30 protein-coding genes, 5 tRNA genes and 2 pseudogenes are annotated in these 46,998 nt (G+C 63.0%); 7 read left to right on the top strand and 30 right to left on the bottom strand.

The window, feature by feature from the left end:
• From APH34_RS24720 to phnN, 7 genes and pseudogenes are all read right to left on the bottom strand, one after another.
• Positions 1-1,539, bottom strand: a 1,539-nt coding sequence (locus APH34_RS24720) for a condensation domain-containing protein (protein ID WP_256215926.1), incomplete at its 3' end; no start/stop codon positions are given.
• Positions 1,532-1,840, bottom strand: a pseudogene (locus APH34_RS30445) (phosphopantetheine-binding protein); the annotation flags it as partial. The gene APH34_RS24720 and the pseudogene APH34_RS30445, both read right to left, overlap by 8 nt.
• Positions 1,841-1,927: 87 nt before the next feature.
• Positions 1,928-9,349 (bottom strand): annotated as a pseudogene (locus APH34_RS24715) (amino acid adenylation domain-containing protein); the annotation flags it as partial.
• Positions 9,350-9,432: 83 nt separating this feature from the next.
• Positions 9,433-12,837, bottom strand: coding sequence for a non-ribosomal peptide synthetase (locus APH34_RS24710; protein WP_054903362.1), 3,405 nt, complete (start codon positions 12,835-12,837; stop codon positions 9,433-9,435).
• A gap of 175 nt (positions 12,838-13,012) precedes the next feature.
• Complete coding sequence (locus APH34_RS24705) at positions 13,013-13,990, bottom strand: TauD/TfdA family dioxygenase (RefSeq protein WP_054903361.1); 978 nt, start codon at positions 13,988-13,990, stop codon at positions 13,013-13,015.
• Between the two features lie 283 nt (positions 13,991-14,273).
• Positions 14,274-14,348 (bottom strand) — tRNA-Arg (locus APH34_RS24700).
• A gap of 104 nt (positions 14,349-14,452) precedes the next feature.
• The gene (gene phnN, locus APH34_RS24695; protein ID WP_054903360.1) at positions 14,453-15,049 is read right to left on the bottom strand and encodes a phosphonate metabolism protein/1,5-bisphosphokinase (PRPP-forming) PhnN; all 597 of its coding nucleotides are present in this window, start codon (positions 15,047-15,049) and stop codon (positions 14,453-14,455) included.
• Between the two features lie 344 nt (positions 15,050-15,393).
• Between phnN and APH34_RS24690 the strand changes: the two genes are divergently transcribed.
• Positions 15,394-15,720, top strand: a complete 327-nt coding sequence (locus APH34_RS24690; protein WP_003254499.1) for an Arc family DNA-binding protein — start codon at positions 15,394-15,396, stop codon at positions 15,718-15,720.
• 99 nt (positions 15,721-15,819) lie between these two features.
• Here the strand turns inward: APH34_RS24690 and mgtE are convergent, their stop codons facing one another.
• The 21 genes from mgtE to acs all read right to left on the bottom strand — a co-directional run bounded on the left by mgtE (position 15,820) and on the right by acs (position 37,419).
• Entirely contained in the window at positions 15,820-17,262 is a 1,443-nt protein-coding gene (gene mgtE, locus APH34_RS24685) for a magnesium transporter (protein ID WP_054903359.1), read from the bottom strand.
• 378 nt (positions 17,263-17,640) lie between these two features.
• Positions 17,641-17,717: transfer RNA gene (locus APH34_RS24680), tRNA-Arg, on the bottom strand.
• A 71-nt stretch (positions 17,718-17,788) separates the two neighbouring features.
• A tRNA-Arg gene (locus tag APH34_RS24675) sits at positions 17,789-17,865 on the bottom strand.
• Positions 17,866-17,936: 71 nt separating this feature from the next.
• A tRNA-Arg gene (locus APH34_RS24670) sits at positions 17,937-18,013 on the bottom strand.
• Positions 18,014-18,119: 106 nt separating this feature from the next.
• A tRNA-Ser gene (locus tag APH34_RS24665) sits at positions 18,120-18,210 on the bottom strand.
• Between the two features lie 72 nt (positions 18,211-18,282).
• Positions 18,283-18,471: a carbon storage regulator CsrA gene (gene csrA, locus APH34_RS24660; protein WP_003254503.1), complete on the bottom strand. Its 189-nt coding sequence runs from the start codon at positions 18,469-18,471 to the stop codon at positions 18,283-18,285.
• Positions 18,472-18,639: 168 nt separating this feature from the next.
• A complete protein-coding gene (locus APH34_RS24655; RefSeq protein WP_054903358.1) occupies positions 18,640-19,875 on the bottom strand; it encodes an aspartate kinase in 1,236 nt (411 codons plus the stop codon).
• Between the two features lie 87 nt (positions 19,876-19,962).
• A complete protein-coding gene (gene alaS / locus APH34_RS24650) occupies positions 19,963-22,587 on the bottom strand; it encodes an alanine--tRNA ligase (RefSeq protein WP_054903357.1) in 2,625 nt (874 codons plus the stop codon).
• Between the two features lie 342 nt (positions 22,588-22,929).
• Positions 22,930-23,937, bottom strand: a complete 1,008-nt coding sequence (astE, locus tag APH34_RS24645; RefSeq protein ID WP_054903356.1) for a succinylglutamate desuccinylase — start codon at positions 23,935-23,937, stop codon at positions 22,930-22,932.
• A 10-nt stretch (positions 23,938-23,947) separates the two neighbouring features.
• Entirely contained in the window at positions 23,948-24,238 is a 291-nt protein-coding gene (locus APH34_RS24640; protein ID WP_054903355.1) for a hypothetical protein, read from the bottom strand.
• Positions 24,239-24,251: 13 nt separating this feature from the next.
• Entirely contained in the window at positions 24,252-25,601 is a 1,350-nt protein-coding gene (gene astB / locus APH34_RS24635) for an N-succinylarginine dihydrolase (RefSeq protein WP_054903354.1), read from the bottom strand.
• A 23-nt stretch (positions 25,602-25,624) separates the two neighbouring features.
• Positions 25,625-27,088 carry a succinylglutamate-semialdehyde dehydrogenase gene (astD, locus tag APH34_RS24630; protein WP_054903353.1) on the bottom strand — a complete coding sequence of 488 codons (1,464 nt, stop codon included), beginning with the start codon at positions 27,086-27,088 and terminating at the stop codon, positions 25,625-25,627.
• Positions 27,089-28,117, bottom strand: coding sequence for an arginine N-succinyltransferase (gene astA, locus APH34_RS24625; protein ID WP_054903352.1), 1,029 nt, complete (start codon positions 28,115-28,117; stop codon positions 27,089-27,091). It lies immediately after the preceding gene.
• A 55-nt stretch (positions 28,118-28,172) separates the two neighbouring features.
• Positions 28,173-29,192 carry an arginine/ornithine succinyltransferase subunit alpha gene (gene aruF / locus APH34_RS24620; RefSeq protein ID WP_054903351.1) on the bottom strand — a complete coding sequence of 340 codons (1,020 nt, stop codon included), beginning with the start codon at positions 29,190-29,192 and terminating at the stop codon, positions 28,173-28,175.
• A 132-nt stretch (positions 29,193-29,324) separates the two neighbouring features.
• The gene (locus APH34_RS24615) at positions 29,325-30,545 is read right to left on the bottom strand and encodes an aspartate aminotransferase family protein (RefSeq protein WP_054903350.1); all 1,221 of its coding nucleotides are present in this window, start codon (positions 30,543-30,545) and stop codon (positions 29,325-29,327) included.
• Between the two features lie 285 nt (positions 30,546-30,830).
• Positions 30,831-31,811 (bottom strand): transcriptional regulator ArgR, encoded by a 981-nt coding sequence (gene argR / locus APH34_RS24610; RefSeq protein WP_054903349.1) that lies wholly within the window; start codon positions 31,809-31,811, stop codon positions 30,831-30,833.
• Between the two features lie 100 nt (positions 31,812-31,911).
• Positions 31,912-32,676, bottom strand: coding sequence for an ABC transporter ATP-binding protein (locus APH34_RS24605; protein ID WP_054903348.1), 765 nt, complete (start codon positions 32,674-32,676; stop codon positions 31,912-31,914).
• A 22-nt stretch (positions 32,677-32,698) separates the two neighbouring features.
• A complete protein-coding gene (locus tag APH34_RS24600; protein WP_054903347.1) occupies positions 32,699-33,397 on the bottom strand; it encodes an ABC transporter permease in 699 nt (232 codons plus the stop codon).
• Positions 33,394-34,083, bottom strand: coding sequence for an ABC transporter permease (locus APH34_RS24595; protein WP_054903346.1), 690 nt, complete (start codon positions 34,081-34,083; stop codon positions 33,394-33,396). The genes APH34_RS24600 and APH34_RS24595 overlap by 4 nt, the downstream gene beginning before the upstream one ends.
• Positions 34,084-34,171: 88 nt before the next feature.
• Entirely contained in the window at positions 34,172-34,957 is a 786-nt protein-coding gene (locus APH34_RS24590; protein WP_054903345.1) for an ABC transporter substrate-binding protein, read from the bottom strand.
• Positions 34,958-35,457: 500 nt separating this feature from the next.
• Complete coding sequence (acs, locus tag APH34_RS24585; RefSeq protein ID WP_054903344.1) at positions 35,458-37,419, bottom strand: acetate--CoA ligase; 1,962 nt, start codon at positions 37,417-37,419, stop codon at positions 35,458-35,460.
• Positions 37,420-37,838: 419 nt separating this feature from the next.
• Between acs and APH34_RS24580 the strand changes: the two genes are divergently transcribed.
• Positions 37,839-38,093 carry a DUF2790 domain-containing protein gene (locus APH34_RS24580; RefSeq protein ID WP_054903343.1) on the top strand — a complete coding sequence of 85 codons (255 nt, stop codon included), beginning with the start codon at positions 37,839-37,841 and terminating at the stop codon, positions 38,091-38,093.
• Between the two features lie 62 nt (positions 38,094-38,155).
• Here APH34_RS24580 and APH34_RS24575 read toward each other — a convergent pair whose 3' ends face one another.
• Positions 38,156-39,715 carry a sigma-54-dependent transcriptional regulator gene (locus APH34_RS24575; protein ID WP_054903342.1) on the bottom strand — a complete coding sequence of 520 codons (1,560 nt, stop codon included), beginning with the start codon at positions 39,713-39,715 and terminating at the stop codon, positions 38,156-38,158.
• Between the two features lie 254 nt (positions 39,716-39,969).
• Between APH34_RS24575 and phhA the strand changes: the two genes are divergently transcribed.
• From phhA to APH34_RS24555, 4 genes are all read left to right on the top strand, one after another.
• Positions 39,970-40,758: a phenylalanine 4-monooxygenase gene (gene phhA, locus APH34_RS24570; protein ID WP_054903341.1), complete on the top strand. Its 789-nt coding sequence runs from the start codon at positions 39,970-39,972 to the stop codon at positions 40,756-40,758.
• A gap of 39 nt (positions 40,759-40,797) precedes the next feature.
• The gene (locus tag APH34_RS24565) at positions 40,798-41,154 is read left to right on the top strand and encodes a 4a-hydroxytetrahydrobiopterin dehydratase (RefSeq protein WP_008096719.1); all 357 of its coding nucleotides are present in this window, start codon (positions 40,798-40,800) and stop codon (positions 41,152-41,154) included.
• A 264-nt stretch (positions 41,155-41,418) separates the two neighbouring features.
• Complete coding sequence (locus APH34_RS30085) at positions 41,419-41,544, top strand: hypothetical protein (protein ID WP_256215917.1); 126 nt, start codon at positions 41,419-41,421, stop codon at positions 41,542-41,544.
• Between the two features lie 96 nt (positions 41,545-41,640).
• A complete protein-coding gene (locus APH34_RS24555) occupies positions 41,641-42,840 on the top strand; it encodes an MFS transporter (RefSeq protein ID WP_054903339.1) in 1,200 nt (399 codons plus the stop codon).
• 60 nt (positions 42,841-42,900) lie between these two features.
• Here APH34_RS24555 and APH34_RS24550 read toward each other — a convergent pair whose 3' ends face one another.
• Complete coding sequence (locus APH34_RS24550; RefSeq protein WP_054903338.1) at positions 42,901-45,933, bottom strand: FAD-binding and (Fe-S)-binding domain-containing protein; 3,033 nt, start codon at positions 45,931-45,933, stop codon at positions 42,901-42,903.
• Between the two features lie 150 nt (positions 45,934-46,083).
• Here APH34_RS24550 and APH34_RS24545 point away from each other — a divergent pair, with 150 nt between their 5' ends.
• On the top strand, positions 46,084-46,968 hold the full coding sequence (locus APH34_RS24545; RefSeq protein ID WP_054903337.1) for a LysR substrate-binding domain-containing protein: 885 nt from the start codon (positions 46,084-46,086) through the stop codon (positions 46,966-46,968).
• Positions 46,969-46,998 lie beyond the last annotated feature (30 nt).

The raw sequence follows: 46,998 nt of genomic DNA, 5'->3' as shown, positions 1-46,998 counted from the left end.
CTGGTGCACATAGGGCGTGCCAGGGTACTTGCGCCCGGTCTGGTTCCAGCCGCTGATAGCGCGTTGATGCTCGCTGGCGGTGAGCATCGGCACATCGCCCAGACGGGCATGGGGCGCCTGGATGGCCGCGGCCAGGAGGTTCTGCCAGTGCGCTGCCATGCGCTCGATGCGCGCGGCATCGAACAGGTCGGTGGAGTAGATCAGCGACGCGCTCAGGCCACCTGGATGCTCGGTGCAGTCCAGGCTCAGGTCGAACTGGGTGGTGGCCATCACCCACTGCATGGGCTCTACGGTAAGACCCGGCAGCACAGCGGCCAGGCCGGTTTCGCCCGCACTCACCTGGTAGTTGAACATGACCTGGAACAGCGGGCTATGGCTGAGGTTGCGCTCGGGCTGCAGGGCATCGACCAGCTGTTCGAACGGCAGGTCCTGATGGGCCTGGGCGGCCAATGCCACGTCACGGGCCTGCTGCAGCAGGTCGATGAAGGATGCATCGTTGTCCACATACCCACGCAGCACCTGGGTGTTGACGAAAAAGCCCAGCAGACGTTCGGTTTCGGCACGGTTGCGGTTGGCCGTGGGCACGCCTACACGGATATCGCTCTGCCCGCAGTAACGCTGCAACAGCCATTGGAAAGACGCCAGCAGCAGCATGAACGGCGAGCAGCCTTCGCGCTGCGCCAGTTGCTTGAGGCTGGCGAACAGCGCGCTGTCGAGCGCCAGGGTGAAGCGGGCGCCATTGGCACTGCGCAGCGCCGGACGCGACCGGTCCGCCGGCAACTCCAGCAAAGGCTGCTCGCCACCCAGTTGGCCGGTCCAGTAGGCCAACTGGCGGTCGCGTTCGCCCGCTTCCATCCACTGCCGTTGCCAGGCCGCATAATCGGCGTACTGGATGGCCAACGGCGCCAACCCCGCGTCGCGCCCTTGGCAGTACGCCTGGTAGTGGGCAATCAGCTCCTCGACCATCAATTGCATCGACCAGCCATCGGAAACGATGTGGTGCTGGGTCAGCACCAGCACATGCTCGGCTTGCCCCACTTCCCACAGCTTTACCCGCAGTAGCGGGCCGTGCTCCAGGTCGAACGGCCGTTGCACTTCCTCGCCGATGACTGCCCGCAGTTGGGCCTCGTCCGCCCCTGGCAGCGCCTCGCGCACGAACGCGATCTGCCCCTGGGCATGAATGTGCTGGCGCGGCTGGCCTTGCTGTACCACGAATGTGGTGCGCAGCGGCTCGTGCCGGGCCACCAGCGCTTCGAAGCTGCTGCGCAGCGCCTGAAGGTCCAGCTGGCCCTTCAGACGCAGCGCCGTGGGCATGTTGTAGGCGGCACTCTGCGGCTCCAACTGCCAGAGGAACCATTGGCGCTGCTGGGCATAGGACAGTGGTAGACCATCCCGCTCGGTGAGCGGCACGATGGGCAGCCTGGCAAGGTTGACCCCTTTTTGCGCCAGTAGACGGAACAGCGCCTTGCGGCGCTCGTGATCCAGCCCCTGGATGCGCGCCACCAGTGCCTGTACCTGCGACGACTCCTGCTTAAGCATTGCTGGCCTCCAGTTCATCCAGCGCCGCGAAAATTGCATCGAAATCGTCTTCCATCCCGCCCTGCTCCCCATGTTTGTCGATCAACGCTGCCAGCTCCTCGATAGAGGTGGCCGTGTAGAAGTCCTGCATTGGCAATTCGATGCCCAGTTCGTTTTTCAGGCGCGAGATCACCCGCACCAGCAGCAGCGAATGGCCGCCCAACTCGAAGAAATTGTCTTTCAGCCCGACGCGCTCGACCTGCAGCAGCTCGCTCCAAATGGCGGCCAGCTGTTGCTCCAGTTCGCTGCGGGGCGCCTCGTAGTCCGCCAGCAACTGGCGGGTGTCGAGTTGGGCCAAGGCTTTGCGGTCGAGCTTGCCGTTGGCGTTGAGCGGCATGCTCGGCAGCAGCACCCAGTGCAGTGGCACCATGTAGTCCGGCAACTGCCGGCGCAGCGCGGCCTTGAGCGCTTCACGCAGGGTGCGCTGGTCGTCCTCGCTGTCGCCCCGTAGGCCCCACGATGCAGCGTCGGCGACCAGGTAGGCCACCAGGTGGCGGCCAACGGCCAGGTCCTGGGCAAGCACGGCGATATCGCGAACCCCTTCCTGTTCGCGGATGCGCGCCTCGATCTCACCCAGCTCAATGCGGAATCCGCGGATCTTCACCTGGTGGTCGGCGCGGCCGACGTACTCCAGCACCCCATCCGGGCGCCGCCGCACCAAGTCGCCGGAGCGGTACAGACGCTGGCCTGGCACACGGGCGTAGGGGTCGGGGACAAAGCTCAACGCGGTGCGCACCGGGTCGCCGACGTAGCCCCGGCCGACGCCGGTGCCGCTGATGCACAGCTCACCCACCGCCCGTGTGCAGACCAGGTCCAGCTGGCCGTCCAGCACATGCAGCTGGTTATTGTCGGTAGGCAAGCCGATCGGCAGGTACGTGTTGCCAGTGTCCGCCTCGCCGACGCGGGTCAGTGACACATCGTCGGAGCACTCGGCCGGCCCGTAGGCGTTGATCAAGGGAATCTGCGGGTAACGCTGCAGCCAGCGCCGCGCCAACTCGGGCGGCATCGCCTCACCGGTGGTCAGCATCCAGCGCAGGCCCGGCAGGGCGATCGGCTCGGCATCGAGCATGCCCTGAATCAGCGAAGGCACGCTCTCCAGCACCGTGATCCCCGCTGAATTGACGTGCCGCAACAACGCCTCGGGGTCATGGGCAATGAGGTCCGGGACGATCTCCACCCGCGCGCCACACAAGCCGGCGGTGAGGAATTGCCACACGGAGATATCGAAGCTCTGGGAGGCGGTCTGGGCAATCACGTCGTCCATGCCCAACGCCAGGTAGGGCAATTTGCTCAGTTGGTTGTTGAGCATGCCCGCCTGCTCCACCATCACCCCTTTGGGCGCACCGGTTGAGCCTGAGGTGTAGATCACATAGGCCAGGTGGTGCGGGCCGATTGGCAGGCACGGCGCGACAACGGCGTGGCCCTGTTGCAGGTGCTCCCACACCAGCAGGCGCGGGCGCGCCGCCTCGTCCACCTCAGCCAGCAGCGGCGTCAACGCCGGCAGGCACGCCTCGCTGCAAACCAGCACCGGTGCCCGGCTGAGGGTAAGGATGTGACGCAGCCGCTGGGCCGGCAGGTGCGGATCCAGCGGCAAATAGCCGGCGCCCGCCTTGAGGGTACCCAGGATCATGCCCAGCAGCGGCAAGCTCCGCTCGGCGAGCAGGGCCACGCACTGGTCGGGCTGCACGCCCGCCGCCAGCAGCGCGTTGGCCATGCCGTTACCCAGCGAGTCGAGTTGCTGATAGGACCAATGCTGCCCCTGGCAACTGGCGGCGATACGCTGAGGATGCTGCGCCGCCTGGGCTTCGAACAGGCGTGGGTAGCCATCGTGCAGCGGGTAGCTGCGTTGCGAGTGGTTGCAAGCCTCGAGCAGGTGTTCGCGCTCTGGCGTGCCCAGCAGCGGCAAGGCATCGAAACGGGCTTCGAATTGCGACCCCAGCGCCAGCAGCAGGCGCTTGAAGTCGGCCAGCAGCTGACTCACGGTGGCTTCGTCGAACCAGCGCCGATCGTACGACAGGTGCAGGCCCAGCTCATCACCCGGGTAGATGACCACGGTCATCGGGTAGTTGGTGTGGGTGCGCCCAGAGTCGGAACTGATGTTCAGGTTTTGCACCTGGTTCATCACACCGTCCTCGATCGGCGCGTTCTCGAACACGAAGAGGCTGTCGAACAGCGACTGGCCTTTGCCGATTTCGCTGCAGGCCTGAATCTCCACCAAGGGCAGGTGCTCGTGCTCGCGCAGGCGCAGGTTGAGCGCGAACAGCGCTTGCAGCCAGCTGCGTACCGTTGTGTCGCTGTCGATGCCTGGCAGGCGGACACGCAGCGCAATGCTGTTGATGAACAGGCCTACGGTGCGCTGCATGTCCGGCATGTCCACCGGCCGCCCCGCCACTGTCACCCCATAGACCACGTCACGTGCACCGCTGTAGCGGTGCAGCACCAGCGCCCAGGCGGCCTGGACGAAGGTGTTGACGGTCAACTGGTGACGCTGGGCCAGCTCCCGCAGGTGACGGCCCTGCTGCCGGTCAAGGCGGGTATGCAGGTCACCGATCGACGAGTGCCCGGCGTCCTTCACCGGCTGTCGGTCGAACGGCAGCCCGGTGGGCTGCTCGAAGCCGGCCAGTTGCTCGCGCCACAACCGTTGGGAAACCGGCAGGTCCTGGCGGTTCAGCCAGCTGATGAAATCGGCATAGCGCGAAGCCGGTGCCAAGCGGGCCTGGCGCTGCTCGCCCAGGGCGGCGTAGAGCTCGAAGAATTCGTCCACCAGCAATGAACGGCACCAGGCGTCGATCAGAATATGGTGGTTGCTCAGGACGAACCCGAAGCGCCGATCGCCCAGCTGGATCAGGCGCAGGCGCATGGGCACCGCCCCTTGCAGGTCAAAGCCCTGGCGCCGCTCTTGGGCCAGCATGTCACGCAACTTGCCCTCGTGCTCGCGGGTTGGCACATCACGCCAGTCGTGCAGTTGCACGTCAGGCTGCGCGGTATGGCGCACGATCTGCAGCAGGCGCTCACCGACTGTCCAGGAGAAGGTGGTGCGCAACGCATCGTGACGCTGAGCGACCCCTTGCCAGGCTTGGGCGAAGCGTGCAGGGTCGATCTCGCTTTCGACGCTGTAGCAGTACTGCATCATGTAGATACCCGAGCCCGGCTCCAGCAGGGTGTGCATCAGCAGCCCTTCCTGCATGGGCGACAGCGGGTAGATATCCTCAACCTCACGCAGGTCCAGGGGCAACGCGTCGAGCTGCGCCTGGGTCAGGCCGGCCAGCGGGAAGTCAGCGGGGGTCGCACCGCCTGCCTGGCTGTCGAGACAGTGCTCGACCAGCGCAGCCAGTTCCTGCGCGTAGTCCGCAGCCAGGGCGGCGATGGCCGGCTCATCGAACATTTCCTGGCTGAAGGTCCAGCCCAACTCCAGCTCGCCACCCAGTACCTGGCCGTTGACGCTCAACCAATTGCCCAGCGGTGCATCGTCGCACTGGGTAGCGCCCACGCTTTCACTGGCCGGCGCGAACAGGCGATCGTCCGCAAAACCCTGGTCGAACTGGCCGAGGTAGTTGAAGGTTACCCGTGCCTGAGGCAACGCTTGCAAGGCAGCACGTTGTTCGGTATTGCCCAGGTAACGCAGCACGCCATGGCCAATACCCCGCTCGGGTACGCCGCGCAGTTGTTCCTTGACCGCCTTGATCGAGGCCGCCAGGTCATCGGCCGGCGTCAGCGCCACCGGGAACAGGGTGGTAAACCAGCCCAGGGTGCGGCTCAGGTCCACACCGTCGAACAGGTCTTCGCGGCCATGGCCTTCAAGCTGCACCAGCGCGCTGCGCTGCCCAGTCCAGCGGCACAGCACTCGCGCCAGGGCAGTGAGCAGTAGGTCGTTGACCTGGGTGCGGTACGCGGCTGGCGCCTGCTGCAGCAGGCGGCGGGTGGTTTCGCCATCCAGCCGGCAGTGCACGGTGCGCGCGTGGCGGGCCTGTAGCCCAGCATCGCTGTGAGCACCTGGCAGGTCAGCCTTATGCCCACCGAGTGTCGCTTGCCAGTAGGCCAGTTCGCCAGCGCGCGCCGGCTCGCTGGCCCAGGCAACCAGGCGCTCGGCCCACGCCTTGAACGCCGTGCTTTTTTCCGCCAGCACCGGCGTCCGGCCTGCCTGCAGCGCGGCGCACGCCTGCTCCAAGTCTTCCAGCAGTATGCGCCAGGACACCCCATCGACCACCAGGTGGTGGATCACCAGCAACAGGCGCTGCCCGCCTTCGGCGAGGTCGAACAACACTGCGCGCAGCAGGGGACCCTGGGCCAGGTCAAGGCTGCGCTGTGCTTGATCAGCGATCGCCTGCACCTGCGCGGCATCCGCTACCTGACGGTGCCACAGCAGGCCGCTCGGCACCCCCTCGCGGTGCTCGGCGTGCCAGTGACCGTCCTGCTGGTTGAAGGCCAGGCGCAGCGCGTCATGCTGGGAGAGCAACAGCCCCAGCGCCTGTTCGACGACATTGGCCGACAGTGCCTGGCGTGGTTGCAGCATCACCGCCTGGTTGTAGTGCCCAGGCTGCGCCAAGGCCATGTCAAAGAAGCGCAGTTGCACGGGCAGCAGCGGCATCGCGCCGCTGACCTGGGACGCGACGCGGGGTTTGGCCTTGGCGGTGTCGATCTTGGCGACCTGCGCCAGCTGGGCGATGGTCTGTTTCTCGAACAACTGACGCGGGCTCAGTTTGATGCCCTGGCGTTTGGCCCGGGCGATGATCTGCAGGCTGAGGATGGAGTCTCCGCCCAGCTCGAAGAAGTTGTCTTCAACGCCGATGTCATCGCGTTTGAGCACGGCTTGCCAGATGGCTAGCAGTTGTTCTTCCACAGGTGTGCCCGCCGCCACATGGCGCTTGAGCTGCACCTGCGGCGACGGCAAGGCGCGGCGGTCCAGCTTGCCGTTGGCAGTCAGCGGCAGACGCTCAAGCAGCAGCAGGTGCGCCGGCACCAGGTAGTCCGGCAGCAGTGTTTGCAGTTGCTCACGCAGGGCTTGGGCGCTGAGCCCAGCATCGCCCGGCACACACCAGCCCACCAGTTGCAACGGCGCCGGGTCATCGCCCTGGGGCACTGCCAGCACCACGGCGTCCTGCACGCCTGCCAGGCTGCGCAGCACGCGGGCCACCTCCCCTGGCTCGACACGGTAGCCACGGATCTTGACCTGATCGTCGCCCCGTCCCAGGAAGTGCAACAGCCCCTCGCTGTCGCGGCGCACGCGGTCGCCACTGCGGTACAGCCGGGCGCCAGGCTCACCGAAGGGGTCGGGCACGAAGCGCTCGGCGGTCAGTGCAGCCTGGCCCAGATAGCCCTGCGCCAGGCTGGCGCCGCCGATGTACAGCTCGCCGGCGACGCGCTCGGGGATGGGGTTCAGCACATCGTCCAGCACCCGCACACTGGCACCCGGCAGCGCCTGGCCCAGCGGGATGCCTTGGCCTGGCTCGCCGTGCAGCTCGTGGGTGAGCACGCCGACGGTGGTTTCGCTCGGGCCGTAATGGTTGATGAAACGACAGCCCGGCTTGAGCTCACGCACTTTCTGGTACAGCGCGGTGGAGCAGGCCTCGCCGCCGACGATCAAGGCATGGGCGGGCAGCACATCAGCGGCGTTCGCCGCCTGCAGCAGGCCGTTAAGGTGGCTCGGGACGATTTTCAGCACGCCGATGCGCTGTTCGGCCATGTAAGCGGCGAACGCGTCGGGATCGAAACCCAGCGCCTCAGGCAGTACGTGCAAGGCACGCCCGGAGCACAGGGCGCCAAACAACACGGTGTGGCCCAGGTCGGCAGCAATGGTGGAGACCAGCGCCATGCTCGCATCCGCCGCCAGGTCCAGCCGCTGCAACAGGCCGTCGACATAGCTGGCCAGGGCGCCGTGGCTGACCACGACCCCTTTGGGTTGCCCGGTGGAGCCGGAGGTGTGGATGACATACGCCGGCGCGTCGGGCAAGACGGCACCTTGCGGCGTATCGACCGGGCGCGAGGCCCACTGTTCTGGAAGGTACGGTTGCACCGTGCAACCTGTGCCGGCCAGTACCTGCTGGCGCGTTTCCCCGGCATCGCACAGCAGCACGGCAGCGGCGCTGCGCTGCAGCATGCCTTGCAGGCGCTCGACCGGGGCCTTGATGTCCAGCGGCATATAAACACCGCCAGCCTTGAGCACACCCAGCAGGCAGACCAGCCAGTCCAGCGAGCGCTCCATCAGCACGGCCACCGGCGTGCCGGCAGTCACACCACGGTCGCGCAAGTGGTGGGCCAGGCGGTTGGCGCGGCGATCCAGTTCGGCATGGCTCAAGCGGTTGTCAGCGTACACTGCAGCCAGGGCCTCGGGGTGCCGGCGTACCTGCTCGTCCCAGCGCTGCAACACCAGGGCCGGTTGCACTTGGCGCTGCGCGACGACCGGGGCAGGCATATCGACCAGTGCGTGCAACGGCACGTCTGGCCGCTCCAGCAACGCCTCGAACAGCGCGCGTAGCGAGGTCATGAAACCTTCGATGGTGGCCCGGCGGTACAGGTCGCTGGCATAGGTCATTTCACCGTGCACCACGTTGCCATCGTCGGTGATGTCCAGTGCCAGATCGAAGTGGGTGCCTTCCTTGCGCAATGAGTACTCGCTGACCGCCAGGCCCGGCAGTTGCAGCGCCGTCTGCTTCTGCACACCGACGTTCTGATTGAACTTGGCCTGGAACAACGGGTTGTGGCCCAGGCTGCGCTCAGGGGCGAGCACTTCCACCAGTTGTTCGAAAGGCAACTCCTGGTTGGCTTGAGCGGCGAAGGTGGCTTCGCGCACCTGAGCCAGCAGTTCGCGCAACGACAGGCGCTCGTCAATATTGCAGCGCAGCACCTGAGTGTTGACGAAGAAGCCGATCAGCCCCTCGACCTCCTCGCGCCCACGGTTGGCGTTGGGCACACCGATGCGGATGTCGCGTTGGCCAGAATGGCGCGACAGAAACAGCGCGTAGCCCGCCAACATCAGCATGAACAAGGTCACGCCCTGGGCGCGCGCCGTGTCGCGCAGGCGCTGGGAGAGGGCCACGCCAAAATCGAACGTGAGCGTCTCGCCTTGCAGGCTCTGCACCGGTGGCCGCGGAAAGTCGGCCGCCACGTCCAACAGCGTGTGCTCCTCACCCAACTGCTCGCGCCAGTGCTGCAATTGGCGCTCGCCCTCCCCGGCTTCCAGCCAGCGACGCTGCCAGATGGCGTAGTCGGCGTACTGCAATGGCAGCGCCGGCAAGTGCTGGGCGCCGGCTTGGTAGCACTGCACGAACTCGCGGACCATCACGTCCATCGACCAGCCATCGGAAACGATGTGGTGCATGCACACCACCAGCACGCGTTCATCCTGGCCAAGGCGGAACAGGCTGGCGCGCAGCAGCGGACCCTGCAGCAGGTCGAACGGGCGCCCCACTTCCTCTTCCACCTGGCGCGCCAGCTCGACCTCGGGCTCGGCGCTGGCACGCAGGTCGACGTGGTTCAGGGCCAGAGGTTCGGCCGGCAGCACCCGTTGCAACGGCTGTTCGCCATCGACCTGAAACACGGTGCGCAACGCTTCGTGGCGCTCGACCAGCCCATCGAAGGCACGCTGCAGACGCCCTTCGTCCAAGTCACCGCGCAGGCGTAGACCGGCAGCCATGTTGTAGGCGGCGCTCTGCGGGTCAAGCTGCCAAAGAAATAGCAGGCGCTGTTGGGCGTAGGACAGTGGAATGGCCTCAAGGCCGTGGCGGCTCACCGGGATCGGCAGCAGGCCGAAATCCTTGCCGTCCTGGCGCATCTTGGCGAGGAACTGGCGACGTTGTTCGAGCGGCAACCCGATGAACTTCTCGGCGATACGCAGCGTAGTGTTTCGGGTCATGCTCAAACCTCCTCCAGTGAATTCATGAACGCTTCCATGTCGGCCCAATCTTCGTCGGCGCTGCCGCCAAGGGCCTCCAACTCCTGCGCCAGCGCCTGCAGGTGTGGGCGCTCGAAAAGGCTGCGCATGGGGAGCGCGATACCGAGCTCGGACTTGATCCGGGCGATGACCTGGGCGGCCAGCAGCGAGTGCCCGCCCAGATCGAAGAAGCTGTCGTCAAGCCCGACGCGGGGTACGTGCAGCACCTCCATCCAGATGCCGGCCAGGCGCTGCTCCAGCGCGCTGGCAGGTGCGCGGTAATGGGCTTGCAACTGGCTTGGGTCGGGCTCGGGCAACGCTTTGCGGTCGAGCTTGCCGCTGGGGGTCAGGGGCAGGTGCTCGAGCATCACCAGGTGCGAAGGCACCATGTAGTCGGGCAGGCTGGCGCGCAGCGCATCGCGCACGGCCTGGCGCTGCACCTCAGGGTGGGTGCCGTCGGCGTCGGTGACGACATAGCCGACCAGTTGTCGGCCACCGGCCATGTCCAGTGCCAGCACCGCCGCCTCGCGCACACCAGGGCATTGCTGCAGGCGCATTTCGATTTCGCCCAGCTCGATGCGAAAACCGCGCACCTTGACCTGATGATCGACGCGGCCGATGTACTCGATGGCGCCAGTAGCGTCGAAACGGGCTCGGTCACCGGTGCGGTAAAGCCGCTCGCCGGGTACCTGCGGGTCGGGCAGGAAGCGTTCGGCGCTCAACGCCGGCTGGCCGTGATAGCCCCGCGCCAGGCCCGGCCCGCCGATGTAGAGTTCGCCGATGGCGCCTGCAGGTACTGCCTGCAGTTCGCCGTCGAGAATGTACAACCGGCGCCCGGCCAGGCCTTGGCCGATGGGAATACCGCGCCAGGCGACATCCTTGGAGGCCAGCGCAGTGCAGTCGTGGATGCTGGAAACCACCGTGGCCTCGGTCGGGCCATAGGTGTTGAGCAGGCGTACCCCGGACAGCCCGGCGCGGTGCCACAGATCAAGGCCATCCACCGCCATGGCCTCGCCACCGACATGTACCTGGCGCAGCGCAGCGAAGGCCTGCGGGGTGCCACGGGCGTAATCCTGCACCAGCATGTGCCAGTAGGCCGCCGGCAGGTCGGCCACGGTAATGCCATGGGTGTCCAACGCCTGCTGAAAGCTGGCACTGTCCCACAGCCGATTGTCGCGTAGCACCACCCGAGCCCCCACGCAAAGCGGCGGGTAGAACTGTTCGACAAAGCCATCGAAACTGCAGGTGGCGAACTGCAGCACCCGGTCATCCGGGGTCAGGCGCGAATAGTCCGTGGCCAGCACACAGAACTCGGCCAGCGCCCCATGGCTGATGGCAACGCCTTTGGGCCGGCCAGTGGAACCAGAGGTGTAGATCACGTAGGCCAGGTTACCGGGCTGGACGTCAACCTCCGGCGCGTGGGGCGGCGGGTGGTCGAGCCAGGCGTCTGCCTGGTCCAGGCACAGGCTCTGGATGCTGTCATCTGCGGGCAGTTGCTCCAGCAACGCGGCCTGGGTCAGCAGCAGGCGCAGGCCGCTGTCGGCGAAGACCTGGGCAATACGGTCATGGGGTGCTTGTGGGTCCAGAGGCACATACGCGCCCCCGGCCTTGAGCACCGCCAGCAGGGCCACGCCCATGTCCAGGGACCGCTCCAGGGCAACGCCGACCAGCACTTCTGGGCCAACGCCCAACTGCACCAAGCGATGGGCCAGGCGATTGCTGCGGTGTTCCAGTTCGGCATAACTCAGGCAAGCGCCCGCGCCTTCACCGGCCAGCACCAGGGCGATTGCCTCGGGCGTGCGCCCGGCCTGTTCCTGAACGCGTCGGTGCGCCAGGATGGGCGCCAACGGGGCGTTGGCACGCAATGCCCAACCCTGCAGTTGACGCGCCTGTTCGTCGCCCAGCAACTGCAGCTCGCCAATGCGCCGCTGCGGCTCGACCACCACGCTGTGCAGCAGGTTGCGCCAGTGGTCGGCCATACGCTCGACGGTCGCGGCATCGAACAGGTCGGTGGCGTAGGTGAAGGCCGCCAGCAGGCGCTCACCTTCTTCACGGGTTTCAAGCATCAGGTCGCTGGCTGCGGCGTGGCTGCGGGCGCCGGCAACGCTCTGTCGGGCCTCGAGGTGCGCCAGTTGCAAGCCGCATCCCAGGCGCTTGCCCTGGATGTCGGTGACCAGTGGCTGGTGGTTGTACATCACCTGGAACAGTGCATTGTGGCTCTGGCTGCGGTGAGGCTGCAGCGCCTCCACCAGCGCATCGAAGGGCAACTCCTGGTGAGCCTGCGCCTCAAGGGCCGTCACCCGCAGGGCCTGCAGCAGTTGCTCGAACGTCTGGCGCCCGTCCAGCTGGCTGCGCAGCACCTGGGTGTTGACGAAGAAGCCGATCAGCCCTTCGACCTCGCCCCGGTTGCGATTGGCAATCAGCCCACCCACACGAATGTCTCCCTGACCGCTGTAGCGGTAGAGCAGGCTCTTGAAGGCCGCCAGCAGGACCACGAACAGCGTCACGCCCTGACGCTGGGCCAGGGCCTTGAGGCCGGCACGCAGCCCGGCATCGACAGCAAACTCCAGGCGCGCGCCCGCGTGGCTCGGCTGGGCCGGGCGCGGACGGTCGGTGGGCAGCTCCAGCGGCAGGTGCTCTTCGCCCAGTTTGCCGCGCCAGTAGTCGAGCTGGCGTGCCTGCTCGCCGGCCTCCAGCCAACTGCGTTGCCACAAGGCATAATCCCGGTACTGCACAGCCAGGGGCGGCAGCTGCGGCTCGGCGCCCGCCGTGCGCGCGTCCAGGCAGCGCATGAATTCTTCGATGAGGATGTTCATCGACCAGCCGTCGGCGATGATGTGATGCATGGTCAGGAGCAACACCTGCTCGTCGGTGCCGAGGCTCAGCAGCGCGACGCGCAGCAGTGGCCCGCGCTGCAGGTCGAAGGGCTGGCCGGCTTCGCGGGCGACTTCCTCGCGGGTGCGTTGCAGGCGCTGGTCAGCGTCCAGGGCGGACAGGTCGACATGACGGACGTGCGCCTGCACGTCCTCGCCAACCCGCTGCAATGCCTGGCCATCGACTTCCTCGAACGTGGTACGCAGGCACTCGTGGCGCTGTACCAGGTCCGCAAAGGCATGATCCAGCGCTGCACGGTTCAGGCTGCCCAGCAGCCGTACCGCACCTGGCAGGTTGTAGGCCGCGCTGTCGGGCTCCAACTGCCAGAGAAACCACATGCGCTGCTGGGCATACGAGAGGTGATCGCGACCGGGGACACCGCTGCAGTCAGGGATGGGATAACTGGTGAAATCGACTTGCTCGTCGCGCAGGGCGGCAAAAAAGATGCGGCGCTTTTCCAGCGGCAGCTCAATGAAGCGGCGAGCCAGCTTGTGGGAGTGATCGAGGGTGCTCATAGGTCGTCCGAACCGGTGATGGGAGCCGCCATGGGCTCCGCGATACCTGTTGAACGAATGATTCGCTGTTGCATTTAGGAGGCGTTGGAAAAACAGCCCCGCTGTGTTTTCCACGGCACACGAGGCACTGCAAGGCATCCCGGCGGCGCCTGCCACCGCCGGAACGCCAAGGCTTTCAGCCCGCGCCGTGCCCTTCGGCCATGGCCACGATCACCTTGCGCTTGCCGGTGAAGCTGCTGCGTGCATGGGCGGCGAGCATGTTGTCGAGCATCAGCACATCGCCCGCCTGCCACGGGAAGGCAATGGTGCATTCGTCCAGCACACCGCGCACCTCATCAAGGATCGAATCCTCGATGGGCGAACCATCGCCGTAGTAGACATTACGCGGCAGGTCTTCTTCATCGACGATTTCCAACAGGCTTTCGCGCACTTCGGGCGGCAGGTTGGACACGTGGAACAGGTGGGCCTGGTTGAACCAGACATCCTCACCCGTACGCGGGTGCCGGGCCACGGCCTGGCACACCTGGCGGGTACGCAGCTCGCCGTCGTCCTTCCACTCGCAGCTGATCGCATGGCGCTTGCAATAGGCTTGCACGACTGCCGGGTCGTCGCTGTTGAATACTTGCTCCCACGGCACATCCAGGCCGTTGCCGAAATTGCGCACGTACATCAGCCCGTGGCGGTTGAAACGCTCGTGAATGCGCGGGTCGATGCGGCGGAATACCTCGCGGCTGTCGGCAATCGGCGTTTCCCCGCCCGTTTCGGCGGCGATCATGCTGTAGAACCAGATCTTCATCGGCCATTCGCGGGTATAGGCCTGCTCATTGTGCAGGGGGATCTTCTGGTGTGGCGGGTATTCGGTGGAGGTATAAACGCCCTGGGTGACATTGCTGCGCGGGGTGGAACCGAACTCGTAGTTCAGCAACGGGTGGCCGAAGCCCCCGGCGAACGTGCGGAAGGCCTCTGCCCCGCCAACATCGAAGCCGCGGAAAAGCAGGCCGCCGGCCGTGAGCAGGTGGTGGTCCACCAGCTCGCGAATCGGCGCAAGGGCCTCGATGAGGTTCAGCCCCGGGCTGGGCGCCTGCACCAGCAACGGCAGGCTACGCTCGCCTGGCAGCAAGGGCCGGGCGAACAATTGGCGTACTGCACTCATGGCTGCCTCCCGACGGTGCGGGGTGGTCGCGAATGGAGTACCTGTTCATCTATTACGGACAGCGACAAACTCGCCTTGAGGCTGGTAGCGGCTAGCATCCTTCGACCCTCGATAAAGTTGCATCAAGCTCTCGACCGGGCGCACGGGGCGCTTATCGGCCTTGTGCAGAGAAAACGAGGGGCAGGCAGAGGGATTTAGCGGTGGCGTGACAGGGCTGGCCGCCTCGCTGAAGAAAGCGACGTGACAGGCGTGAGCGATCAGCGTCGAGCAGGGCTCGGGAAGATGGCGTCCCCGGCAGGAATCGAACCTGCACCAGAGTCTTAGGAGGACCCCGTTCTATCCATTAAACTACAGGGACTGAATAGACGCCCGCGCGTAGCGGGACGGCGTGCATGTTAACCAGCGCGCCGCCGTTTGTCATGCCTCAATCGGGCTTTTTGCACGTAGGGCTTTTCTCAAGCTTCAATCCTGGACCGCGCAGCCGCCCTGCTCGCGCAACAACGCGATCAACCTACCAACAGCCGCCGTCAGCGACCCGGAGTTGTCCAGCAGGTGCACCGGTTGATCCGCCTCCACCTGGAACGTGGCATTACGCGCCAGGCGCTGTTCGATTTGCTCGGGCGTTTCCCGCCCCCTGGCAAGCAAGCGTTGGCGCAGTACCGCGGGCTCTACCTGCAGGCTTATCGCCAGCAGGCCTGGATAACGCCGGCGCGCTTCAGGCAGGTACGCCCGGGAACCATTGACCAGCACGCAACGCCCTTGCATAAGCCACTGATCGACCTGCGCTGGGATCCCATACTCCAGCCCGTTGGCTTGCCAGTGCATGCAAAACGCCCCCTCCCCGCGCAAGGCGGCGAACCGCTCCGGGGAGACGCTGTGGGCCGCCTCACCTTTGGCTTCGGCGGAACGGGTGATGGTACGACGCGCCACCTCGACGCCAGCGGCGGCCAGTTGCTCACGGGCAGCATCGATCAAGGAATCTTTACCTGAACCGGAAGGTCCTACCAGAAATACGAGGCGACCAGGGGCGTTGCGCCGGGCGCTTGCGTCATGTTGCATAGCCACTATGCTCTACGGAAGGAAACCCGCGCATTTTAGGGTTTTTCTGTAACCTTTGCTGCGTTTTACAGGTTTTTGACGGCAAAGGCCTGACGGTAGGTCGAGCGTGCGCATGTAAAACTTTTCAAACCAGTGCTCATTTCTGATAATTGGTACTGGCAAAAAGCCTTTATGCGGCTCACTATTTGTCACAGAATTGACGCCAAGGAAACGGCGACGTTGAGGCAAGATGAACACCAATTTTTCATGTCGGTTGAACATTTTGTCGTCGCCACGGTCGTACCACCATCCCGTGCGGCCAATTTGAGAACCGCTTCCCCTGAACCAAAAACCGGTCAATTTATATGCGCCCAATGAAACAGGCTATTTATTCCAGCCGCACCGCTGACAAGTTTGTCGTCCGCCTGCCAGACGGAATGCGTGAGCGCATTGCCGAGGTAGCGCGCAACCATCACCGCAGCATGAACTCCGAAATCATCGCACGCCTGGAACAGAGCCTTATCCAGGAAGGCGCGTTGGGCGACGAGCTGAGCATGCGCCTGGACAGCCCCGAACTGTCCTTGCATGAGCGTGAGTTGCTTCAGCGCTTCCGCCAACTGTCCCACCGACAGCAGAACGCCCTGGTGGCCCTCATCGCTCACGATGTGGAAATGGCCGCCGACGCCTCCTAAGGCGATAAGCGAGCATGAAAAAGCCAGCGAAAGCTGGCTTTTTTCGTTGTGCTTGCCTGGGTACCAAGGGCTGCAGCGCAGCCCCTGCCTGAACCAGGCTTACAGCAGGAATATCGTCGCCAGCCCCAGGAAGATGAAGAAGCCGCCGCTGTCGGTCACCGCTGTGATCATCACACTCGAGCCCATCGCCGGGTCGCGCCCCAGGCGCGTCAGTGTCATCGGGATCAACACGCCCATAAGCGCCGCCAACAACAGGTTCAAGGTCATCGCTGCGGTCATGACCAGGCCCAACGACCAGCTACCGTACAGCCAGAACGCCACCGCACCGATCACCCCGCCCCAGATCAGGCCGTTCAACAGTGAAACCGCCAGTTCCTTGCGCATCAGCCGGCTGGTATTGCCCGGCGATACCTGATCCAGCGCCATGGCACGGACAATCATGGTGATCGTCTGGTTGCCGGAGTTGCCGCCAATACCCGCCACAATCGGCATCAGCGCCGCCAGTGCCACCAGTTTCTCGATCGAACCTTCGAACAGGCCGATCACCCGCGAGGCCACAAACGCCGTAATCAGGTTGATGGCAAGCCAGGCCCAACGGTTGCGCAACGAACGCCAGACCGAGGCGAAGATATCTTCCTCTTCACGCAGACCCGCCATGTTGAGGACTTCGCTTTCACTTTCCTCACGGATCAGGTCGACCATTTCATCGATGGTCAGACGGCCGATCAGGCGATCGCTCTTGTCTACCACCGGCGCCGAGACCAGGTCATAACGCTCGAAGGCTTGAGCCGCGTCGTAGGCATCCTCATCGGGGTGGAAGGAGACCGGATCGGTCGCCATGACCTCCGCTACCTTCTTTTCCGGGTCGTTGACCAGCAGGCGCTTGATCGGCAGCACACCTTTGAGGATGCCGTCGTAGTCCACCACGAACAGCTTGTCGGTGTGGTTGGGCAATTCTTTCAGGCGGCGCAGGTAGCGCAGCACCACTTCAAGGCTGACATCTTCGCGAATGGTGACCATCTCAAAGTCCATCAGCGCACCGACCTGCTCCTCGTCGTAGCTCAGCGCCGAGCGCACACGCTCACGCTGCTGGGCATCGAGGCTTTCCATCAGCTCATGGACGACATCACGCGGCAGCTCAGGCGCCAGGTCAGCGAGTTCGTCGGCGTCCATTTCCTTGGCCGCGGCGAGGATCTCGTGATCGTCCATGTCGGCGATCAACGATTGGCGGACGGCGTCGGAAACTTCGAGAAGGATGTCGCCATCACGGTCCGAGCGCACCAACTGCCAGACCGTCAGACGGTCTTCCAGGGGCAAGGCTTCAAGGATGTAGGCGATGTCGGCAGGGTGCAGATCGTCGAGCTTGCGTTGCAGCTCGACCAGATTCTGACGGTGGACGAGGTTTTCCACCCGGTCGTGATGGTGCCCTTCCTGACGATGGGTCAGGTCTTCAACCACACGTTGACGCTGCAGCAGTTCGACCACCTGGGCCAGGCGATCTTGCAGGCTTTCTTGCGCTTTCTTTACTTCTACTTCAGTCATAGGCGAACTCCACTCCCAGCAGCGGAGCACGCCGGGGGAATCAATCGGTCAGATCTAGCTGTATGAAACGTATTAGTGAGTAACTACTGGGTAAGTCCATGGTGGTATTCCACAAGCCCCGGCGGGGCTGACGGGCGCAATCATACACTGCCTAAGCTGTCAGATCGCTTAAATTTTTGGCCATAACAATCGTTTGCGAGCCAAAGCTATGACAATGCTCGAAGCCATCAGTGCGACGGCGTTTGTAAACGAAAAAACACATCGGCCGCGCAAAATCATGCTGGCGCGATCAAATTGAAGTCTAGCCGGGCGTCACTGACAAAACAGTGAATCTTGAAAAGCAAAAAGCCCGCTCAATTGAGCGGGCTTCTTGATGTGTGGCGGACTCAGGAGGATTCGAACCTCCGACCGCTCGGTTCGTAGCCGAGTACTCTATCCAGCTGAGCTATGAGTCCGTGGTGGTAGTTTTAGACCAGGTTACCACTGGTTGACTGAAGTCGCTTTGCAAGCAGAGCCACTTCAAAAGTGGCGGACTCAGGAGGATTCGAACCTCCGACCGCTCGGTTCGTAGCCGAGTACTCTATCCAGCTGAGCTATGAGTCCGTGATGGTAGTTTTAGACCAGGTTACCACTGGTTGATTGAAGCCGCCTTGTAAACAAAGCCACTTCAAAAGTGGCGGACTCAGGAGGATTCGAACCTCCGACCGCTCGGTTCGTAGCCGAGTACTCTATCCAGCTGAGCTATGAGTCCGTGTCTTGCCGCGCATTATAGGTCGCTAAATCATTTTAGCAAGAACTTTTTCGTTTAATTTCAACGACTTAGCGTTCTTACCGATTACAGCGCCCTAAGCGAATAATGGCGGTGAAGGGGGGATTCGAACCCCCGATACCCTTATGAGGTATACTCCCTTAGCAGGGGAGCGCCTTCGGCCACTCGGCCACCTCACCGCAACACGGGGCGTATATTAACCAGAGCCTTCCCCGTTTGCAAACCTTTTTTTGAAAAAAACTTCAAAAAAATTAAAGGCTTGGCTCCTCGTCCTTCTCTTTCTTGATCCGCAGGTAGATTTCCTCGCGGTGAACAGCCACTTCCTTGGGTGCGCTGACGCCAATACGCACCTGGTTGCCCTTGACGCCAAGCACCGTCACGGTGATCTCGCCGTCTCCAATGATCAGGCTCTCGGCACACCGACGAGTCAGAATCAACATAGCTTTCTCCTCACGCAAAACATTCAGGGATAACAGTCTGGGAATAGCAGCGCCTGGTCATGGACTACGACTCAGGGCCAGGGTGAACGTCACGCCGACAGGACAGGGCCTGCGTGCCGATCAGAAACGCGAAGGGCGCGGCTATGCCGCGCCCCTCCAGGCAACGCCTTACTCGCCCTGTCGGGCAGGTGCATCAAGCTCGAACGCAGTGTGCAGTGCGCGCACGGCCAGCTCCAGGTACTTCTCTTCGATCACCACGGAAACCTTGATCTCGGAAGTGGAGATCATCTGAATGTTGATGCTCTCCTTGGCCAGGGCTTCGAACATGCGGCTGGCAACGCCCGCGTGGGAACGCATGCCAACGCCGACGATCGACACCTTGGCGATCTTGGTGTCGCCGCTCACTTCACGGGCACCGATTTCACGCGCCGTGTTTTCCAGCACGCTGTGCGCCTTCTCGTACTCGTTGCGGTGCACAGTGAAGGTGAAGTCAGTGGTGTTATCGTGCGAGACGTTCTGCACGATCATGTCCACTTCGATGTTCGAGGCGCTGATCGGGCCGAGGATCTTGAAGGCAACGCCTGGGGTATCGGGCACGCCACGAATGGTCAGCTTGGCTTCATCACGGTTGAAGGCGATACCGGAAATGATCGGCTGTTCCATGGATTCCTCTTCATCAATGGTAATGAGGGTACCCGGACCCTCCTTGAAGCTGTGCAGCACGCGCAGCGGAACGTTGTACTTGCCGGCGAACTCCACCGAGCGGATCTGCAGCACCTTGGAGCCGAGGCTGGCCATTTCCAGCATCTCTTCGAAGGTGATCTTCTCCAGGCGACGCGCTTGCGGCACGACACGAGGATCGGTGGTGTAGACGCCATCGACATCGGTGTAGATCTGGCACTCGTCAGCCTTGAGCGCGGCCGCCAGGGCCACGCCGGTGGTGTCGGAGCCACCCCGGCCGAGGGTCGTGATGTTGCCGTGCTCATCGACACCCTGGAAGCCCGCAACCACCACCACACGCCCGGCCTTCAGGTCAGCGCGGATCTTCTGGTCGTCAATCTGCAGGATGCGCGCCTTGTTGTGCGAGCTGTCGGTAAGGATACGCACCTGGTTGCCGGTGTAGGACACCGCCGGCACACCACGCTTGACCAGGGCCATGGCCAGCAGGGCGATGGTGACCTGCTCGCCGGTGGAAACGATCACGTCCAGCTCACGCGGTACCGGTTGGTCGGTAATCTGCTTGGCCAGGTCGATCAGGCGATTGGTTTCGCCGCTCATGGCCGACAGCACAACTACCAGGTCGTCGCCCGCTTCACGGTGTTTCTTGACCTTGTCGGCAACCTGCTCGATCCGCTCGATGGAACCGACAGAGGTGCCGCCAAATTTCTGTACGATCAACGCCATTTCAATGGTGCCTCAGCCCATACAGGGCCCCAAAAAAACCATCCAACATGCAGGGGGCTGATGACTAGACCGTCAGCCCCCTTCATCTCAAAGTCCCTGCTCTGCGAACGGCACGGCCAGCGCCAGGGCCTGGTCCAGCGCAGCAACGTCGACGCCGCCACCCTGAGCCATGTCCGGACGACCGCCGCCCTTGCCGCCCACTGCCGCAGCGGCTTGTTTCATCAGGTCGCCAGCCTTGAGTTGGCTGGAGAGGTCCTTGGTCACGCCCGCCACCAGCACGACCTTGCCCTCATGCTCGCTGCCCAGCAGGATCACTGCGTGGCCGAGCTTGTTCTTCAACTGATCGACCAGGGCCAGCAGGGCCTTGCCATCCTGCCCATCCAGGCGGGCGGCGAGGACCTTGGCACCCTTGACCTCAACAGCCGCGTTGGAGAGATCATCCCCGGCGGCGCTGGCGGCCTTGGCCTGCAGCTGTTCCAGCTGCTTTTCCAGCTGACGGTTGCGCTCGAGCACAGCCGACAGCTTGTCGATCAGGTTGTCACGGTTGCCCTTGACCAGTTGCGCGACTTCCTTGACCTGCTCTTCGGCAGCGTTCAGGTAGGCCAGCGCGGCAGCGCCGGTGACCGCTTCGATACGGCGCACGCCCGAGGCCACGCCGCCTTCGCTGATGATCTTGAACAGGCTGATATCGCCGGTGCGCTTGGCGTGAATACCACCGCACAGTTCGACGGAGAAATCGCCACCCATGCTCAGCACGCGCACGGTATCGCCGTACTTCTCGCCGAACAGGGCCATCGCGCCCTTGCGCTTGGCGGTTTCGATATCGGTGATTTCGGTTTCCACCGGCGTGTTCTTGCGCACCTCGCGGTTGACGATGTCTTCCAGGGCCTTGATCTGCTCTGGCTTGAGCGCCTCGAAGTGGCTGAAGTCAAAGCGCAGGCGCTGGCTGTCGACCAGCGAGCCTTTCTGCTGCACGTGATCGCCCAGCACCTGGCGCAAGGCTTCGTGCAGCAGGTGGGTGGCAGAGTGGTTCAACGAGGTGGCGTGCTGCACGTCGGCATCGACCTTGGCCTCGACGGGCGAACCGATGACCAGCGCACCGCTGGCGACCACACCGTGATGCAGGAAGGCGCCCCCGGTTTTGGTGGTGTCGCGCACGTCAAAGCGCGTCGCACCGGCCTGCAGGTAACCGGTATCACCCACCTGGCCACCGGACTCAGCGTAGAACGGTGTGCGATCGAGCACTACCACGCCCTCCTCGCCTTCACCCAGTTGGTCGACAGACTGGCCGTCCTTGTACAGGGCGATGACCTTGCCCTGGCCCTCGGTGGCGTTGTAGCCGACGAAGTCAGTGGCGGTGTCGACCTTGACCAGGCTGTTGTAGTCCATGCCGAAGGCGCTGGCGGAACGAGCACGCTCACGCTGGGCGTCCATCTCGCGTTCGAAACCGGCCTCGTCGATGGTCAGCTCGCGCTCACGGGCGATGTCGGCAGTCAGGTCCATCGGGAAGCCATAGGTGTCGTACAGCTTGAACACCACGTCGCCGGGCACCACGTTGCCCTTGAGCTGAGCCAGGTCCTGCTCGAGGATGCGCAGGCCCTGCTCCAGGGTTTTGGCAAACTGCTCTTCTTCTGCCTTGAGCACGCGCTCGATGTGCGCCTGCTGGTTCTTGAGCTCGGGGAACGCCTCGCCCATCTCGGCAGCCAGGGCGGCGACGATCTGGTAGAAGAAGCTGCCCTTGGCGCCCAGCTTGTTGCCGTGGCGGCAGGCACGACGAATGATGCGGCGCAATACGTAGCCGCGGCCTTCGTTGGACGGCAGCACGCCATCGGCAATCAGGAAGCCACAGGAACGGATGTGGTCAGCGACCACTTTGAGCGATGCCTGGCCGTCGTTGCTGCAGCCGATGGCCTTGGCGGCAGCGGCCAGCAGGTTCTGGAACAGGTCGATCTCGTAGTTCGAATGCACGTGCTGCATGACCGCACTGATGCGCTCAAGGCCCATGCCGGTGTCCACCGACGGGGCTGGCAGCGGGTGCAGGACACCGTCAGCGGTGCGGTTGAACTGCATGAAGACGTTGTTCCAGATCTCGATGTAACGGTCACCGTCTTCTTCCGGCGAGCCGGGTGGGCCGCCCCAGATGTCGGCGCCGTGGTCATAGAAGATCTCGGTGCAGGGGCCGCAGGGGCCGGTGTCGCCCATGGTCCAGAAGTTGTCGGACGCGTACGGAGCGCCTTTGTTGTCACCAATGCGCACCATGCGCTCGGCAGGCACGCCGACTTCCTTGGTCCAGATGTCGTAGGCTTCATCGTCGCTGGCGTAGACGGTAACCCAGAGCTTTTCCTTGGGCAGGTTCAGCCACTTGTCGGAAGTCAGGAAGGTCCAGGCAAAGGTGATCGCGTCACACTTGAAATAATCGCCGAAGCTGAAGTTGCCCAGCATTTCGAAGAAGGTGTGGTGGCGCGCGGTATAGCCGACGTTTTCCAGGTCGTTGTGCTTGCCGCCGGCGCGAACGCACTTCTGGCTGCTGACGGCACGGGTATAGGCGCGCTTTTCCTGGCCGAGGAAGCAGTCCTTGAACTGGTTCATGCCGGCGTTGGTAAACAGCAGGGTCGGGTCATTGCCCGGAATCAGGGAGCTGGAGGCGACTCGGGTGTGTCCCTGCTCCTCGAAGAAGCGGAGGAAGGCTTCACGGATTTCTGCGCTTTTCATAGGTTCTTCCACGGAAACGGCGGCCCTTGGGGCAAACGCGTCGACGAAACGACGGCAAAGGGCCGCATTATATCGGTCCTGCAGACTCGGTGCAGTGTGTTTATGCGATAGAAGGCGTCGTTTGGACGGCTTTTCAGGCAGGTGCAAACGAAAATGACATGCCTTGATGCTAAATGCAGCCTTTCGCCACTGGCAAGCCAATTACCGCCCAAGGGAAGGGAAAATGGAACAGGCGGTGAATTAAAAGATATTAATGGATGAATCAGGGTCGAACGTCCCTGCCCTGCGGCTAACGGTGGCGCAGCCGCCTAGCCGGCACAGGGCCAGGAACGACAGGAGGGCTCAACCTAACCGCTGCCCGGAGTCCGGGACGATCAGAATCCCCGCCCGCAGGCCGTTCTTGACCTTGGGGTTGGGGAAGATGATCCGCGCGCCCTCCTCCTCGACCACCCAGCGCATCTCGGCCAGGTCCTCGGCCAACAGGTAGCCCTTGCTCAGCTCGGAGAAGTTTTCGATATCCGCCGGCAAGTGCAGGCGAAAGTCCTCGCTATGTTTGATGATCTCGCGGGCGACGCTGAACAGCTTCAGGCCATCCAACGACTCGCCGGTCTCAGGCTCGGTGCCTTCAATGATCTGGATCAGACGTTCTTCCAGCTTGTCGAGGTTGACCTGTTCGTTTTGCCCGAATGGCCGCGCCTTGCCAAGCTCCAGGGTGAAGGCCTCGGCATCGAGTTGCTCGTAGGTGAAAGCACTGAAGGTAATCGAGGATTTGCTCTGCAACAGCACCGCCTCCATACCCGCAGCCGCCAGGCGGGCCAACTCACGACGGGAGTGCTGACGCCCCTCTTTATAGGGATACAGCGCGAACTGTTCGATTTTGGAGCCGCGGATGGCGGTGTGCAGGTCGTAATGCAGGCGGGTGCGCTCCGGCTTGCTGAAAAACACCCGGGCAAACTGTTCAAGCTCAGCGGCACGCAATGCCTCGAACCCACTGGAGAGCTCATGACGACCGTTGAACAGGCGGTTGATATCCTGCTCGATGAAACGTTCGCCCTTGCGGATTGCGGCAGGGTTGCCGAACAGGAACAACACCCGTGCGCGCGGCTGGACCTTGCCGTTGGCCACACCGTGCAGCAGGCGCTCGAGCAACTCGATCGGCGCCGTTTCGTTGCCATGGATGCCGGCCGACAGCAACAGGTCCAGCCCGCAATCCTCACGCTCGGGCGGGCGTACTTCAAGCGCGCCTTCCCCCAGCCAGCGCAAACGCACGCCCTTGGGTGTAACTTGGGTCTTCTCGGCCGGTTCGTGATCGGTCAGGGTCAGCTCAAGCAATTTGCCAAGGGCGAGCATAGGCGCTTCCTTAGTGGTGGTGGCCGCAGTCCGGGCCATGGACGTGGTCGTCATCGCCGCCCACATCGGCCGGCTCCATTTCCAGTTGCAGGCTGACCAGGTTGGTGGCCATCGGGCGCAGCAGCAGGTTGGCGTACTCGGTGTCGTCTTCCTCGACATCCACACCGATCAGCAGCTGGCCACGACCGTCCTGCTGAATCCACACTTCCTTGCCTTGCCAGACCACGCAAAAACGGGTGCAGGAGGTTTCCAGCTGGGTGCCGTCTTGGTCTTCCAGGATCAGGCGCAGGGCGTCGGTCATTGCAATTCTCTCTTCAAGGTTGGCGTTGGAACGGATAGACCGAGCCCAACTTCAGTATCTGGGTCAACTCATCCAGCGCCGTACGGCACTCGAGCAGCAATTGCGGGTCGGCAAGGTCCGCTTCGCCAAGGCGGTCGCGGTAGTGCTTGTCGACCCACTGCAGCAGGGTGTCGTACAGCGGGGCGGTCATGATAACGCCTGGATTGACCGCCGCCAGTTCCGATTCTTTCAATGCCACGCGCAAACGCAGGCAAGCCGGGCCACCGCCGTTCTGCATGCTCTGCTTGAGGTCGAACACCTTGACCTCCTTCACCGCACCACCCTGGCGGGTCAGCTCGCCCAGGTAGGCCCAGACCCGTTCGTTGTTGCGGCACTCTTCCGGCACCACCAGCAGCATGGAGCCGTCATCGCGGCTGAGCAACTGGCTGTTGAACAGGTAGGAACGTACCGCGTCCTCTACCGCCACCGCGGCCCGTGGCACCCGGATAGCCTGGAAATTACCGCCCTTGCTGGCCAGTTTAGCCTGCAGTTGGCCAAGCACCGCCTCGGTCTGGAGGAAGGCATCTTCGTGGTAGAACAGCACCTCGCCGTTGCCTACCGAAATAACATCGTTGTGGAACACGCCCTGGTCAATTACTGCCGGGTTCTGTTGAGCGTAGACCACCCCGTCCTCACTCAGGCCATGCAGCCGCGCCACGGCCTGGGATGCTTCGAGGGTCTGGCGCGCCGGGTACTTCTGCGGCGACGGATAGCGGCCATCGAACGCACTGCGGCCATAGACGAAGAACTCGACACCCGCCTCGCCATAGCTGCGGCAGAAGCGCGTGTGGTTGGCCGCCCCCTCGTCACCGAACTGTGCCACGGCTGGCAGTGCAGGGTGGTGGGCGAAGTGGCTTTCGTTACTGAACATCGCGCCCAGCACACGGCTGGTGGTCGGATGCTCAATGCTGCGGTGGTACTTGCAGTTAAGGTTGGCAGCAGTGAAATGCACGCGCCCATCGGCGGTGTCGGCACTGGGGCTGACCGTGGCGGCATTGGCCACCCACATGCTCGATGCAGAGCAACTGGCGACCAGCAGCGGCATGGCCTCCTTGGCCGCCCGTTGGATCACTTCGGCATCGCTGCCGGTGAAGCCAAGACGGCGCAGGGCTGCCACGTCCGGGCGCTCTTGCGGCGCCAGAACGCCCTGCTTGAAGCCCATGTCGGTCAGGGCTTTCATCTTCGCCAGGCCCTGGCGCGCCGCTTCACGCGGGTTGGATGCCTGCTGGCTGTTGCTCTGCGAAGCCACGTTGCCGTAAGACAGGCCGCCGTAATTATGGGTTGGCCCCACCAGGCCATCAAAATTCACTTCATAGGATTTCATCGGCTAGGCTCCGTGACCTGTTGTTATAGGGTGACGCCCGGCGTCAGGGACGCCGGCAAGGCAAGGCTGGCGGTTTCCAGCGAAGCCACGGGGTAAGCGCAGTAGTCGGCCGCGTAGTAGGCGCTGGCACGATGGTTGCCGCTGGCACCCACGCCACCGAACGGCGCGCTGCTGGCGGCACCGGTCAGTTGCTTGTTCCAGTTGACGATGCCGGCGCGGCTGCGCAGCCAGAAGTACTGGTAGCGGGCGCGGGAATCGGACAACAAGCCGGCAGCCAGCCCGTACTGGGTGTTGTTGGCTTCATCGATGGCGGCATCGAAATCGGCGTAACGGATCACCTGCAGCAGAGGCCCGAAGAACTCTTCGTCCGGGCGTTCGGCGACGGTGGTGACATCCAGGATACCTGGGGTCAGCAGCGCAGCATCGGCCTGTGGCTGGGTCATTGCCAGCAAGCTGATGGCGCCCTTGCCCAGCAGTTCGGCTTGCGCGGCGAGCAGCCCGCGGGCGGCCTGCAGGGAGATTACCGAGCCCATGAACGGCGCCGGCTGCTGATCGAATGCCCCCACACTGATGCCCTTGCACACCGCCACCAGGCGGGCGATCAGCGAGTCGCCCCAGGCCCCTTGTGGCACCAGCAGGCGACGGGCACAGGTACAGCGCTGCCCTGCGGAAATGAACGCCGACTGAATGATGGTGTACACCGCCGCGTCGAGGTCTTTGACCTCATCCACCACCAGCGGGTTGTTACCGCCCATTTCCAGGGCGAGGATCTTGTCCGGACGCCCCGCGAACTGCTGATGCAGCAGATTGCCGGTGCGGCTGGAGCCGGTAAAGAACAAACCGTCGATACCCGGGTTGGCAGCCAACGCGACGCCCGTTTCACGCGCCCCCTGGACGAGGTTGAGCACGCCCGCCGGCAGGCCTGCGGCAATCCAGCAATTGACCGTGAGCTCGGCCACCTTGGGGGTCAGCTCGCTGGGCTTGAACACCACGCAGTTGCCGGCCAGCAGCGCCGGGACGATATGGCCGTTGGGCAAGTGGCCCGGAAAGTTGTAAGGGCCGAATACCGCTACTACGCCATGGGGCTTATGGCGCAGCACAGCAGTAGCATCCCCCAGCGGGCCGCTTTTTTCGCCGGTGCGCTCACGGTAGCTTTGCACCGATATCGCCACCTTGTTGACCATACTGGTGACTTCTGTAGCCGACTCCCACAGCGGCTTGCCGGTTTCCTCGCCAATGCAGTGGGCCAGGGCCTGGGCATGCGTCTTCAGTTGCTCGGCGAACTTCTCCAGCACATCGATACGTGCTTCCAGGCTCAACTGCGCCCAGGCCGGGAAGGCCTGCCGGGCAGCCTGCACGGCTGCTTGCACCTGGCCTGCGTCAGCGCCCTGCCCTGCCCAGACGACGGCCTGGGTCACCGGGTTCAGCGATTGCAGGGCGTCGCCCTGGCCGGCGTACCAGTTGCCGGCAATGTAATGCGTGGTCATTTACTGGGCCTCCCGGCTTGCCGACAGCGGCACCGCACGCACGTTGTCGCCCGCGCCCATGCGCAGGCGCTTGGCGGTCAACGGATCGACCACCAAGGTACCGGCAGCAAGGCGCGCCGGCGCGGCGGTGATGCGGCAGTCATCGCGCTTGCGGTTGTGGATGATGTAGGGGGTCGCGTCATCGCCCGGTGTGCCGACAGCCAGTACCAGAGTCTGGCTTTCGCGCACGGCACGAATCTTCGACGTTTCGCATTCGATGGCCGGGCCTGCGTCGAAGATGTCGACATAACCTTGGTAGCTGAAGCCCTCCTGCTTGAGCATGGCCAGCGCAGGCTCGGTGTCGGTATGGACACGGCCGATGACGTTGCGCGCAGCCTCCGACAGGAAGCAGGTATACAACGGGAATTTGGGCATCAGCTCGGCGATGAACGACTTGTTGCCCACGCCGGTGAGGTAGTCGGCCTGGCTGAACTCCATCTTGAAGAAGTGGCGGCCCAGGCTCTCCCAGAAGGGCGAGCGGCCATGCTCGTCGGACATGCCGCGCATTTCGGCAATGATCTTGTTGCCGAACAGCTGCGGGAATTCGGCGATGAACAGCATGCGCGCACGGGACAGCAGGCGGCCATTGAGCCCGGAGCGGTAATCGCTGCGCAGGAACAACGAGCACAATTCGGAGTTGCCGGTCAGGTCGTTGGCCAGGAACAGCGTCGGGATCTCGCGGTAGATGTTCAGCTCCTGCGAGGCACTGACCGTCAGCCCAACCCGGTAGTTGTACCACGGCTCACGCAGGCCGACGGCGCCAGCGATGGCGCTGATGCCGACCACCAGGCCTTCGTCGTTTTCCAGCACGAACAGGTAGTCGGTGTCGCCCCGCTCGGCTTCACCACGGAAGCTCTTCTCGGCCCAGCCGACGCGATGCCCGAGGCGCTCCTCGTTGGCTGGCAGGGTGGTCAGCCCGGTGGTTCCGGTGCTGCGTGCCAATTCGATCAGCGCGGGTAAATCGCTGCTGCGTACAGGACGAACGATCATGCTATCTCCTTGTGCGGCAACGTTCGCCACCGCAAAAACTCTCTGTTCCCAGGCGTCAGACCGCGACCAGGCGCACACTGGCGCCTTCGCCCACACCCAGCGCTTCAGCGGCCTCGGCATCAAGGCTGACCGGCTTGCCCGGCACCCAGTCCAGTTCCAGCAGCACGGCGCGGTAATCCTGCAACTGGCCGTTGCACACCAGGTAAGGGCGCCCCCCCTTGGCCGGCACCTGCGCCACCTTGACCGGCACCACGCGGCTCTGGGCGATCGAGCGGATGCCCGAGGCGCGGGCGTGCAACGTCGGCCCGCCGTCGAAGATGTCGATGTAGTGCTCGGTCTCGAAGCCTTCGCGCATGAGGATGTCGAACGTGATCTGCGCACGCGGGTGCACCTGGCCCATGGCTTCCTGGGCCTGGTCGGGCAGCAGCGGCACGTAGATCGGATAATGCGGCATCAGCTCGGCGAGGAAGGTGCGGCTCTTAAGGCCACACAGGCGCTCGGCGTGGGCATAGTTGAGGTCGAAGAAGTTGCGCCCGATGGCGTCCCAGAACGGCGATTCGCCCTGCTCGTCGCTGTAGCCGACAATCTCAGTGACCACCGAATCAGCGAAACGCTCAGGGTGCGAAGCCATGAACAGCAAGCGGCCGCGGGAGTTGAGTTCGGCCCAACCGCTGTCCACCAGCTCGGGCAACACATAGAAACTGGTCAGCAGGCTGTTGCCGGTAAGGTCATGACACAACGACAAGACGTGGATCTTGTTGTGGATCTTCAGCTCGCGCGACGCATGGACGAAGGTTTCGTTGCGAAAGCTGTAGAACGGCTCGGAATAGCCGGCCGAGGCGACAATGGCCGAGCAACCGGCCAACTTGCCGGTCACGCTGTCCTCGAGCACGAAGAAATAACTCTCCTCGCCATTGAAGCTGACTTCGGCGGCGAATGAGGTTTCCGACGCGGCGATCTTGTCGCCCAGGCGGGCGGCATCGTCCGGCAGCGAGGTGACACCAACGGGGCTGTCCGCAGCCATGCGCTGCACTTCGTTCAGATCAGCCATTTGCGCGGGGCGCATCACCAGCATGGTGTCACTCCTTTGGAAAACCGGCCGTACACGACGGCACGAAAAAACGGCGGGTGCCTGCTAGCACGCACCCGCACTGGAATTCGGGTTTCGCCGGCCCGCGTGGGGCCGACGAAACAACCGCAGGCGCAATCAGCCCTGGGTCAGTTTGGCCACGGCGCGCTCGAAGCGGTCCAGGCCCTCATCGATATCCGCATCCTCGACCACCAGGCTCGGCGCGAAACGCACCACGTCCGGGCCAGCCTGCAACACCATCACGCCTTCTTTCTCGGCCGCATTGAGGATGTCCTTGGCTTTGCCTTTCCAGGCATCGCTGAGCACGCAGCCAATCAGCAGGCCAACGCCACGCACCTGGGTGAACAGGCCGGTCTGCTGGCCGATCTTCTCCAGACGGGTCTTGAAACGCCCGTGCTTGGCGGTGATGCCAGCCAGGGTTTCAGGGGTGTTGATCACGTCCAGCACGGCGCAGGCAACCGCGCAGCCCAGCGGGTTGCCGCCATAGGTGGTGCCGTGGGTGCCGACAGCCAGGTGTTTGGCGAGTTCGCTGGTGGTGAGCATGGCACCGATCGGGAACCCACCCCCCAGGCTCTTGGCGCTGGTGAGGATGTCTGGGGTCACGCCGTAGTGCTGGTAGGCGTACAGCGAGCCGGTGCGGCCGACGCCGGTCTGCACTTCGTCGAAGATCAGCAGGGCGTTGTGTTCGTCACACAGCTGGCGGGCGCCTTCAAGGTAGGCCTTGTCGGCCGGGACAACGCCGCTTTCACCCTGGATCGGCTCGATCACCACGGCGCAGGTCTTGTCGGAAATCTGTGCCTTGAGCGCCTCCAGGTCGTTGTAGGGCACGTGGCTGATGCCGGTGATCTTCGGGCCGAAACCGTCAGAGTACTTTGGCTGGCCACCCACGCTTACAGTGAACAGGGTACGACCGTGGAAGCTATTGACGGTGGCGATGATCTCGTGCTTTTCAGGGCCGAAACGGTCATGGGCGACACGACGGGCCAGCTTGAAAGCAGCCTCGTTGGCCTCCGCGCCGGAGTTACAGAAGAATGCCCGCTCGGCAAAGGTGGCATCGACCAGCTTGTGGGCCAGGCGCAGGGCCGGCTCGTTGGTGAAGACATTGGAAACGTGCCAGAGGGTGTTGGCTTGTTCGGTCAACGCCTTGACCAGCGCCGGGTGACAATGGCCCAGGGCGTTCACCGCGATGCCGCCGGCAAAGTCGATGAGCTCGCGGCCCGACTGGTCCCACACGCGGGAACCCTCGCCTCGTACAGGGATGAAGGCCGCCGGAGAATAGTTGGGGACCATGACCTGGTCGAAATCGGCACGTTGCACCGGGGCTTGCTCAACGGACATCTGAGTCTCCTGAAGAGAAACGCTGGCCTGGAAGTGGCGAGCGATGGGGGGATTGTAAGGACTGATCCGCGCCTGTCCTTGCGGCCAAGCGACAACTTGTTACAGCGCAAAACCCAGTTTTACCAAGGCTTTCGGCAATGCGACAAACACTGTCGCAATCGCGCAGTGTAACGGCAGAGCGGGACTGGGTGAACGGGTGTTCACATATGAAGAGGTGTTGCCTGTGCTGGCCTTTTCGCGGGACGGGGCGGCCCCACGAACGGGAAGCCACAACCGACAGAAACGTCAGCCCTTTTCGGCTGGCGCCGAGCTCAATTCGAACGGGCTGCTGCTACGCCGCTGATTCCGGTCTTCACGCGGCGTTGCACCAAAGAAGTTGCGGTAAGCACTGGAAAAATGCGGCCCTGAGGAGAACCCGCACGACAACCCGATCTGGATGATCGACTTGCTGGTCTGCATCAGCATCTGCCGCGCCTTGTTCAGGCGCAGCTCCAGGTAATACTGGCTGGGTACGCGATTGAGGTACTGCTTGAAGATCCGCTCCAGTTGCCGGCGCGACACGCACACATGCTGGGCGATTTCATCGGTGGTCAACGGTTCTTCGATGTTGGCTTCCATCAGCAACACCGCCTGGGTCAGCTTCGGATGGCTTGAGCCCAGGCGGTTCTGCAGCGGAATGCGCTGGCGCTCGCCACCCTCGCGAATACGTTCGACCACCAGTTCCTCGGACACCGCACCGGCCAGTTCGGCACCGTGATCACGGGCCAGCACCGCCAGCAGCAGGTCGGTCACCGCCATCCCGCCACAGGCCGTCAGGCGATCGCGGTCCCAGTCGAACAGGTGACTGGTGGCGATCACTTTCGGGAAGCGCTCGGCAAAATCGTCCTGCCAGCGCCAATGCACCGCCGCGCGGTAGCCATCGAGCAGGCCGAGCATGGCCAATGGGTACACGCCCGCAGACAATCCACCGATCATGCACCCGCTGCGAGCCACCTGCTTGAGCGCTGCCGACAGCGTCGAGCCCACGGCCTGCGGTAACTCATCGGCCAGCAGGAACAGCTTGTGACACCCCTCGAGGCGGCCATTCCACGGCTCGCCCGGCAAGCGCCATGCACCCTCCTCTGCAGGCTCGGCCTGCAGAAAGGCCAACTCGTACACCACATCCGGATGCACTCGCTGGGCCACCTGCAACACCTCCTCTGCCAGCGCCAGGGTCAAAGGCTTGGTGCTTGGCCAAAGGAGAAAACCGATTCGCTGGGTGGTCATAGGGTGCGGTCCGAAACCTGAGGTCGTTCGAGTCTATGGCGCCGGGTCAGGCTGCGCTCGCTGCGCAGCATGCCCTATTCTGGTGCGAAGGTGCAGCCTTTTACTTCAGGCTGCCCGAGAGAAACTGCTTGAGCCGCTCCGATTTTGGATTGGCCAGCACGTCGCGTGGGCAACCGGTTTCTTCGACCAGGCCTTTGTGCAGGAACACCAACTGGTTGGACACCTCGCGGGCGAAGCCCATTTCGTGGGTGACCACCACCATGGTCCGGCCTTCCTGGGCCAGGGCCTGCATGACCTTGAGCACATCGCCCACCAGCTCTGGGTCGAGCGCCGAGGTCGGCTCGTCGAACAGCATCACTTCAGGCTCCATGGCCAGCGCCCGGGCAATGGCCACCCGCTGTTGCTCGCCGCCGGACATGTGCCCGGGGAACGCGTCCTTGCGGTGGGCGACACCGACCTTGGCCAGGTAATGTTCAGCCTTTTCCAGGGCTTGCTTCTTGCTCATGCCCAGCACGTGCACCGGCGCTTCGATAACGTTTTCCAGCGCAGTCATGTGCGACCACAGGTTGAAATGCTGGAACACCATCGACAGCCGCGAGCGCATGCGCTGCAATTGGCGGGGGTCGGCAGCCTTGAGTGCGCCGTCCTTGCCGGCAACCATCTTCAGCTCTTCGTTGTTGAGCAGAATCTTGCCGGCATGCGGCTGCTCGAGCAGGTTGATGCAGCGCAGGAAGGTCGACTTGCCCGAACCGCTGGAGCCGATGATGCTGATCACATCGCCGGCCTTGGCTGCCAGGGACACGCCCTTGAGCACTTCATGGCTGCCGTAGCGCTTGTGCAGGTCTTGGACTTCGAGTTTGTACATGCTGTCGGTTCTCACAGAGCGTTCAGTGCTTGCGCGGCGCCAGGTAGCCGAGCCAGCGGCGTTCGGCCATCTTGAACAGGCGCACCAGGATGAAGGTCAGGCACAGATAGAACACGCCCGCCGTGATATAGGCCTCGAAAGGCAGGTAGTACTGGGCATTGACCGTACGTGCGGCACCGGTGATGTCGATCAAGGTAACGATCGACGCCAGGCTGGTGGTCTGCAGCATCATGATCACTTCGTTGCTGTACTGCGGCAGCGCCCGGCGCAAGGCCGATGGCAGCAGAATGCGGCGGTACATCTTGATACGCGACATGCCCATGGCTTTGGCGGCCTCGATTTCGCCGTGGGGCGTGGCCTTGAGGCTGCCGGCGATGATTTCGGCGGTATAGGCGCTGGTGTTGATGGCAAAGGCCAGGCAGGCACAGAACGTTGCACTGGACAGCCACGGCCAGACAATGCTCTCGCGCACCGCCTCGAACTGAGCCAGGCCATAGTAGATCAAGAACAGCTGCACCAGCATCGGCGTACCGCGGATGACGTAGGTGTACAGCCATGCGCTCATGTTCACCAGTGGCTGCTTGGATACGCGCATCAACCCCAGAGGCACAGCCGCCAGCAGGCCGAACAGCAGCGACAGCGCCAACAGCTTGAGGGTGGTCAACAGCCCGCCGAGATACAGCGGCATGGCCTCCCAGATGACGTTGTAGTCGAAGATCATAGTTCAGCCACCTTCACACCCACCGAGTAGCGCTTTTCCAGATACTTGAGGGCCAGCAGCGAAACACTGGTAATCACCAGGTACAACGCTGCCACCGCCAGGAAGAAGGTAAAGGGTTCGCGGGTGGCATCGGCCGCCTGCTTGGCCTTGAACATCATGTCCTGCAGACCGACCACCGAGATCAGTGCCGTGGCCTTGGTCAGTACCAGCCAGTTGTTGGTGAAGCCCGGAATCGCCAGGCGGATCATCTGCGGCACCAGGATGCGGAAGAATACTTGCCGCCCGTTCATGCCATAGGCCGCGCCTGCTTCGGCCTGGCCCTTGGGAATACCGAGGAAAGCGCCACGGAAGGTTTCCGACAGGTAGGCGCCAAAGATGAAGCCCAGGGTACCAATACCCGCCACCAGCGGGTTCAGATCGATGTAATCGTCATAACCGACCAGCGGCGCCACACGGTTGATGATGTCCTGCCCGCCGTAGAAGATCAGCAGGATCAGCACCAGGTCCGGAATACCACGGATCACCGTGGCATACATATCGCCCAACCAGGCCAGCCAGCGCACCGGCGACAAGCGCAGCGCGACGCCAATCAGGCCGAGCACAATGGCCAGGGCCATCGACGACAGGGCGAGCTGCAGCGTCAGCCACGCCCCGTCGAGGATGACTGCCCCGTAGCCTTTCAACATGATGAGGTCCTCGACCTAGAGAATGAAAAATGGTGCAAACCTCAGAGCCTCTGCTGTTTGCACCATTGCACAGGTGAAACTCGACGACTTAGTTCGAGTCTGGACCGTAGATGTCGAAGTTGAAGTACTTCTTCTCGATTTCTTTGTACTTACCGTTGGCACGAATGGCGTCGATGGCCGCATTGATGCGGTCGACATTGGCCTTGTCACCCTTGCGTACGGCAATGCCGATGCCGTCACCGAAGTACTTGGCGTCGGTGAAGGCCGGGCCTACGAACGCGAAGCCCTTGCCCGCGTCGGTCTTGAGGAAGCCGTCTTCCAGCAGGGTGGCGTCAGCCACGGTGCCGTCGAGGCGGCCAGCTGCCACGTCGAGGTAGATCTCGTTCTGGGTGCCGTAAGGAACCACGGTGGCGCCCTTGGCGCCCAGCACTTCCTTGGCGAAGCGGTCGTGGATCGAGCCGCGCTGCACGCCGATCTTCTTGCCTTTCAATTCATCCAGGCTGTCGCTGACCGCGGTGCCTTCCTTCATGACCAGGCGCGCTGGGGTCAGGTAGTAGCGCTTGGTAAAGTCGACCGACTTCTTGCGGTCTTCGGTGATCGACATGGACGACAGGATAGCGTCGATCTTGCGCACTTTCAGCGCCGGGATCAGGCCATCGAATTCCTGCTCGACCCAGGTGCACTTGGCTTTCATTTCTTCACACAGGGCGTTGCCGATGTCGTAGTCGAAACCGGCGATGCTGCCGTCAGGCTGCTTGAAGGCGAAGGGTGGGTAGGCGGCTTCGATGCCGATCTTCAACGGCTTTTCATCGGCCTGCGACACCAGGGAAAACACGGAAAGCGCCAGGGCGCCAAGCAGTGCGAGCTTCTTCATCAGGTAACTCCATCGGTACAGGGCAATACAAGGCAGGGTCACAACTGCCCGATATGCGAATGGGTACAACGCGAGCCGCGCAGGGTTCGACCAAGGTCGCAGACCACGAGCGAGTGAGTGGCATTCTAACGACAGCCCGGTAGTCGATATTTCTTCAAAGCGACAACTACTTACAGAAGCGCTTGAAACCGCAGCGGGCGTGGTTGACAGCCATTGCAAGATATGCAAGAGCGCAAGGAATAGAACCTATAGAACTAGCAATTACTGGGCCTATTATTGGCAAACCCTTGTAAGACGGCAAGCGCAGCGTGCTGCAATGCACAAAATGACTGCCACGGCGCACCGATTTAGGTCAGAACTGTTTCCGGGCGCCTCGTTTTTGTGCGAAGTCGGTGACAGAGCGGTTACCGATGAATGTCGGGTAACAGTCAAGCAAAAACCCCGCCGATTGCACGCGCGGGGTTTTTGCTGTGAAGGGGCTGCGCTGCAGCCCCGTGTTATCACGCAGTCGCCAGGCTCATTGACTTGTGAGTATCGATCAGGTGCTGCACCACACCCGGATCGGCCAGGGTGGAGATATCCCCCAGCGCATCGTATTCGCCCGTGGCAATCTTGCGCAGGATGCGGCGCATGATCTTGCCCGAGCGCGTCTTCGGCAGCCCGGGTGCCCACTGAATCACATCCGGCGAGGCGATCGGGCCGATCTCCTTGCGTACCCAGTTCTTAAGCTCCAGACGCAACTGCTCGCTTGGCTCCGTACCGGCATTGAGGGTGACATAGACATAGATGCCCTGGCCCTTGATGTCGTGCGGCACCCCCACCACAGCAGCCTCGGCCACCTTGGCATGGGCCACCATGGCGCTCTCGATCTCGGCGGTACCCATGCGGTGGCCGGAAACGTTGAGCACGTCATCCACCCGGCCGGTGATCCAGTAGTAGCCATCCTCGTCGCGACGGGCACCGTCGCCGGTGAAGTACATGCCACGGAAAGTCTTGAAATAGGTATCGACGAAACGATCGTGGTCGCCGTACAGCGAACGCGACTGGCCTGGCCAGGAGTCCAGGATCACCAGGTTACCCTCAGCAGCCCCTTCGATCAGGTTGCCCAGGTTGTCCACCAGCGCCGGCACCACGCCAAAGAACGGGCGAGTGGCCGAGCCGGACTTCAGGCCGGTGGCACCCGGCAGCGGGCTGATCAGAATGCCGCCGGTCTCTGTCTGCCACCAGGTGTCGACGATCGGGCAACGCTCCTTGCCAACGGTCTTGTAATACCAGTTCCAGGCCTCAGGGTTGATCGGCTCGCCCACCGAGCCCAACAGGCGGAGGCTGGAACCATCGGCATCAGCAACGGCGGCCTCGCCCTCGGCCATCATGGCGCGAATGGCGGTCGGTGCGGTGTAGAGGATGTTGACCTTGTGCTTGTCGACGATCTTCGACACGCGGGTGATATCCGGGTAGTTCGGTACACCTTCGAACAACAGCGTGGTCGCGCCGTTGGCCAGCGGGCCGTAGACAATGTAGCTGTGGCCCGTGACCCAGCCTACGTCGGCGGTACACCAATAGACCTCACCAGGGCGGTAGTCGAAGACGCGTTCGTGGGTGAGCGCGGCATACACAAGGTACCCCCCCGTGGTATGCAGCACACCCTTGGGCTTACCGGTAGAGCCAGAGGTATAAAGGATGAACAGCGCTTCCTCGGCCCCCATCTCCTTCGGCGCGCAGTGGCTGGAGGCAACCTTCATCAGGTCTTCGTACCAGATGTCGCGGTGCTGGTGCCAGGCGATGTCGCCACCGGTGCGCTTGCACACGATGATCTTCTGCACGCTGCTGGTTTCAGGGTTGGTCAGCGCCAAATCGACGTTGGCCTTGAGCGGCGTACGCCGGCCACCACGCACGCCTTCGTCAGCCGTGATCACCACTTTCGACCTGCAGTCGATGATGCGCCCGGCCAGGGCCTCCGGCGAGAAACCACCGAACACGACCGAGTGGATGGCACCGATGCGGGCACAGGCCAGCATGGCGACCACCGCCTCCGGGATCATCGGCATATAGATGGTCACCACGTCACCACGGTGCACGTCCTGGCCACGCAGGGCGTTGGCGAACTTGCAGACCTGCTCGTGGAGCTCGCGGTAGGTGATGTTGCGGTGCTCGGAAGGGTCGTCGCCTTCCCAGATGATCGCCAGTTGGTCGCCGCGCTCTTCGAGGTGGCGATCCAGGCAGTTGGAGGAAACGTTCAGAGTGCCGTCGGCAAACCATTTGATGTCGACATGGTGATCGTCGAACGAGGTCTGCTTGACCTTGGTGAACGGCTTGATCCAGTCAAGACGCTGGGCCTGCTCGCGCCAGAAGCCGTCCGGGTTGATCACCGATTGCTGGTACATGGCCTTGTAGGTGGCCTCGTCGGTCAGGGTAGTGGCCGCAACCTCGGGACGAACGGGATACAGTGGAGCCGCACTCATCTGTGTTACCTCGGTGTAATAGTTGTTTTTGTATGAATCCGTTTGTAACTGTACCAGAGCGGCAAAAGCCATTCGACGATGGTAGTAGCACGACGAGCTGCGATCGCGGCGTTCGGCGGGAAAGGCTCTAGGCCGCAGCCGGCGGCCCGGCGGAGGGGCATAACGAAAGATTTTGCCGAGGGATTGTTACAGATTCTGTCAAAAGGCAAAAAAACTTTATCAAAACACTGTCTGTTTCCCTCAACTAACGAGGCATAAGATTCACCTCGCCAGCAACGGCAAGGCGATTAACAACTGGTAACAGCCCCCACGAAGGCAAGCGTTAATCCCTCTCTAATCCGATAGTTGAAAACTTGGCTGTACTCGCGGCGCCACAAACGCCGCGTGCCCCCTCACGACCTTAGACAGGTAAATTGAAAATGAAAGCTTTACTGGTATTGGTACTTGGCGGTCTTTGCAGCGCGGCGATGGCCGGCGAAGCAAACGATGTCGAGCAGATTCCGGTTGAACAGTACAGTTACTCGCAGCACCTGGACATCGCCCGCGTCATTTCCATGAGCGAAGTGCCCAATGTCTGCGAAGTAGTGCCTGCCCGCATGACCTACGAGGACTCCAAGGGCCAGAAGCACATTCTCGAATACCGCGTGATGGGCAACGGCTGCTCCAACGGCTGATCCCCGTCAACGAATGGGGCCCCGCCGGGGCCCTTTCGCGAATCAGTCGCTACTTTACATAACTATTCACCCAACTTACTCACGGCATATTCGCGCAACTTGTTGGCAATCGTGGTATGTGAAACGCCCAAGCGTTTGCCTAATGCCCGGCTACTTGGGTATTCACCCACCAGACTTTCCAAGACTGCTTTTTCAAAGCGTCCGACAATCTGCGAAAGATCCCCCTCCAGCGAAAACTCGCCCAACGGCTGCCGCACACCATAATCTGGCAAACGAATATGGTCGCTTTTCACCACACCGCCCTCGCACAGCGACACTGCCTGGAACAAAACGTTTTCCAGCTGCCGCACATTGCCGGGCCAATGGTATTGCGCAAGTTTGTCCATCGCTGCCGGCGCCAGGCGAGGCATTGCACAGCCGATCTGCCGGCTGGCCTGATCGAGGAAGTGTTGCACCAGCCCCTCCAGGCCATCCATGCACTCGCGCAGCGGCGGGATATGCAATGACAGCACATTGAGGCGGTGATACAGGTCCTGACGAAACTCGCCACGGGCACACATCTCCGACAAGTCCACCTGGGTCGCACAGATGACCCGCACATCCAGGTACACCTCTTCATCACTGCCTACACGGCGGAAGCAGCCATCCTGCAAAAAGCGCAGCAGCTTCACCTGCAGGCGCGGGCTCATCTCCCCTACCCCATCAAGGAACAACGTGCCACCGGCGGTCAGTTCCAGCAGCCCCAGCTTACCTTCGGCACGCGCGCCCTCGAAGGCGCCCGGGCCATAACCGAACAGCTCGGTTTCAGCCATGGACTCCGGCAAGCCGGCGCAATTGAGCGCCATCAGCGGCGCCTGGCCGCGGGGGCTGGCCAGGTGGCAGGCACGGGCCAGCAGCTCTTTGCCGGTGCCGGTCTCGCCCTCGATCAGCAGCGGAGCATCCAATGGCGCCATGCGCCGCGCTTCACGTACCACCGCCGCCATCACCCGCGAGCTCTGGAAGATACTGTCGAAGCCCCGCAGCTCTTGTTTGCGCACATTGTAGATACGCTCGCCGATGCGGTCAGCGCGGTGCAGGGTCAGCACTGCACCGGCCAATGCTTCGCTTTCATCATGCTCGGACTGCAGGGGCGCAATGTCGGCCAGAAACACATCCCCTTTCACCTTGATGCGCAACCCGTTGATCCGCGACTGGTTGGCCCGCACCAGCTCAGGCAGGTCGAAATCGTCGACGTAGCGCGCCAGCGGAATACCCGGCACTTCATCGACCCTTACCCCCAACAGCTGCGCAGCGCTACGGTTGGCCGCGACGATGCTGCCCCCCATGTCTACCGACAGCACCGGAAAGTCCAGCGCCCCCAGCAACGCATTGAGCTCCATGTGGCGACGCTCGCTGGGCATCAGCCCGACCCGCTTGACGCCGAACACACCGGCGATCGACTCGAACTTGGGCCGCAATGCCTGGAACTGCAGGTTGATGAGGTTCGGGCAGTGCAGGTAGATAGCATTGCCATGATCGCCTCCTACTTCGCCACGCAGCACGTTGATGCCGTACTCCACGAGCAGGTTGAGGATGTCCCGAAGAATGCCGATGCGGTTCTGGCAGTGCACTTTGATACGCATGAGAGCTCTCGAAGCAGCGAAGTTTTTCAACGCCGCGCAGAAAAGTCGTAAAGATAAGCTGACAAAAATAGCCAAATCGTCCGCTGGATCGCCTGAATTCTCCGGCATGCCACGTATTTTGTAAAATTATCGTTACGATCTCGCACATCAAACGCCGGTGTCAGCGCGTTTGAGGCCGTGCAAATCGGCAAGTGGCGGGATATTCCTAGGGTATGTCGTGGACATAACAAGAAAGCCCTCACCAGGAGAGCCACATGAAACAGACGCAATACGTGGCACGCGAGCCCGATGCGCACGGTTTTATCGACTACCCGCAGCAAGAGCATGCGGTGTGGAACACGCTGATCACCCGTCAGTTGAAGGTCATCGAAGGCCGCGCGTGCCAGGAATACCTGGACGGCATCGACCAGCTCAAGCTGCCCCATGACCGCATTCCGCAACTGGGCGAGATCAACAAGGTGCTGGACGCCACCACCGGCTGGCAGGTTGCCCGCGTGCCAGCGCTGATCCCCTTCCAGACCTTCTTCGAACTGCTGGCCAGCAAGCGCTTCCCAGTCGCCACGTTCATCCGTACTCCGCAAGAGCTGGACTACCTGCAGGAACCGGACATCTTCCACGAGATCTTTGGCCACTGCCCGCTGCTGACCAACCCCTGGTTCGCCGAATTCACCCACACCTACGGCAAACTGGGCCTGGCGGCAACCAAGGAACAGCGCGTCTACCTGGCTCGGCTGTACTGGATGACCATCGAGTTCGGCCTGATGGAGACCCCGCAAGGTCGCAAGATCTATGGCGGCGGCATCCTCTCCTCGCCAAAGGAGACCGTCTACAGCTTGTCTGGCGAGCCGGAGCACCAGGCCTTCGACCCCGTCGAAGCCATGCGCACGCCGTACCGCATCGACATCCTGCAGCCGCTGTATTTCGTACTGCCGAACCTCAAGCGCCTGTTCGACCTGGCCCACGAAGACATCATGGGCATGGTCCAGCACGCCATGCAGTTGGGCCTACACGCCCCCAAATTTCCACCCAAGGTCGCTGCCTGAGCGACCTTGCCGACCATAATCAGAATCGGAAAACACCTCATGAATGCCTTGAACCAAGCCCATTGCGAAGCCTGCCGCGCCGATGCGCCGAAAGTCACCGATGACGAGCTGGCCGAGCTGATCCGCGAGATCCCGGACTGGAACATCGAAGTGCGTGACGGCCACATGGAGCTGGAGCGCGTGTTTCTGTTCAAGAACTTCAAGCATGCCCTGGCCTTTACCAACGCCGTGGGCGAAATCGCTGAAGCCGAAGGCCACCACCCAGGCCTTCTGACCGAGTGGGGCAAGGTCACCGTAACCTGGTGGAGCCACTCGATCAAAGGCCTGCACCGCAACGACTTCATCATGTGCGCGCGTACCGACAAGGTTGCCGAGACGGCTGAAGGCCGTAAGTAACCGGTAAACAGGGCCGCTGCGCGCCCCGCTCGTGGGTAAACCCGCTCCAGCAACACCGGTGTTGTGGACGCAGGCTTGCTCGCCAATGGGGCGCCCAGCGGCCCTTTTTTGCCAGAAAAATGTCCGGTAGCCGCCCGCAAAACCGACAAGCGACGGGGAAAATTTACAAACTGTCATCCAGACTTGTGTATCCTGCGTCAGCTTTACGAAGCTCCAAACGCGCCTGGCGCAGTCTTTTCACTCACACTTGCGAGGAACGACGAGATGCACGAAATCCCGAATCTTCCCTTCCCAAGCCTGAACCCCGAAGAGCAAACCGTTGCCGCTCACTCCGAACCGACGCCTGCCGTCGAGGATGGCGACGATCAATCCAGCGCTGACCAGGAATAACCGCGCATCCCCCGACTGTGTGAAAACGGCTGACCTGCGGACTACCGCCTTCATCACGTTTTCACACCGTCCTGAACTTCTTCCCTGTAGGCCCCCATGCCCGACTCACCGCGCCCCCTTGCGGTCACCCTGCAAGTGGTCTCCATCGTCCTTTTCACGTTCATCGGCTACCTGAACATCGGCATTCCCCTGGCCGTGTTGCCCGGCTATGTGCACAACGACCTGGGTTTCAGCACCGTGATCGCCGGCCTGGTGATCAGCGTGCAGTACCTGGCCACGTTGCTCAGCCGCCCTACCGCCAGCCGCATCATCGACAACCAGGGCAGCAAGAGGGCCGTCATGTACGGCCTTGCCGGCTGCGGCGTGAGCGGCGTCTTCATGCTGGCCTGTGCCTTCCTGACCCACCTGCCCTGGCTGAGCCTGGCCTGCCTGCTGGTTGGCCGCCTGGTGCTGGGCAGCGCCGAAAGCCTGGTGGGCTCCGGCTCGATCGGCTGGGGTATCGGCCGGGTCGGGGCGCAAAATACTGCCAAGGTCATCTCCTGGAATGGCATCGCCAGTTACGGCGCACTGGCCATCGGCGCCCCGCTGGGCGTGCTCATGGTCAAGAGCCTGGGCCTTTGGAGCATGGGGGTAAGCATCCTTTTGCTGTGCGCAGCTGGCCTGCTGCTGGCATGGCCAAAACGCGCCGCGCCAATTGTCAGCGGCGTGCGCCTGCCGTTTCTGCAGGTGCTGGGTAAAGTGTTCCCCCACGGTTCGGGGCTCGCACTCGGCTCGATCGGCTTCGGCACCATCGCCACCTTCATCACCCTGTACTACGCCAGCCATGGCTGGGAAAACGCGGCCCTTACGCTGAGCCTGTTCGGCGCCAGCTTCATCAGCGCACGCCTGCTGTTCGGCAACTTGATCAACCGCATTGGCGGGTTTCGCGTGGCCATCGCGTGCCTGTCAGTGGAGACACTGGGCTTGCTGATGCTGTGGTTGGCGCCGAGCGCCGAGATGGCATTGGCCGGCGCAGCGCTCAGTGGCTTTGGCTTCTCGCTGGTGTTCCCCGCGCTGGGCGTGGAGGCGGTGAACCAGGTGTCTGCTGCCAACCGCGGGGCGGCGGTAGGCGCCTATTCACTGTTCGTCGACTTGTCGCTGGGGATTACCGGGCCGCTGGTGGGCGCGGTGGCGTCGGGGTTTGGCTTTGCTTCGATGTTTCTCTTCGCGGCGGCGGCAGCCTGCGGCGGGCTGGTATTGAGCCTGTACCTTTACCGGCAGGCGCGGCAGGCTCGGCAAACCCTGCCGCAGGCTTGATGCTGCGACGCGTGTAACAGCCTTTTCGCGGGACAACCCCGCGAAAAGGCCACCGCAGATTTACCGCTGCGCGTGCTGCAACACCACTTCCAGCGGATGGCGCATCTGCCGTTCAGTCATGCGCTTGACCTGGCTACGGCACGAGTACCCGGTCGCCAGCGCTTCGCCTTCTTTGTCCAGCTTGGTCGCCCACGACTGCTCGAAAATGGTCCGCGACGTTTCCTGGTTGCGCGCCTCATGCCCATAAGTACCCGACATGCCACAGCAGCCCGTAGCCTCGGTCACCAGCGTCAGGCCCAGGCGAGCGAACACTTGCTCCCACTGTTTGGTGCTGGCCGGCACATTGGTCTTCTCCGTGCAGTGCGCCATCAGGCGGAAACGACCAGGCGCCGTCGCCGGCTGCTCAGGCAGCACATCCATCAGCCATTCCTGTGGCAGCAGCACCTTGGGGCTGCCTTCCAGGCCCGGCACTTTCTGGTACTCCTGGCGATAAACCAGGGTCATCGCCGGGTCCAGGCCCACCAGCGGCACACCGCAGTCGGCCAAGGCCTTGAGCTGGGTAGCATTACGGACGGCCGCCTTAGCGAAGGCACCGAGGAAGCCCTGTACGTGCAGCGGCTTGCCGTTGGCGCTGTAGGGCGCCAGGAACACACGGTGCCCCAGCCGATGGGCCAGCTCGATGAACGCTGCCAGCAGTGGTGTCTCGAAGTAGCGGGTAAAGGCATCCTGCACCAGCACGATGCTACGCTGGCGTTGGGCCGGCGTCAGTTCGCGCAACGCTGGCACGCTGGCCACACCAACCCGGCAGCGCGTCAGCGTGGACTGGAAGTTGAAACGGCTGATCAGCGGGCTGTCGACCATGCCCACCTTGTCCGCCAGCAGCTTGCTCACCCATTTCGACCCCATCACCGCGTTGTACAACCCCGGCGCGTGGGCCAGGTAGGGAATGGTGAACTCCAGCGAGCCGATCAGGTAATCACGCAGCGGGCGCTGGTAGCGCCCGTGGTACAGCTCGAGGAAGCGCGAACGGAAGTCCGGTACGTTGACCTTGATCGGGCACTGGCCGGCGCACGATTTGCACGCCAGGCAACCGGCCATGGCGTCGTACACCTCATGGGAGAAATCATCCTGGCCCTGGCGGCGTGCGCGGTTGTTGCGCAGCCGTGCTGGCAGGCTCTTGAGCCAGGACACCTTGTTGCGCGCCGCGTCCAGCACGTCGATGTTCGCCTGGCCTTGCAGACGCAGCCACTCACGCATCAGCGAGGCACGCCCCTTGGGCGAATGCTGGCGCTCGCGGGTGGCTTTCCACGACGGGCACATGGCGTCATTGGGGTCATAGTTGTAACAGGCACCGTTGCCGTTGCAGTGCACGGCGCTGGCGAAGTCCTGCCACACACGCTCGTCGATGGTCCGGTCCAGATCACCTCGCAGGGTCACACCATCGACCTTGGTCAAACCTTCGGCGCTGTCGGGGGGGGTGCAGATCTTCCCGGGGTTGAGCTGGTTGCGCGGGTCGAAGGCCCCTTTGAGGCGCTGCAGCGCCGGGTACAGCTCACCGAAGTACTGCGGCACGTATTCCGAACGCAAGCCCTTGCCATGTTCGCCCCACAGCAGGCCACCGTAGCGCTTGGTCAAGGCCGCCACGGCATCGGAGATCGGCTTGACCAGCGCCGCCTGGGCCGGGTCCTTCATGTCCAGTGCCGGGCGCACATGCAGCACGCCAGCGTCGACGTGGCCGAACATGCCATAGGCCAGGCCATGGCCATCGAGCAGCGCACGGAAGTCGGCGATGTAGTCGGCCAACTGCTCTGGCGGCACGGCGGTATCTTCAACGAACGGCTGCGGGCGCACTTCGCCCTCGACGTTGCCCAGCAAGCCCACCGAACGCTTGCGCATGGTATAGACACGGGTCACCGCCTCGGCACCTTCAGCCAAGGTGTGGCCCAGGCGCTCGACGCTGGTGTCGCGCTGCAGGTGCTCGACGAAGGCTTCGACCCGGGCATTGACCTCGGCCGGCTCATCGCCGCAGAACTCCACCAGGTTGATACCCAGGGTCGGGCGCTCGGCGTCGGCCGGGAAGTATTCAGCGACGCTGTGCCAGACGATGTCCTTCATCGCCAGCATCAATACCTTGGAGTCCACCGTCTCGATCGACAGCGGCTTGTGCGCCATCAACGCGTTGGCATCGCGCAGCGCATCCATGAAGCTGGTGTAGCGGACATTGACCAGCACTGCGTACTTGGGGATCGGCAGCACGTTGAGCTTGGCTTCGACCACGTAACCCAACGATCCTTCGGCACCGCACAGCACGCTGTTGAGGTTGAAGCGGCCCTGCTCGTCGCGCAGGTGCGCCAGGTCGTAACCGGTCAGGCAGCGGTTGAGCTTGGGGAAGGTGGTTTCGATCAGTTCGGCCTGGGTTTGCTGGATGTGGCGCGCTGTGCGATACACCTCGCCGACCCGGCCCGGCGCGGCGCACGCCTGCTCGAGCGCTGCATCGTCGATCGGCAGACTGTGCAGGCGCTCGCCACCCAGCAGCACGCTGTGCAGCTCGAGCACGTGGTCGCGGGTTTTACCGTAGGTGCAGCTACCCTGGCCACTGGCGTCGGTGTTGATCATGCCGCCGACGGTGGCGCGGTTGGAGGTGGACAGCTCGGGCGCGAAAAACAGGCCATGGGGCTTGAGCGCGGCATTGAGCTGGTCTTTGACCACACCGGCCTGCACCCGCACCCAACGCTCTTCGACGTTGATTTCCAGGATGTTGTTCATGTGCCGCGACAGGTCGACAACGATGCCGTCGGTGAGCGACTGGCCGTTGGTGCCAGTTCCACCGCCTCGCGGGGTCAGCTTGACCTGCTGAAAGCGCTCCTCGGCCATCAGGGCCGCCACGCGGGCCACGTCGTCAGCGTCTTGGGGGAACACTGCGGCCTGGGGCAAACGCTGATAGATGGAGTTATCGGTGGCCAGCACCGTGCGCGTACCGTAGTCGGCACTGATCTGGCCACGGAAGCCGCTGTTGCGCAGGGCTTCGAGGAATTCGGGGTAGTGGGCACTCGGCGCTGTGGCGGGAGCAAGGGTCGGCAGCTGGGCGATCATCGAAGGATGGCCTCTTTAGGGGCTAATTCACGGAAATCTTGTCGTTCCGGCATGGGTCGCTGCATGCAGGGATGACGTGTAGGCCAATGTTCCTGTAGTTTTGCCTTAGGGGCAAACGGATAATCCTGCCGCTATCAATGACTTTTATGAATGAATTACCGTCACCTGACCCCGTCCATGTCGCTGCTGCTGGCTTTCGAGGCGGCGGCACGGCATGAAAGTTATACTCGCGCCGCCGCCGAACTGTCGCTGACGCAAAGCGCGGTCAGCCGCCAGGTGCAGGCCTTGGAGCAGCAACTGGGCCTGACCCTGTTCCGCCGCGAAGGCCGCCAGGTGCAGCTGACCGACGTCGGCCGGCTGTATCAGCGCGAGCTGAGCGAGGCACTGGGGCGCATCCGCAGCGCCACCTTGCAGGCCCTGGCCTATCAGTCCGGCGTGGGTACCCTGCGCCTGGCGACATTGCCGACCTTCGGTTCCAAATGGCTGCTCCCCCGCCTTCATGCCTTCTACAGCGCCCACCCGGGCATGCTGGTGCATATCCATTCACGGATCGAGGCAATCAATTTCGACACCAGTGAGATCGACGCGGCCATCGGCGTGGCTAGCCATGACCTGCCAGGGCTGATCTGCCATCGCCTGCATGCCGAGGAGCTGGTGGTGATCCTGCCGCCAGAGGCCGGTGGTGATGGGCAGGGCTGGGACCCGACACGCATCAGCGACCAGGTGCTGCTCAATGTCGCCAACAACCCCCATGCCTGGGGTGAGTGGTTTTCGCACCATGGCCTGCCGCACCGGGCCATGCGCCTGGGGCCGAGCTTCGAACTGACATCGCACCTTATCCAGGCGGTACGCGCGGGGATCGGTATTGGCCTGGTACCGCGGATCCTGGTGGAGGAGGAGCTGGCCAAGGGCGAACTGTTCAGCCCAGGGGCGGCGTTCGCCAGCCAGCGCAGTTACTACCTGATCTATCCACCGCGGAATGAGGCACTGCCTTCGCTGCGGGCGTTTCGAAGCTGGTTGCTCGAGCAGATCTGAATGCCCCCTGCCAGCGTCAGGGCCTGACCA

This window comes from Pseudomonas sp. NBRC 111131, assembly GCF_001320525.1.
Taxonomy (GTDB): domain Bacteria; phylum Pseudomonadota; class Gammaproteobacteria; order Pseudomonadales; family Pseudomonadaceae; genus Aquipseudomonas; species Aquipseudomonas ceruminis.
The sequence above is the reverse complement of the archived record's forward strand: the minus strand, read 5'-3'. Positions and strand labels throughout refer to the sequence as shown.

Coding starts and splice junctions, on each gene's coding strand:
- APH34_RS24710 (WP_054903362.1), bottom strand. CDS start 12,837: ATGAGCACCCTCGATCACTCCCACAAGCTGGCTCGCCGCTTCATTGAG.
- APH34_RS24705 (WP_054903361.1), bottom strand. CDS start 13,990: ATGAGTGCAGTACGCCAATTGTTCGCCCGGCCCTTGCTGCCAGGCGAG.
- phnN (WP_054903360.1), bottom strand. CDS start 15,049: ATGCAACATGACGCAAGCGCCCGGCGCAACGCCCCTGGTCGCCTCGTA.
- APH34_RS24690 (WP_003254499.1), top strand. CDS start 15,394: ATGCGCCCAATGAAACAGGCTATTTATTCCAGCCGCACCGCTGACAAG.
- mgtE (WP_054903359.1), bottom strand. CDS start 17,262: ATGACTGAAGTAGAAGTAAAGAAAGCGCAAGAAAGCCTGCAAGATCGC.
- csrA (WP_003254503.1), bottom strand. CDS start 18,471: ATGTTGATTCTGACTCGTCGGTGTGCCGAGAGCCTGATCATTGGAGAC.
- APH34_RS24655 (WP_054903358.1), bottom strand. CDS start 19,875: ATGGCGTTGATCGTACAGAAATTTGGCGGCACCTCTGTCGGTTCCATC.
- alaS (WP_054903357.1), bottom strand. CDS start 22,587: ATGAAAAGCGCAGAAATCCGTGAAGCCTTCCTCCGCTTCTTCGAGGAG.
- astE (WP_054903356.1), bottom strand. CDS start 23,937: ATGCTCGCCCTTGGCAAATTGCTTGAGCTGACCCTGACCGATCACGAA.
- APH34_RS24640 (WP_054903355.1), bottom strand. CDS start 24,238: ATGACCGACGCCCTGCGCCTGATCCTGGAAGACCAAGACGGCACCCAG.
- astB (WP_054903354.1), bottom strand. CDS start 25,601: ATGAAATCCTATGAAGTGAATTTTGATGGCCTGGTGGGGCCAACCCAT.
- astD (WP_054903353.1), bottom strand. CDS start 27,088: ATGACCACGCATTACATTGCCGGCAACTGGTACGCCGGCCAGGGCGAC.
- astA (WP_054903352.1), bottom strand. CDS start 28,117: ATGATCGTTCGTCCTGTACGCAGCAGCGATTTACCCGCGCTGATCGAA.
- aruF (WP_054903351.1), bottom strand. CDS start 29,192: ATGCTGGTGATGCGCCCCGCGCAAATGGCTGATCTGAACGAAGTGCAG.
- APH34_RS24615 (WP_054903350.1), bottom strand. CDS start 30,545: ATGTCCGTTGAGCAAGCCCCGGTGCAACGTGCCGATTTCGACCAGGTC.
- argR (WP_054903349.1), bottom strand. CDS start 31,811: ATGACCACCCAGCGAATCGGTTTTCTCCTTTGGCCAAGCACCAAGCCT.
- APH34_RS24605 (WP_054903348.1), bottom strand. CDS start 32,676: ATGTACAAACTCGAAGTCCAAGACCTGCACAAGCGCTACGGCAGCCAT.
- APH34_RS24600 (WP_054903347.1), bottom strand. CDS start 33,397: ATGATCTTCGACTACAACGTCATCTGGGAGGCCATGCCGCTGTATCTC.
- APH34_RS24595 (WP_054903346.1), bottom strand. CDS start 34,083: ATGTTGAAAGGCTACGGGGCAGTCATCCTCGACGGGGCGTGGCTGACG.
- APH34_RS24590 (WP_054903345.1), bottom strand. CDS start 34,957: ATGAAGAAGCTCGCACTGCTTGGCGCCCTGGCGCTTTCCGTGTTTTCC.
- acs (WP_054903344.1), bottom strand. CDS start 37,419: ATGAGTGCGGCTCCACTGTATCCCGTTCGTCCCGAGGTTGCGGCCACT.
- APH34_RS24580 (WP_054903343.1), top strand. CDS start 37,839: ATGAAAGCTTTACTGGTATTGGTACTTGGCGGTCTTTGCAGCGCGGCG.
- APH34_RS24575 (WP_054903342.1), bottom strand. CDS start 39,715: ATGCGTATCAAAGTGCACTGCCAGAACCGCATCGGCATTCTTCGGGAC.
- phhA (WP_054903341.1), top strand. CDS start 39,970: ATGAAACAGACGCAATACGTGGCACGCGAGCCCGATGCGCACGGTTTT.
- APH34_RS24565 (WP_008096719.1), top strand. CDS start 40,798: ATGAATGCCTTGAACCAAGCCCATTGCGAAGCCTGCCGCGCCGATGCG.
- APH34_RS30085 (WP_256215917.1), top strand. CDS start 41,419: ATGCACGAAATCCCGAATCTTCCCTTCCCAAGCCTGAACCCCGAAGAG.
- APH34_RS24555 (WP_054903339.1), top strand. CDS start 41,641: ATGCCCGACTCACCGCGCCCCCTTGCGGTCACCCTGCAAGTGGTCTCC.
- APH34_RS24550 (WP_054903338.1), bottom strand. CDS start 45,933: ATGATCGCCCAGCTGCCGACCCTTGCTCCCGCCACAGCGCCGAGTGCC.
- APH34_RS24545 (WP_054903337.1), top strand. CDS start 46,084: ATGAATTACCGTCACCTGACCCCGTCCATGTCGCTGCTGCTGGCTTTC.